Origin of the sequence: Phocaeicola paurosaccharolyticus JCM 15092, from assembly GCF_000613805.1 — a bacterium.
GTDB classification, from domain to species: Bacteria; Bacteroidota; Bacteroidia; order Bacteroidales; family Bacteroidaceae; genus Phocaeicola; species Phocaeicola paurosaccharolyticus.
Window position 1 is genome coordinate 1 of the sequence record NZ_BAJR01000001.1, and the last position, 57,671, is coordinate 57,671.

The window sequence follows — 57,671 nt, forward strand, 5'->3', positions numbered from 1 at the left end:
GTTCCATCCCCAATTTATATGGTTGTGGCATGTCCTACAGGTTCCAAGCTCCTGAGCAACAAACCAAACATACACATTTTCTACATAAAAACACTATAAAAAATTAATTATAACTTAAAATGGTTATTATTTATTTTATGAAGAATAATTGCCGAATATTTGCTTTTTAGGGCAAAAAAAAGACCTTTATAACCAAATAGTTATAAAAGTCTTTTAGTAGCCTGGAGGGGAATCGAACCCCTATCTAAAGTTTAGGAAACTCCTATTCTATCCGTTGAACTACCTGGCCTTGATAAATCGAGGGCAAATGTAATCTATTTTTTGACAAGTCACAAATAGAGTTATAAAAACAGCTAAACAAAATGTAATCCATTTGTAAGTAAAACGTTATTTATTCTTTCAAAAAAAATATCAATTTATTCGTTTTTTATGCAATAATATATTATTTATTCATTTTTTCTTTGATAATTGATAAAACTTAACGAACTTTGCATCTAGTAACTCACTAAAATAAATTTATTATGGCAGACGAAATAGTAGTCAAGGAATTGGACCATGTCGTGATCAGATTCTCAGGCGACTCAGGCGACGGAATGCAACTTGCCGGAAACATCTTTTCAAATATTTCGGCAACTGTTGGAAATGATATAAGTACTTTCCCAGATTATCCTGCAGATATTCGTGCCCCGCAAGGCTCATTAACTGGAGTATCAGGTTTCCAAGTACATATTGGTGCCAGAAAGGTTTTCACACCGGGCGATAAATGTGATGTGCTTGTAGCAATGAATGCAGCAGCACTCAAAACACAATATAAATACGCTAAGAGTACAGCATGCATAATAATAGATACAGACTGCTTTAAGAAATCAGATTTAGAGAAGGCTGCTTTCCAGACAGAGAACCCTATCGAAGAGATGGGAATCAAACAAGATGTTATTGCTGCTTCAATATCACAGATGGTAAAAGACTGTCTGGCAGATAGCGGAATGGACAACAAATCTATTCTGAAGTGCAGAAACATGTTTGCTCTTGGTCTAGTATGTTGGTTATTCAACAGAGATATAAATATCGCAGAGACATTCCTCCGCGAGAAATTTGCAAAAAAACCTGCTATTGCAGAATCAAACATAAAGGTTTTACATGCAGGATACAACTATGGACATAACACTCATGCTTCAGTAAGCAACACATATAAGGTTGAGACTAAGGTAAAAGTTCCTGGAAAATATATGGATATTACAGGAAACAAGGCTACATCTTATGGTTTGATAGCTGCAGCAGAGAAAGCAGGTCTTAAGCTATTCCTTGGTTCATACCCTATCACTCCTGCAACAGATATACTTCACGAGCTTTCTAAACATAAATCTCTTGGTGTAACAACTGTACAGTGTGAGGATGAGATAGCAGGATGTTCTACTGCAATTGGCGCTGCCTTTGCCGGTAACCTTGCTGTTACCTCTACATCAGGTCCTGGTGTATGTCTTAAATCAGAGGCAATAAACTTAGCTGTAATTACAGAGCTTCCTTTAGTTATTGTAAATGTTCAGCGTGGTGGACCTTCTACAGGTCTTCCAACAAAGTCTGAGCAGACCGACCTTCTTCAAGCTCTTTATGGACGTAACGGTGAATCACCTATGCCGGTTATCGCTGCTACATCACCAACACAATGTTTCGATGCTGCTTACCAGGCTTGTAAGATAGCTTTGGAACATATGACTCCGGTAATATTGCTTACTGACGCTTTTGTTGCTAATGGTTCAGGAGCATGGAAACTACCTGATCTCTCAACTTACCCAGAGATTAACCCTCCTTATGCTACTGCAGAGATGAAGGATAGCTATACTCCCTATAAGCGCAATCCTGAAACAGGCGTTAGATACTGGTCTATTCCTGGAAATGAGGGATATATGCATATCTTAGGTGGACTTGAAAAAGATAGTAACACAGGAGCAATATCAACAAACCCTGATAATCATGACTTGATGTGCCGTCTGCGTGCTGAAAAGATAGCTAAGATTCCTGTACCAGACTTAAAGGTTGAGGGGAATGCTGATGCCGATCTTCTTATTGTCGGCTTCGGAGGTACTTATGGACATCTCTATTCTGCTATGGAGGAAATGAATAATGCAGGACAAAAGGTTGCACTAGCTCATTTCACTAATATAAACCCACTGCCAAAGAACAGTGCGGAAGTTCTAAAGAAATACAAGAAAGTTGTTGTTGCTGAACAGAACCTTGGTCAGTTCGCAGCATACCTAAAAGGACAGATTGATGGATTTGTACCTTACAAGTATAATGAGGTAAAAGGACAACCTTTTGCTGTCAGCGAACTTGTTAAAGCTTTCACAGAGATCTTGAACAAATAAAAAGGAATAAAATGATGAACGAATATACAGCAAAAGATTTTAAAAAGGGACAGCCTCGCTGGTGCCCTGGATGTGGTGACCACTTCTTCCTAGCTTCTCTACATAAAGCAATGGCTGAAATAGGAATAGCTCCTCACGATACAGCAGTTATATCTGGTATTGGTTGCTCAAGTCGTCTTCCATATTATATGAACACATATGCCATGCAGACTATACATGGCCGTTCTGCAGCAGTTGCTACAGGATGTAAGGTAGCAAATCCTGATCTCGCTGTTTGGCAGGTATCGGGTGATGGTGATGGACTTGCCATTGGCGGTAACCATTTCATCCATGCAGTTCGCCGTAATATAGACCTCAATATGATTCTTCTGAATAACCGTATATATGGTCTTACTAAAGGACAGTACTCACCAACTTCTCCTCGTGGATTTGTAAGCAAATCTTCACCTTATGGAACAGTAGAAGATCCTTTCAATCCAGCAGAGCTTTGTTTTGGTGCCCGTGGACACTTCTTCGCACGTTCGGTTGCAACAGATGCAGAGGGAACTATTGATATACTTAAAGCAGCAGCAAGTCATAAAGGTGCTTCTGTTTGTGAGATCCTTCAGAACTGTGTTATATTCAATGACGGTACACACTCATCTGTATCCACAAAAGAGGGAAGAGCAAAAAATGCTATCTATCTTGAACATGGAAAACCTATGCTGTTCGGTGAGAATAAGGAATTCGGACTTGCTCAGAATGGTTTCTCTTTGAAAGTTGTAAAACTTGGCGAGAATGGCATAACTGAGAAAGATATACTTGTTCATGATGCTCATTGTGAAGACAACACTCTTCAGCTTAAACTTGCTTTGATGGAAGGCCCTGACTTCCCTATTGCACTTGGTGTAATAAGAGATGTAGAAGCTCCAACATACAATGATGCTGTACACCAGCAGATAGACGAAGTTACTGAGAAGAAGAAATATCACAATTTCCAGGAACTACTTATGACAAATGATATTTGGGAGGTAAAATAGTATAAAATTACTATACCAATTATATAAAAATCATCCTTGCTACATTGTAGCAAGGATGATTTTTATTTGTTTACTATTGATGTCAAAGGATATTTGTTTCCTCTTACCTTGGTAAGAAAGGCTTTTGCCGAACCAAAGTTGAGATATAGATCCAACCTTACTGGCAGATGGTTTCTATCATCCGTAACAAAGAATGTGATCACCTCTTTCTCCTTTCTTCCCTTATATTCTACAAGTGAAAAAACAAGGCATCTATAGGTCACTCCGGCATCAGTCGTAAAGTTCTGCTTACCTCTATAGATAAGAGTCTCCTTCTCAACCTTCTTGCCTGTAGCCATAAGGAAATATAATTTCTGTCCTGTTACAAATGTTGATGGATCGTATGATCGTGCACGAAGAAGGATAGTAAGCATATCGAATACGCAGTTCTTGCTTTGATATCTGCTTGTATCAATATTACCATCCTTGTGCAAACGTTTTTGGTTAACTATACACTCACCATTATTATACTTGAACCAAGCCTCATCAACAGTATATCTGCTGCCCTCTTCTGCTCCTTTACGGAAATATAAAGGCTCCAGATTTGTTGTAGAGACAGATGTCAGTGTATCACGCATCTTAAAGAAGAAGTCAACCTTCTTATTGCTTACAGAGACGAGTGAGGTACGAAGACATGGTTTGTTATCATAAGTCACCGACTGTACCGACAAATTTGCCTTACCAGCATCGACCCATATAACTTCCAGTTAAACTTCAAATCATACACTAGGTTTTCTCCTGGTTGAACTGCGTCATTTTCAGCAGTACATTGTGCATATCCGTATGCAACTAAAGCAAAAAATAATATTATTGAAATTATGCTTTTTCTCATTTTGCTAATTTTCTTGCTCTCTCTTTATTGCGATCTCTAATCTTCTTCGCTTCATCCGGCTTCTGTTTCTTTATCTCATTAAGTTTCTGCCTATCAAAAGAGGTAGCATTAATATCCCAAGACTCGTTAAACTCAAAGTTTGCCTTCATCTGCCATGATTTAGGGAAATAATAGACCTCTTCTGCCTGGATACCTTTTTCAAAGTTTCCTGGATCCCAGATTCCATTATTGTTCCTGTCATTAAACAAACGAATATAGTATTTTGTTTCAGGTTTCAGAAAATAGAAATCAGCAGCACCATTTTTACCTATTCTCACACTGCTAACTACCTCCTCTTTGTTATCCAACATCTCAACGATAGCATTATTATCTGCTCCGACAATATTGAGATATAGAGTTCCATAGTCTTCCAGTTTCTTTATCTTGAACTTCTGAGTGTACTTATCTGTCTTGAGTCCGTATAATCCAGTAATTGCAAGAGAGTCCATTGTAAATTCATACTCTTTCTCCGGAAGCCACTCTGCAAGTAGGTTATACCGTCGCGGCACTATGGAATCCTCCATAATAAGGAAAGGTTCATCTTTCCATATTGTATCTTGTTTAACCTTAAGATGTACAGCTGCCGTATCAATCTTACTTACTGGCTCTTCGAATGAGAAAACTATGTTCTTGCCAAGATCGAACGTTTGAGGTATTTCAGCGTTCATCTTCAGGAAGGCGGTCGGCTCAACATACTCTTCACCCTTCTTACTCTTTTTCTTCCTCTCTTTTTCTTTCTCCTCTTTGGCTACCTTAGCAAACTTCTCTCTCTGTTCTTTATTGAATTTGTTTACCAATAATAACGTGTCGCACTTAGGAACAAGGTTCCCTAATGAGTCTGAGTAGAGATAATCCATCTTCATCTCTAAAGTATCTTGGTTACATAAAAGCGAGTCTTTTATCCAATAGCATATAGAGTCATTCCTATTAGTCTTCTCAATTATGAAGGCATCTCTCTCATCAAAATTCAAACCTTTCAGTGCAGGCAGAGTATCTGCCTTAGCACTGAACTGCAATATGAAGTGATTCTCCTTATCTCTCTGACTTTTCACAAAGAACTGTCTGTCATTCTCTGCTCTGAAAGCTTTAAGGATTATGTTATCGGGTAAGAAACGGGTATATTTTACAGTTTTAATAGTATCGATATGAACACTGTCCTTCCACAAAGTATCCTGACGTTCACTTGACATCATACTTGGAATTATCAGAGAGTCACCAAAAGCCATCATTTCACTCTTTGAATCATATAGTGAGTTCTGGTTACCGTCCATGAGCGCATAAATCCTATACTTTCCCGGAGCTACACCTCTTACTGTGAAATGTCCCCTACCATCTGTTCTGCCCACTCTTTCGAAAGATTTCTTTACAAAAGCACTATCAGCAAGGTCGGAATGAAGTCCTACCAATATACCTTTAATAGGTTCTAAGTTCTTTGCATTCAGTACAGTTCCGGATACCTCCATAGAATCCACTGTACTGCCTGTAGAGAAGGTCAGTGCAAAATTGCCCAGAGGGTTTCCTTCGTTGTTATCAACAATAGCATCAGCGAAATCAATATTGTATGTAGTATTTGCTTTGATGGTGTCTTGAAGTTCCACAGTAATGTTCTTACCGACTGCCTTTATTTCAGGCATTTCAAGCTGTGGAGGTGAAACGATAACCTTTTCAGAAGCTTTTTCAATCTTCACATTCTCATCAAACTCAATAGTAATCTTCTTACCTTTGAAGTTTACAGTGAAAGGAGCAGGTGAACTCTTTACGAATTTAGGAGGTACCTCATCAAATTCGCCTCCATCGGGCTGACCGATACTTGCACACGAATATACCCCTATAATCAGTAAAAGGAGGAAAAAGATTCTATATCTCTTGAAATAGCTCATATTTCTTATTTATTCAAACTTAACAACTCATCAATATAATCACGGTTATTGCTCAATCTTGCACTTTATGCTGTCCTCCAAGTTTGCCCTTTTCTTTCAACCAGTCATGGAAGAGATTTTCTCTAGCGACAATAATCTCTAAAGGCTGCAATGTAATATTTTTATGTCTCTTGGCTTCATAATCAGAGTTAATCTGCTGAAGTGAAGAGTCAAGCAATTCACTGAAATGTTCCAAAGAATCCGGCCTTTGAGAGAATTCAATAAGCCATTGGTGTCTGCATTTGGCATTTGAGTCCATAAACACAGGAGCGGCTGTATAATCTGTTATCTGAGCGCCAGTAGCATCACATGACTTCTTAAGACCCTGCTCAGCATTGTCAACCATAAGTTCTTCACCAAAGGCATTAATGAAATGCTTAGTTCTGCCTGATATGACAAACTTATAAGGACTTGTATTAGTAAATCTGACAGTATCGCCGATAAGATATCTCCAAAGTCCGCATGATGTGCTGATCACCATAGCATAATTCTTATTCTTCTCTACACCCCATAGAGGAACTATATTGGGGTTCTCGCTATCCAACTCATCCATAGGAATGAATTCATAGAACACTCCATAATCTATCATAAGCATCATGGAGCTATCTGTAAGGTCATTCTGCAATCCAAAGAAACCTTCGCTGGCATTATATGTCTCCATATAATGCATATTAGGAGTTGGAATAATCTTTTTATATTGTTCACGATAAGGAGTGAAGGCAACGCCACCATGGAAAAATACTTCCAGGTTCGGCCAAATCTCCGTAAGGTCATTAGTACCTTTTATCTCTAGCATATGCTTAATAACAGCAAGCATCCATGATGGTACTCCGGAAAGATTTGTAACATTCTGGTCCATTGTGCTTCTTGCTATCTTTTCCATCTTCTCCTCGAAGTCAGAGAGAAGAGCTATCTTCTTTTCCGGAACACGAACAAGGTTTACTAGAGGGTTCACATTCTCTATCAAAATAGCCGAAAGGTCTCCTACAAGACTACTACTGAGATTATAGTTTGGCGAATGGCTTCCGCCAAGTATAAGTCCCTTACCTGAGAACATCTTACTATTTGGATTAGCAAGCATATAGAGTGCCACAGCATCTCTGCCGCCTGCGTAATGAATATCTTTTAATCCCTCTTTAGAAACGGGGATAAATTTACTCTTGTCATTTGTTGTTCCAGACGACTTAGCAAACCATTTTACTTCACCCGGCCAGAGAATATCCTTCTCTCCGCGTCGCATTCTCTCTACATACTGCTTAATCTCTTCATAAGTCTGGATAGGTACATTCTTACAAAACTGTTCATAAGTGCCTATGCCAGAGTAATTATATTTCTTACCCCATTCAGTATTTTCAGCATCTTTTAGCAAACGCTTAAGAACCTTATTCTGAATATATTCAGCCTCACAATAATATGAAGAAATGGCTTTCTGTCTCGGTTTGAAAAGTAAATTAATTAATGGTGTAGGATTCATCTTGAAAATATTCATATTATCTGCAAATTTAACCTTATTATTATGAATTCAAGTTATTAGAATATTTTTTTTGCCCTTTATGCCTTTACTTTTGTTTTTTATTATCTTTACAATAGACAAAATTATAAGTTATTGGGAGCAATGAAGATAGGTATTCTTACATCAGGAGCGACTGCCCTGGGATAAATGCAACAATCAGAGGCGTTTGCAAAACAGCCATCAATAATTATGGCATAGAAGTTTATGGCATCCATAGCGGATTCCGTGGATTATTGGATAACGAAATAGAGCTTCTTACTGACAAGTCATTATCCGGCTTACTCAATATGGGCGGTACTATACTTGGCACATCACGTGAGAAACCTTTTAAGAAGAAGGGCTCCACTGTTGATGAGGATAAGGTGAATACAATGTTAAGCAACATTGAGAAGGCTAATTTGGAGTGCATTGTATGTATAGGTGGAAACGGAACTCAAAAGACTGCTGCTAAACTTGCAGAAACTGGCGTAAATGTAATCTCTATTCCAAAAACAATTGATAACGATGTCTGGGGTACAGATGTCTCATTCGGTTTTGACTCTGCAGTAACTATTGCTACAGATGCTATAGACAGACTTCACTCAACAGCAAGTCTCATCAGAGGGTGATGGTTATTGAGGTGATGGGACATAAAGCAGGGTGGATAGCTCTCTACTCAGGTATGGCAGGAGGAGGAGATATAATCCTTATCCCGGAACTTGAGTACGACATACACAACATCGGGAATACTATTATGAACAGACTTAAAAGAGGTAAACCATACTCTATAGTTGTTGTTGCTGAGGGGATAAAGACAGAGAACAATATGAAGGCTGCACAGTATATAGCAAACGAGATAGAGTACGAGACCGGATTCGAGACTAGAGAGACTGTACTAGGATATATACAGAGAGGAGGCTCACCTACTGCTTTCGACCGCAACCTGGCAACAAGGATGGGAGGGCATGCCACAGAGCTTATTATAAATAAGCAGTTCAATAGGATGGTATCCCTTAATGGTTCGGACATCAGCTCTATACCACTACATGAAGTTGCAGGAAAGCTTAGATTAGTTCCTCAAGATAATGACTTGATAATTCAAGGACGTAAGATGGGCATCTGTTTTGGATAGAGCAATTTATTGTTGCAGTATCGACACAGAAAGTGATAGATTGACCTGTTGCAGTAAGTCTGAAGCTATTGGAATTTATTAGCTATGAAAATAACCGACAATTTATGATAGGTTATTTAATAGCTTTACTGAATCCGCATCTTTGTTGGTGATTTATGAAAAAGCCAGAATTTTAAGATTGTATCTTAGGAAAGAGAAATTAAGGCATTTATGCTGTCTCTGTATCTTGTGATTCAACAGAAGCCGATTCCTCTACAGCATTGTCGGCAGGCTCTTCGGCAGCAATCTTACTATCACGGATAGCAAACAGCTGTTTTGCGAAAGCAGAATTATTCTTAACCCTTTTCAGTGCCTCCTGTGCTGCATTCTGATGTGACTCTTTCTTTGAGTAACCCACACCATGGCCGCTTATAAGGTCTTCAATAAGTACATTACACTCGAAAGTTGGGCTATTGGTCTTATCATAGTCATCATTAACAAGTTCATAGCTTATTGTCAACTTATTTTTCTGACACCACTCAATAAGACGCGATTTGAAGTTTACCTCCTCACGTGATACCTTCTCAAGGTTAATATATTTCCCTATGATTTTATTCTCTATGAAGTATTGACAAGCTTTATATCCTCTGTCAATATACATTGCCCCTACTAATGCCTCGAAAGCATTACCACATAGGTAACTGTTGTGTGAAGATTGTTGATTACTGAATTTGATAAGCTTGTCAAGGCCAAGTTCTTTGCCGATTTGGTTAAGTGTATCGCGCTGCACTATTTTTGAGCGGGTATTTGTTAGAAATCCCTCTCTTTTTCCATCAAACTTTTTGTATACAATGTCAGCTACTACCGCATCTAGAATAGCATCTCCGAGGAACTCCAACCTCTCATTATTAAGAAGACGCCCATTATCCGACCTGACAAGAATTGATTTATGCAGTAAAGCCTGTTCGTAAAGCTTAATATTCTTAGGGAAGAACCCAAGCATTCTATAAAAACAAAAATAAGACTCCCTATCCTTTCGAAAAAGAAGTCTTATTCTATTTACTATATTACAGTACACTGTTATTCTACAAATTTCTTAACGATAACACAAGCATTGTGTCCACCAAATCCGAAGGTATTACTCAACGCAGCTCTAACAGTACGTTTCTGAGCCTTATTGAATGTAAAGTTGAGGTTGTAATCGATGTTTTCATCATTATCACCCTCTTCGTGATTGATAGTTGGAGGTACAATATCATTCTTGACAGCCAATATACTTGCTATAGCTTCTACAGCACCAGCAGCACCTAGAAGGTGACCAGTCATTGATTTTGTAGAACTGATATTAAGTTTATAAGCATTATCGCCAAATACGTCTTTGATAGCTTTAACCTCAGATACATCTCCTACAGGAGTTGATGTACCATGAACATTGATATAATCAATGTCTTCAGGTTTCATACCTGCATCTTCCAAAGCATTTTGCATTACAAGCTTAGCCCCCAATCCCTCAGGATGAGATGCTGTAAGATGATATGCATCTGCAGAAGCACCAACACCAGCTAATTCAGCATAGATCTTAGCACCACGAGCTTTTGCATGTTCCAACTCTTCAAGTATAAGACAGCCGGCACCTTCTCCCATAATGAATCCATCGCGGCTAGCGCTAAATGGGCGAGAAGCATGTTGAGCGTCATCATTACGTGTTGATAATGCGTGCATTGCGTTAAAACCTCCTACACCAGCCTCAAAGATTGCAGCTTCAGCACCACCTGCAACGATAGCATTCGCCTTACCCAAACGGATATAGTTGAATGCATCAGCAATCGCATTTGATGAAGATGCACAAGCAGAAGTTGTTGTAAAGTTTGGTCCGTGAAAACCATACATAATTGAGATTTGACCTGCTGCAATATCAGCTATCATTTTTGGGATGAAGAATGGGTTGAATTTAGGGCCAACCGTCTCTCTTGTAAGAGCATAGTTGATAACCTCTTCTTCGAAAGTATGAATACCTCCGATACCAACACCATAAATAACTCCAATCCTGTTTAAATCTTCTTTTTCGAGGTCCATACCACAATCTTCAATAGCTTCCTTAGCGCAAACTATAGCGAACTGGGTATATAAATCCATCTTTCTCACCTCCTTGCGATCAAGGAAGTCTGTTGCATTGAAGCCTTTAACCTCACATGCGAACTGAGTTTTGAATTTGGACGCATCAAAATGAGTAATAGGTCCTGCACCACTCACACCTTTAAGAATATTCTCCCAAAATTCAGGATAAGTATTTCCAACTGGAGTAAGTGCTCCAAGACCTGTTACTACAACTCTTTTTAATTCCATATTATAAAATAGGGATAATTACTTTGCGTTAGCTTCGATATAAGAAACAGCGTCACCTACAGTAGCAATTTTCTCTGCTTGATCATCTGGAATAGAGATGCTAAACTCTTTCTCGAATTCCATGATTAATTCTACTGTATCTAATGAATCAGCGCCTAAATCATTTGTGAAGCTTGCTTCGTTTGTAACTTCTGACTCTTCTACACCTAATTTATCAACAATAATAGCTTTTACTCTTGATGCAATTTCAGACATAACTTTAAAATTTTAGTTAATAAATTGAATTATTTTATTTTCTTTGTGGCTGCAAAGGAATAAATATTTCTTGTGCTAAACAAATATTCGAGCAAATAATTGCATTATACTGCACACATTTTTAATTTGTGTGCACCATTAAAGTCTATTTTTCATGAAAAATATAGCGATTTTCGCCTCTGGTGAAGGGACAAATGCCGAAAGAATAGTACGTTATTTCTTAGAAAATAGTACAATAAGGGTGGCAATAATTATAACCAACAAACCTAATGCAGGCGTTATAAAAAGGGCGGAATCCCTTGGTATTCATGCTCTTTTCTTGACTAAAGAGGAACTTCAGGGTGAGAGAATAATGGAAGTTCTAAAAGAGCACGATATTGACTTTATTGTATTAGCAGGCTATCTGGCTAAGATCTCAGATGAGATTTTGCATATTTTCCCAAACCATATAATAAATATTCATCCTTCTCTTCTACCAAAATATGGAGGTAAGGGAATGTACGGCCTAAAAGTGCATCAAGCTGTATTAGATGCTAAAGACAAAGAGAGCGGCATCACTATACATTATATAAATAGTGAATACGACAAAGGCGAGGTAATTGTACAGGAAAAATGTGAAGTGCTGGATAGTGATACAGCCGAATCTTTAGCTGAAAGAGTACATAAACTCGAGTATAAATACTTTCCTGAAACAATAGAGAAACTACTCTCATAATATTATTATAGGTAGAGTGATTGAATATATTATTCTATCTAAACCATGAAATATTAATCCTAAGGCTTTGGACAATAATCCAAAGCCTTAGGATTAATAAACTGTGCCTTAGGATAAGAGCATAGCCTTGACTATGAGTAATTAATTCAGGGAAAAGTCCTTTATAGTTCTCTTCTAAGTTTATAATCACCTCTTATCTTTTCAAAATTTTCAGGTTTGCTCTTAAGCACAGCGCTATCTTCAAGAGGATTATAGACCTCAAGGAAATTATACCCCTCATTGTAATAATCTGATCCCTTATTGAAAGGTGATGGGGGCAGGGAAAGATATATAAGATTATTCAGCCAAAGAATTGGCATAATGAGAGTAGCGAGCTACGAGTAGCATTAATCTTTCCATCGGCCGAGTATCCTGCTATATGAGGAGTTGAAATATATGCCATATTCAATAGCCTCATATCAATATGAGGTTCATTCTCCCATACATCGATAATTGCATCTGATACTTTTGAAGATGAAATGTTTTCTATCAACAAAGGTGTATCTATAACCTCACCTCTTGACGTGTTTATTATATAAGGTCTTCTTTTTAATGATGAAAAGAAGTTAGCATCGGCGAGATGATATGTAGAATGCTTTCCATCCTTTGTCAAAGGCGTGTGAAAAGTGATTACATCTGCCTTCTCCATGATCTCATTCAGTTCTACGAACCTTCTTCGCCATCATCCTTTCTAGGAGGGTCGTTGAGCAAAACTTTCATACCAAGTTCACCTGCAACTCTCGCAATTCTGCTACCCACATGTCCCACTCCTATAACACCTATTGTTGAATCCTTCAATGAAAGGCCTTTATCTCTCTGTAACAGCAGAAGAACCGAATGAATGTATTGCTCCACAGCTCCTGAGTTACAACCCGCAGCATTAGTCCACTCTATTCCAGCCCTTTTACAATAAGATGTGTCAATATGGTCGAAACCGATTGTGGCAGTAGCGATAAATCTCACACTACTACCTTTAAGAAGTTCCTCGTTGCATTTTGTACGGGTTCGGATAACCAATGCATCGGCATCTTTTATAATCTCATTGCTGAACTTATCACCCGGAACATAAACAGCAGTGAAGCCCAATAGTTCAAGAGTATCCTTAATATAAGGCACCTTTTCGTCTACTATTACTTTCATCAGTTCTTGTAAATTTCAATTCACAAAAATATACATATTTACTCAATAAAATTGGCTAATTAGAAAAGTTTATATAGTTTTGCTCATTTAATTCGCACTAATTATTAATTAATAAGACGATTAGATATGACTTTTACAGAACTATCCACTCCTATCTTCGAGAAATCAATAGCAAATTATCACATAAAAGACAATGTAGATACTCCTATTGAAAACCCATATCCATTAAGAAGTATAGAATACTATCTCTACTTAAAGAATTGGATTGATACAGTTCAATGGCATTTTGAAGATATTATCAGAGATCCAAATATCAACCCTGAAGAGGCTCTTTTATTGAAACGTCGCATTGATAAGTCTAATCAGGACAGAACTGATCTAGTGGAACTTATTGACAGCTATTTTCTTGATAAATACAAGGATGTGGTAGTAAAAGCAGATGCAACAATTAACACAGAGAGTCCTGCCTGGGCTATTGACCGTCTTTCAATCCTTGCTTTGAAAATATATCATATGCGCCAGGAGGTTGAGCGTACTGATACATCTGGAGAGCATCTTAAGCAGTGTCAGACAAAACTTAACATCCTTTTGGAGCAGCAGAAAGATCTATCTTCTGCTATTGACCAATTAATATTTGATATTGAATCAGGCAACAAGTACATGAAGGTTTACAAACAGATGAAGATGTACAACGATCCAAGCCTAAACCCAGTACTGTACGGAAAGAAATAGATCATCAATGGCTAAAATATTAGTAATCCGTTTTTCAGCATTAGGAGATGTTGCTATGACCATTCCTGTTATTGCATCATTTGCCAATAAGTTTCCTGAACATCAGATAACTATATTAAGCAGAAGTTCTTTTTCTCCACTTTTAGATATCTCACTCCCATGTAATGTCAAATTAAAAGGGGTGGATCTAAAAAACAACTACAAGGGAATCAAAGGAATAACAAAATTATATAAGGAACTGAAGAATGAACATTTTGATTTCGTAGCAGATCTACATGATGTGCTACGGTCAAAGTATCTATGTTTTCTATTTTGGCTTAATGGTTATAAGACTGCTCATATAGACAAAGACAGAAAGGGCAAAAAGGAACTGGCAAGATATAAAGGTAAAAGACTTGTGCAGTTGAAGAGTTCATTCGAGAGATATCAGGATGTATTCAAGAAACTCGGATTTGAGTTCGACCTTAGCTTTGAATCTATTATTACTGATACAGTAATAGCAAGCTTTCTGAATTGTGAGGCTTACCAGAAGAGAGAGAATGAAAAATGGATAGGAATAGCACCTTTTGCTGCACATAAAGGGAAAATATACCCGATAGAGAAGCAAGAAGAGGTGATAAGGCAATTATCTAAAGACTCTAATATCCATATATTCCTCTTCGGAGGTGGAATACAAGAGAAGGAAATCTTCAATAAATGGGAAAATATGGGTGGAAACATAACCTCCATGGCAGGAAAGTTGAGCCTTGACAAAGAGGTCTTATTCATGAATAAGCTTGATGTAATGATCTCTATGGATTCAGGTAACATGCATCTTGCCTCACTGGTTAATACTCCTGTTGTCTCTATATGGGGAGCGACACATCCTTTTGCCGGCTTCATGGGCTGGAATCAGCCATACAGCAATGCTATCCAGATAGATATGCAATGCAGACCTTGCTCCATCTTTGGGAATAAGCCATGCATCTATGGGGACTATAGATGTATGAGCAGTATCCCTGAAAAGATGATTGTTGAAAAGGTCAACTCAATCATATACAAATAGAATTATAATGAGAATAGAGATTCATCCAGACTATAAACAATATTCTGACTTTCTTAATAGCATTCCATCAATTTTTCAACAAGAAGGAAAGAGTATCTATGAAGGAAGAAATAGCGTAAAGCTATTTTCTTCTCAAGGTATGGATTTCATTGTAAAGCGTTTCAAGAAGCCCAATATAGTACAGGGGATTTCATATTCCTTTTTCAAGAAGAGTAAAGCTGAAAGAGCATTTCTTTACGCTGGAATATTTAGAGATAGAGGTATAGATACACCTCACGAAATAGCCTTTATTGAGATAAAGAAAAATAGATTATTATCCGATAGCTATTTTATATGTCAGATATGTAGTGCTCCTTCAATTATGGAGACCATTTCATCTGATGGTTTTGATAAAGATCTGATAAATGAGTTAGCAGCTTTCATTGTGAGACTACATGAAAGGAAGATATTCCACGGTGATTTAAACCTGTCAAATATTCTTTTCAACAGATTAGAAGGTCAGCCTACTCAGTTCACACTAATAGACACCAACAGATCGAATATAGGAGGTGAGGAAACACAAAGCAGGTGTCTGGAAAATCTGGTAAGAATAACTCACAACAGAGAATTGCTAAGATATTTTATCTTACAATATACTTCTCTACGAGGATGGGATTCTGAGAAATGCACTAATTTTGTATTTTCTAAGCTTGACAGCTTCGAAAATAGACGAATATTTAAAAGAAGAGTAAAATCAATTATTTTCAAATCAAAGAATAAGGAATGAAAATAGTTTATTACATAGTATTTTTCACCTGGTATCTTCTCTCTTTATTGCCACTTAAGATACTTTACTTCATATCTGACATACTATTTTTACTAGTATACTACATTGTCAGATATAGAAGGACCATTGTCAGAAAAAATCTACTCGGTTCCTTCCCTGAAAAACCAAAAGAAAAAATAATCGAGATTGAGAAGCAGTATTATCACTTCTTTTGTGATTATATAGTTGAGACTCTTAAAATCTTCTCAATATCTAAAGAGGAATTGAAAAAGAGAATGACTTTCTCAGGAATAGAAGAAATAGAGAGAGAAATGCACGAGAAAGATCGTACATTTTGCTTTGCATACTTAGGTCATTACTGCAATTGGGAGTGGATAGCATCTCTTCCATATTGGGTATCCGATGATATGCTATGTGGACAGATATATCACCCACTATACAATAAGGCATTCGACAAACTTTTCCTAAACCTTAGAAATAAGTTTGGAGGTACCTCTATTCCGATGAAAGAAACTTTGAGAAGAATTATTGAGTTGAGGAGAGCAAAACAGAAAACAATTATCGGGTTTATCTCTGATCAATCTCCTAAATGGAACAGTATTCATCACTGGACTCCATTCTTAAACAGAGAAACTCCTGTATTTACAGGTACTGAGAAGATTGGGAAACAGGTTAATGCTCTGATTTATTATGCTGATGTTAAGAGGGTAAGAAGAGGGTACTATCATTGTCAATTCAAACCTATGTTTGATAACCCAAATGATATACCTGACTTTGAGATTACTGACGCATACATGAAAAATCTGGAGCAGATGATTTCAGTTACGCCACAATATTGGCTATGGAGTCATAACAGATGGAAAAGGACTAAAGAAGAATTTTTAAAGAGGCAAGAACTCTAATTAAAGTTTCATAATTCAAAATAGAAACATTTATGACAAAAATTAGTCAGGATATATCGTTAATAATCACGACCTACAATAATCCTGCATTTTTAGAACTTATACTTAAAAGTATACTTTCTCAAAGACTTATGCCGTTAGAAGTAATTATTGCTGACGACGGATCTACATATGAAACAAGAGTTCTTATTGATTCATACCGTAAATTCTTTTTAGTCCCATTAATTCATTCATGGATTCCTGATGAAGGCTTTAGAGTTGCAAAATCACGTAATAAAGCAATAGCAAGAGCGAAAGGTAATTATATTGTTGTAATTGACGGAGATATTGTAGTCAACAAATATTTTATTTCCGATCATAATGCCTTAAAAAAAATAGGATATTTTGTAACAGGCAGTAGAGCTAGATTAAAAGAAGAAGCAACAATCAACCATTGCCAAAATAAAGATGAAAGATTCGATCTTTTCTCCAAAGGATTAACCCGCAGACTTGTTATGCTGAGAATACCATATGCACATAAATTTATTAAGGGACATTCTGGATTGAAAAATGCACGAAGTTGTCATATGGCATTCTGGAAAGATGATTTTATTAATGTAAATGGCTTTGAAGAGGACTTTGAAGGTTGGGGATTTGAAGATTCCGAATTCGTACAACGACTATATAATAATGGGCTAAAACGTAAAAATGCTAAGCTTATGGCCCCTGCAGTACACCTTTACCACAAAGAAAGCAATACAGATAATGCAATAAACAATAGAAGAATTTTAGAAGAGACTATTAATTCTCACAAGAAAAAAGCTACAAAAGGAATTTTACAGTACTTAGATAGCTCAATTACTAACGCAATAAAATAATATATGACTCTTTCATTTATAATTTTAAATTATAATACAAGTCTTCAGACACTTAACTGTGTAAAATCAATAATCGATCATGCTCCAAATACTTCTTACGAAATCATAGTCGTTGACAATAACAGTAATAAGGAAGAGTGGGAAACCCTAAACTCATTATTGCAGGATTATGACCTAAACATCATAAAAAGCCGTATAAATTTAGGATTTGGTGCAGGCAATGTTCTTGGAGCTAACTTTGCTAATGGCGACTTTCTCTGTTTCTTAAACAGTGATATCATTTTCACAGAAGATTGTATCACAACTTTAATTGAATATCTTAACAGACATAACGATGTAGGGTGCATAACACCTCAACAATATAACAGAAATAATATTATTGTACCTTCATTTAACCATGATTCAGGCATTACTGAGGAGCTATTTGGGAAAGAACTATTAGAAACTCTATTTTCCAGCAAGTATCCGAAACGTAAAAATACCATTTACAAGAAACCATTTTCCGTCAAACAGATAAATGGTTGTTTTATGATCTTCCCTAAAAATATTTTCTGGGAAGTAGGAGGTTTTGACCAGAATATTTTTCTTTACTATGAAGAACTTGACATTTGTTATAGACTAAAGGAGAAAGGTTACAAAAGCGTTGTTTACCCAAATTGCCGATTCAGCCATTTACATGGTGAGAGTACAAAAAAAGCTCATTCCAATACCGTAAGGGAACTTTATATTTCTAAAATGTACTGTTATCGTAAATATCATAATATTATATTGTCATCCTGCTTTAGAATAATAAATATTATAAAGCTTATGACAAAACCTAACAAGTGGTATATCCTTCCTGTTGTATTACGAGGAGAAAGTTCAAGTAAGTCAATGAGGCATAATAGATTATAAAAGCTTGACTAATATTCTTCAAACCCTATTTCGAGAATTATTTATCAATTTAATCTGCCATTATTATATCATAATCTATCCAGATGAGGCACAAGTCTGTTCCACACCTCATCGACAGAAATAGCATCAAACAGGTCTTGATAAGAATGTTTATCACGGTCTGTTTTTTCTTTTATGATATCTGATACCTCAATACCCTCTGCAGGAACAGAGTTAATGGGAAGCCATATGGCTTTACTAATTTTTGGTGAGAAGATAGAGAATGATGGGACCCCCATTGCCTGAATCATATGACGTGCACCTCCCTCATTTCCGAAATAGAAAGAGCTGTTATTGCACAATGCAACCAGTTCCAGCAATGATGATGCCTTAATATCTATCTTTACTCTCTCGGGAGAACTAAGTTGTTTAAACATTTCTCTGGCTTGCATCTCCTCCTCTCCTTTAGCATAGTTGAAAACAAGTTGTATTTCAGGATAGTTCTTAATTATCCTCTCTATTACCTGCTTCATGAACTCTATATTCCATCTCTTCGTAAGAATCTTCGTTGTGACACCTACTAAAACTACAGGCTTATCAAAATCTATACCTTCATCTTTCATATATCTTCTATACCTCTCATTCTCCTCATCTTTTATGAATAATGAAAAGTCTGAACGGTACTTTATATCATATCCTTTTTCCAGAGGTTCTAGAAACATAAGATCTCGCTTAACCATATCCAGATTAAGTGAACTATTGTCATTGTCTACAGAACAATTCAATACAGGATAAGTGTAGCCTTTCTTTTTACCAATGCGCCATGGGGTTGATAAAGAAAAGAGGGAGAAAAGTAATGTTCTTATTGTAGAGCGCATATCAATGATTATATCATATTTCTCATTATGAACAGTTCTCCACACTTTACTGATATACTTCAGAAAGGTTTTATTTTCCTCTTTGCTGAAAGTAATAAGCCTATCTATTGAAGGATGATCTTTATATAAAGGAGCAATACCACTATTTATGACAAAATGGACCTCTGCATTAGGGAAACTAGATTTCAGGCTATTGCATAATGCCGTTGCCAATATAGAGTCTCCAATCTGCCTAAACCTGATAACAAGTATTTTCTTTACTTCCATAGTATCATAAATTAATCAATATGCAAAGATAAATATTTATTATATATAGTTTCATAGTTGTTTAACCTAATTAATTTAGTCAAACTACTATGAAAAAGGCATATTATAGAGTTAACTCTAAATATAAAAACGACATAGAGGAGTAATAAGTTTTTTAATATTTTGAGCCAATCATATAAAATATTCCAAAACTCTATCTAGTTAAAAAAGTTATATAATGATATATTATTCTCAATGATGATTAGGCCCTAATTGAAAAGGAATACTATATTTGTAATAGTAACAACTATACATTTTATGTCATTTACTATTGGAGTAATAATTTCGACTTATAACAACCCACTATGGCTTAAGAAGACACTATGGGGATATACTATACAAGAGAGAAAAGCAGATGAAATAATAATTGCAGATGATGGTTCAGATAATGAAACAGAAGAAGTTATTAATAGTTTTAAGGATATCCTCCCGATAAAACATGTATGGCATGAAGACAATGGATTTCAGAAATGCATGATACTCAACAAAGCCATAACTGAATCTGTAAGCGATTATCTTATATTTACCGACCAAGATTGTATACCAAGAAAAGATTTTATTTATACTCATGCTAAGTTTGCTCAGGATGGGTATTTCCTTTCAGGTGGGTATTTCAAACTCCCGATGAGTACAAGTAAAGCTATAACCCAAAATGATATACACCAACAGAAACCATTTCAACTGAAATGGCTTTTTGACAATGAGGTAAAGCGTTCATTCAAGTGCACTAAGCTCATAAACAACAGCACATTCACTACATTTATGAATTTTATTACTCCTGCTAAAGCATCGTGGAATGGATGTAATTCATCGACATGGAGGAAAAATCTTATAGAAGTGAATGGATTTAATGAAGATATGCTTTATGGAGGTGAAGACAGAGAATTAGGAGAGAGACTGTTTCATCTTGGTATACATTCAAAACAGATTCGATACTCGGCAATAATTGTTCATCTTGATCATAACAGACCTTATAAGTCTCAGGAAGTTATGGACAAGAATAATATTATAAGGCAAAAAACTAAGAAAGAGAGAATCATTCAAACTCCAAATGGAATTAATAAGCTTGACTGATCTATCTCAGTCAAACTTATTTATATTCTTGAACCAAAGATACATCTCATCCAATCCATCTTCCACTGATGTCTTTGGAGAATATCCATAATCCTTTTCAAGTTTTGTTGTATCGGCATATGTGCATGTTACATCTCCTGCTTTCATTCCCTCATAAATATATGCACCTTTGACATTCAATACCTTTTCCATACATTTTATGAAATCCATGAGCTCTACAGGTGCTCCATGTCCAATGTTATAAACCTCTGAACGTACATTCTCAGGTTCCTTTTTTATAACATCTAAAACCCCATTTATAATATCGCTAATATATGTGAAGTCTCTTCGCATATTACCATTGTTAAAGATATGGATAGGTTTACCATTCAGAATTGCCTTCATAAATATAAATGGAGCCATATCAGGGCGTCCCCAAGGGCCATACACAGTGAAAAATCTAAGACCGGTTGTAGAGAATTTATAAAGACTTGAATATGCATTTGCCATAAGTTCATTAGCCTTTTTTGTTGCAGCATAAAGGCTCACCGGAGAATCGGTTTTGTCATCTTCACTGAATGGGGTCTTATCATTCATACCATATACGCTGCTAGAGCTTGCATATACCAGATGACCTACTTTATAGTTTCTGCAACACTCAAGTATAGTTAAGAAACCCATCAGGTTACTGTCAGCATACGAAAATGGATTCTCAATGGAGTACCTCACTCCTGCCTGTGCAGCAAGATTACAGACAATATCAAACTTCTCAGTATCAAAAAGTCTATTTAAAAACTCTCTGTCGTTTATATCTGCCTTTATGAATTTCAGATTATCAAATACATGGCTCTTGCAAGCCTTATTTTCAGAAATTTCTTCTTTCTCTATACCACATATCTCACGTAATCTGCCATACTTCAGATTTACGTCATAATAATGATTTATATTATCTATCCCAACAACATCATACCCATTCTCTGCCAGTACTTTTGTCAGAAATGAGCCTATAAAACCCGCTGAACCAGTAACTAATACCTTTTTCATTTTATGCATTACCTTTTTTTGAGCTATTGTAACCTATCATGAGGTTACGTATATAAGATACGCAACCAAAAGATTGTCCCAATATGAGTATAGGATCTTGTCTCATTATAGCATAAGCAATAATTACTGCTGATCCTGTCAAACTAATCCACCAGAATGTAGGAGGCAATGATGATACCTTCTTTCTGACAGAGTATATCCATTGATAGACAAAGCGGAATGTAAATGTTATCTGACCTATTGTTCCAAAGACAACTAACCAAAGTGGGATATCCTTATTACGTAAGAAAACATCTACAAATGACTCTCCGTCATTGTGCGAATATATAGTCAATATTATAGGTGGAGTTAAGATTATAAGCACCCTGAACAACAGAGGCACCTTCTTCCATACTCCCTTTAAACTTAGATTGCCTATATAGATATAAAAAGAGATAAACTGACCTACAATAATTGAGAAGTCATTTCTTAACCATCCATAATAGAACATGAGGTACGAGCCCATAAGACTGAATACCCAGAAGAGAGTAGGTGAAATAACTTCATGCTTCTTCTCGGAAAGGAACCACTGAATAAGAATTCTAGCTGAAAAGAAGACTTGGGCCAGTAACCCTATTAAAATTACAATAAAACTCATAGATTACTATCACCAATGTTATAATTAATATATCTGTGTGCCATCCATCTAAATGCAAAACAGTCTTTAAATGGAGAGATAAGGCGATTCCACAGGTTGTATTTTGAGACACCTGCCTCACGTGGGTAGTGTCGTACCGGCACTTCATAAAATGTTCCACCATCCTGAAGCTTTATCAATGCAGGCAGGAAACGATGCATTCCGGTGAAGAAAGGTATGCGCTTTGCATAATCTGAATGAATAATCTTCAACGGACAGCCTGTATCTGTTGCTCCGTCATGTGTCATCATCCTTCTAAATGAATTGGCTATCTTCGACTGCATAAGTTTGAACGCAGAATCCTTCCTATTTGCTCTTATACCCATTACAAGCTTATATTGCTGTGCATACTTCAAGAGGGTTTCAAAATCTCTAACATCAGTCTGCATATCCGCATCCATATAACCAACATACTTGGATTCAGCAACATCAATACCAGCCTTCATTGCTGCAGAGAGACCGCTATTCTTGCTCAGGCTGATATAGAGAAAATCATTATTCTCATTACAAGCCTTCTTAATCAGATTCAAACTGTCATCTTTTGAGCCGTCATTAACAAACAGTGCACAGCACTTAACGGAGCTCTCCTTTATATAATTAGAAAGAGTATTTTCTAATCTCTCCATATTATCCTGTTCATTGTACACAGGAATAATAATAGTCAATTCATAGTTAGCAGTCTTATTCATCTCTTCTTAAGTAATGTTATATTATAAACAAAATCGTCTTTATATCTCTTATCACTCTTGCTCCATCTGTTATCATCCGACCTTCCGATATAAACAGTATCAATCTTCTGCAATAATTCATCCGGCAGCTCATCTGATGCACTTTTATGCGTCAAAAGTACCATTGGAAGATGATTCATGACTGAGTCAGAATTCGCAACATCTAGTGGACGAATCTTTTTATTTGCAGCATATACCAGCTCAATACGCAAATCGTCTTTACTATTATGATAAAATAGGATGCTCTTTATCTCTGAAATTTTTCTTGTCTTAGATATGCTATCCATCTCAGGATTATTAATAATATTTTCTGCGAAAGGAAGAACAAACGCCTCAAGAAACAAAAACAAGGCTGTAACCTCCATCACAAATCTTTTAGGCTTTATGGCACTTGCTGATTTGACAAGTAAATAACCAATAACCTCTATTGCCATACTTATCAATATAAAAAGAGGTAAAGAAATATACCCCTTTGCATAAACAAAATAGTAGGCTGGAGCAGGAAGCAATATAACAATAATAGCTATAAGCTATGCATTAACACTATAAGCTATTTTATCCAGGTTATGGCTTCTATTTACCTTAAATAATTCATTCCAGTAAACGACAAGATAACCGCATAGGTAAGAAGCCGAAATAAGAATAGGCAACAGATAGCGGCTCTTCTTCTCTGGAAGCAGAGATAGAAATATAAGTGTCAGAAACATCCATAGATATGGGAATAGCATTGACTTGTCACTCCTGCTTTTTCTTGACCAAAATGGCAAAAAGATAGCTGAAAGAAGAAGTAGACTCCATATTCCTGTCTCAAGGAAGAACTTCCAATAGTAGTACCAAGGTCTTACACTTCTGCTTAACCATGCACCTGCCTCTTTATTGGCAACATGGTTCATGTCTTCATGATGGAAGATATATATATATGAGTACCACCATCCACCTATAATGATAGCCAATATTACCATATAGAGTACCCACTTCCATTTTCCCTTCATTGATGGAGTGAAGCAGATATAGTATGAGATGATAAAAGGCAATAGTAAAGCATAGAATGAGACCGGTCCTTTACTCATGCACGAGAGGCCCATAAATATGCCCGCAGAAATAAAATACATGCCCGACTTTCTACTCTTGAAGGCTTTAATGAGAAAGTATATTCCCCCAAGCATAAATGCATGACAATATATGTCCCAAGAGGCTGTCCTGCCTATAAGAATAATGTTATAACATGTTGTTAAAATCAGTGTAGAGACAAGGGGAAGATCATCTTTGTCCGAGAACTCCTTAGCAATAAAAAAGAAGAAGAGAACAAGCATTGTAGCTGCTATTCCTGCCATTCCACGCTGAAGAGCTAGGCTATCAGGAGAAATTATCTCGGCAATGGCGGTTATCCATGTTGGCAATGGCGGTTTCTCAAGCCTTAAATCACCATTCATTGTTGGTACAATCCAGTTCCCATCGTACACCATCTCGCGTGCAGTGACAATGTTTCGTGATTCCATGATATCAGGTACTACAACTCTGTTATTTACAAAGAATGTAATAGAACATAGAATAACGATAAACACTACCTTCCAATTGAATATTGCCTTTCCCATAGCAAGAATTTGTTTTAGTTATTTTCTAGCACCTAGATCATCATATACAGTCTGAAGAATAGCTTTTCCTCTATCTATCCTATCTGATGATTCAGATGGATCTTGATATATAACTTTATTAGAGTTATTATCATAGACGGTAACTCCAGTACTATCACGGAAAGAAAAACCATTATTAAAAGTATAAAAAGCAAACGGATATTTATAACTACTCGATAAAATATTACGACTGAAGTTGAACTTAGAATGATCAATACCCAACTGCGCAAGAAGTGTAGCAGACAAATCTGCCTGATTCATTATCTTATCGACAGCCATAGGCTCCTTTATTGCCCCTCCAAGCCATAACATAGGAATATGGTAGAACTTAGGAAGAGTGTTTAACCCCTCTTTAGGATAATAGAATCCATGATCTGCAACACATATTATAAGCAGATTATCCCATGCCGGACTTTTCTTCAGCTTATCTATAAATTTCCCAAAACACTCATCTGTATATGCAAAAGCATTTGGTATCTTATCTTTAAGACGGCTATATGGCACTTCAAAAGGTTCATGGCTGCTCAAAGTCAGGAATCCTGTATGCCATGGTTCTTTTCTCTTTTTCTCTATTTCAGAGAATAGATAATTGAAAGTGATATTATCATTTACACCCCATGCATTGCTCCTCTGTTCTGATAGAGAGAAATCCTTATCAGCAGTGGTTTTTTGATATCCTTTGCTAAGGAGGTAGCTCTTCATGTTTGTGAAGTTTATATCTCCTCCATATAGGAAGTCAGTAGTATATCCAACCTTTACAAGTTCATCTGATATAGCCGGAAGAGTCTGACTCTTAACCGGAAGTTTCATTACAGATGCAGTAGGAAGGCCCAGATACCCGCTTAAGGCACATATTGTACCTCTATCTGTACGATAGCTGTTTGCATAACAGTTTGTGAAAAATACTCCCTCCTTTGATAAACGGTTAAAATTAGGAGTGACATCCGGCAAACCTCCCAATGGCTCTATGAAAGATGCTCCAAAGCTCTCCATCAAAATCAACAAAATGTTTGGCTTTTTTGTTTTGAGGACATTGACAATGCTATCTCCGTCACTATTTGGGTAAAGCGCTTCAAACAGTTTCTCTCGCCTATCTTCATCAAAGAAATTAAACTCTTCTCCAAAATCCTGAGTCTTATTCAATGATGATAAAAGACTGAAAGTCGGATTTACTGCAGAGTGATTAAGGAACTGGTCATTAGAAAAATAGACCTGTCCAACATTTGATGTCGACTCTGTAACACCTCCACGTATGAATATGAACAATACACCTGTTGTAAGTAACATCAGCAGGGACTGTGTCACCTTACGGAATCTTGAGACGAATTTATCAGGAATAATGATTGTGAGCAGATAGCAATAGAGTGCAGCTAGCACAAGCATTGCAATAACTCTAATAATAATAAATCCCAGTGAAACACTTGCTAAGGCATCTTTGGGGAGTCCATATATAGGAATATAGATGCATCCAATTTAAATCCCCAAAAAGGATAAAGTCCACTATCTACAACAAAAAGAATGGATATAAAGAGAGCGACAAATATGTTGTATACAAATAATATCTTTTTGAATGGCAACTTCTGTGTAAAGAGTGAAATTGCCGATAGAAGTAATGGTATAACTGTAAAATACCCTGCTGTAGCAGCATCAAGGCTAGCTCCATTGTACATAACCGATATAAAATCGGATAGTGAATATATGTCAAGGTCTCCATCAAGGAGCATAAATATTGGTTTCTGTAGTACAAAGAGAGAAACCAGCATTAAAAAATAGATTATAACAAACCCGATTCTTGTTTTCATTCCTATTTCCTTCCAAAATCAGCAGGTACCTCTCCCCAAAGTTCTGTCTCCCATTTCATTATCTTAGTGGAATAACGGTTCTCTTTGAGCCATTTCTCTGCTCTTTCTATCATATTAAAAACCTCTTCGGTCTTTTTATTTCTTTCTAGTTTAGTCTTGCATTTCTTCTGCTTTACCCAACTTATAGCGTTACGGCTATCAGAGTAAATCGTCATCTCTACACCTCTCTGCTTCATCAGTGCAAGAGCGTGAACAATTGCCAAAAATTCTCCTATATTATTGGTCCCAAATATAGGACCGAAATGAAATATCTGTTGTCCGGTAAGCAGATAAACACCTCTATACTCCATAGGACCGGGATTACCACTACAAGCTGCGTCCACAGCAAGAGTATTCATATCAAAATTGTCTGGTAACCTCTTATCGTAGCTCTCTTTCTTAGAGCTCCTATTTATATATTCAAAAGGTGTGTGTGCCATAGCCTCTTCAGCCTCCTCCCTGGTAGAGAAAGATTTATACTGGGCACCTTCATATCCTTTTATCTGCAGTTGGCAGTCAGTCCAAGAATCATAGATTCCAGGACTGACACCTTTCCAAACTACATAATATTTATTTTTAGCCATGAATTACATTCTTTCCGGAACGTCGATTCCAAGTAATCCCATAGCCTCATTTATTATCTTTCCAACATTAACACTCAGTGCAAGACGGAAAATCTTAACCTGTTCATTCTCCTCACGAAGTATTGAATAGTCGTGATAGAACTGATTGTACTCTTTAACCAAATCGTATGTGTAGTTAGCAATGACAGAAGGGTTATAATCTGTTCCAGCCTGACGTACCACAGTTGCGAAATCTGCCATCAACTGTATCAGATCCTCCTCCTTATTGCTTAGTTGTATACCTGTAGCCAACTTCTCAGGTATAACAATACCCGATTCAGTAGCCTTACGCATTACCGACTGTATTCTGGCATAAGTATACTGAATAAATGGTCCGGTATTACCATTGAAATCTATAGACTCTTTAGGATTGAATGTCATATTCTTACGAGCATCAACCTTGAGTATAAAGTATTTCAATGCGCCAAGTCCTACAATACGTGATATACTATCTGACTCCTCTTTAGTAAGTCCGTCAAGTTTACCAAGTTCAGCAGATGTCTCTTTTGCAGTCTCAATCATAGACTCCATAAGGTCATCAGCATCAACCACAGTGCCCTCACGGCTCTTCATCTTACCTTCAGGAAGTTCAACCATACCATATGAGAAATGAACAAGATCTTTACCCCACTCAAAGCCAAGCTTATCAAGTAGAATTGATAGAACTTGGAAGTGGTAGTTCTGTTCGTTACCCACTACATATATCATCTTGTTGATAGGGAAGTCCTGGAAACGTAGTTTTGCAGTACCTATATCCTGCGTCATATACACAGAAGTACCATCACCACGGAGAAGAAGTTTATGGTCAAGGCCCTCTGCAGTAAGGTCAGCCCATACAGAGCCATCCTCTTTTCTGTAGAAGAATCCCTTATCCAATCCCTCTTGAACTTTGTCCTTTCCTTCAAGATAAGTTTCTGATTCATAATATATCTTGTCAAAGCTTACTCCCATCTCCTTGTAAGTCTCGTTGAATCCGGCATAAACCCATTCGTTCATCTTCTTCCATAGAGCTCTTACCTCAGGATCGTTAGCCTCCCATTTACGTAGCATCTCACGAGCTTCCTGCATAAGTGGAGATTCAGCCTCAGCTTTTGCCTTAGCCTGCTCTTCATTCATTCCTTCTGCAAGGAATTTCTCCATGAGCTCTTTAACCTCTGCTTTGTAGTGCTTGTCGAATGCTACATAGTAGTCGCCTACCAAGTGGTCACCTTTCTTTCCTGAAGTTTCTGGAGTCTCGCCATTACCATATTTCAGCCAAGCCAACATAGACTTACAGATATGAATACCACGGTCGTTAACAATATTAGTCTTAACAACCTTGTTTCCATTAGCTGCTACAATATTTGCAAGTGCATTACCAAGCAAGTTGTTACGCACATGTCCTAAGTGAAGTGGCTTGTTAGTATTTGGAGATGAATATTCAATCATTACAAGTTTAGAATCCTCTGTAGCATTTGTAAATCCAAATTTTGGATCTGAGTTTATGCTATCAAGGAGTTCAATCCAGCAATCAGATGCAATTACAAGATTTAGGAAGCCTTTTACAGCATTAAATGCAGCAATAAGCTCAGGACTATTACTTTTCAGATACTCACCAATTTCTTGAGCAGTCTGTTCTGGTCCCTTCTTTGACATTCTCAAAAAGGGGAAGACAACTAGTGTGAGGTGCCCTTCAAACTCCTTCTTGGTCTTCTGTAATTGTACCATACTTTCAGGTACTTCCTGACCATATAACGCCTTAATTGCATCAACCACAGATGCACAGAGTCTCTTTTCTATCTTCATTTCCGTCTGTTCTGTTATATTATAATGTGCAAAGATAAAAATAATCGACGTATTTTTTTACTATAAAAGCAATAAATACAATACTCTATAATTAACTAGAGGTTAAAGTGATAATTAAATCCTGCCATAATACAAAAACCCGGCTGCAGCACATTACCATAATCAATATATTCCTTATTGAATATGTTGTTAGCCTGTACAAAGAGTTTATAGTCTTTAGCATTCCACACCACTTTGGAATCAAGGAGAGAATATGGCTTGTAATCAGCTGTTCCAACAGAATTCTTACCCTCATATTTCACATAGTTCCCCTCTCTATCCTGCCAACGGAAGGACCAGTTGGCCTCCAGTTTACTCCATATTTTATGATCAAGACGTACCACAAACTTATGTTTCAGATACTCGAGAGCATATTGTGATACCTCATCCGGGTTCTCCTTCTTATCCTGATTGATATAAGTGTAACCCAAGTAGATTTCTCTGATTAATGAGTTTTCCTTGCTTAGCTCAGCAAAGTTCATTGTTACTCCCATCTCTAATCCTGTTGAGTTTATTTTGGTATGGTTTATTGAGCTCCACACCTCTTCATCAACACTTTTCACCCAATCGATGAGGTTACTTCCTCGATGATGGAAGAGCGCCGCTGTGGCATTTATTAATTGATTGTTATATTTCACACCTAACTCATATGCAGTCATCTCTTCGGGTTTGAGATTCTTATTCCCCTGGTGTGTCTCATTTGTTGTATAATATAGTTCTGTAAATGTAGGAAGCCTCAATGACCTATTCCATGAACCATAAACTTTCAGATGTGGAGTCAATCTATACGATGCATCTATACCCGGATATATTTTAAATCCATCATCATACATACTGTTTTTTGTTGCCATCATGCCGGCAGAGAGTGTAAAGTTATTCAGAAGTATGTTATGCTCAAGGTGAATACTTAGATTCGTTCTGTCTAACCCTTTTGTATATTGTCTATCTGAGCCATTGATATCCAAAGGTTTATCAAGAAGCTCTCCCAGAACTGTGCTTTTAATGTTCTCGTTTCTCATCTCTGCTCCTACAGCAGTCTTACCAAGAATAGTGCTGAAATAAGCATTTAGATTTATACCAAAAATATCTGTACGATGGTAATTGAAAGGAACTTTATCCTCACTGCCTCTTATCAGTTCGAACCTGTCTTCTCCTCTAGTCCAGTATACTACCGGTTTGAACTGAATATCTCCATTAGTCTGAGCTTGCACAGATGTGAAGAACTTACGTGTATGCTCAAATTGATTATCATATTTAGCGCTATAGAATGTGTTTGATCCATAGTTTCTGTCGCTGTATCCTGCCAGCCAATCAATATTGGCCGATGAATTAGATAATCTTCCCTGATAAAATAATTTAGATGAGTTGAAGTCGGCTGTAAGTTTTCCTTCACTGTTTCTGAGATAGCCATCACTACGGTTGTAGCTACCGGAAACCATGTTGATTACTTTGCCTGAAGATATATTCAGTTTTGCCCCTCCATTTGCACTGCCATATGATCCTGCAGAGCCAAAGATATCCACAAAATTTTTCTCCTCTTTTTTGGTAACTATATTAATAGCTCCAAGAAGTGATGATGTGCATATACCCTTGCTGCCGGGCCCTCAAGAATCTCTATTCTCTCGATATCATTGATATCTACAGGCAGGTCGACTGCATTATGACCGGTCTGCGGATCGCAGATGTTCACGCCATTAAGAAGGATGGTAATCTGATCGTAGGTACTGCCTCGCAATGAGATATCGGTCTGCATGCCTTGCATGCCTCTTTGCCGAACATCCACGCCGACAGCGTACTTTAGCAGGTCGTTAACACTCTGCACAGGGGCCTGTGCAATTGACTTACGGTCGAGTATTGTAACCATTCTTGCACCCTGGCTTACAGTCAGTGGCGCTCGCGTCGCGGTTACCTCAACCTCTTCCAATTCATATTCTCTATCATTTGCATCAGTTTTGGCATTAGCCTGAGCTTTTACCTCTGCAGGAGTTGCATAAGCAAGCATACCAACAAGCAGTACACCGATGTTTACCTCCTTACCAATACTTCTGAATACAGAGTAAGATTGGTTTGCGAAACGGCGAAAATGAATTCTTTCGCTGCTTCTTCTCTTTTTTTCTTTCATGATTAAAAATTATATTTATACCTTTTCAACAGTGAATAGGTCCATTATAAGAAAACCAGAAAAGTGGAGAAATTCTGCTCTTCCGGTTTATTCTCTTTTAAGATCTCATACACTCACTCTTTGCAGAGTGATAATGAGACCAATACAATTTTAATTTTTCTTCAATGATTCCGGAGAAACAAGTTTATATAGCTTGTCGCTAGGACGAATCTTCTCAGGAACTTTAAATGATACATGTTCCCCTTTTCTGACTATCTCAACAGGTTTAAGGTCAACTCTTGGATCTTCCAGATTTAAGAACAGAGCTCCTGTTGTAGGTCCGGTGATAAGAAGTTTCTCACCAACTTTTATCTCTCCAGCTTCAATAAGAAATTCTGCCACGCCTATATTTGAGAAGTGTTTAATAGCCTTTCCTACATATACTTTTCTCTCAGTAGCCTCTGAACCATAGTTCTTGCTCCATTCACCTAGTCTCTGTCCCAAGTAATATCCATTCCAGAAACCTCTGTTGAATACAGTCTTCAGCCTCTCATCCCATACCTTAACCTTCTCGTCAGAGAAAGTACCATCAAGACAAGACTTTATTGCCTCTTTATAGCACTCTACTACTGTACGTACATATTCAGGTCCTCTTGCCCTACCTTCTATCTTGAACACTCTCACACCTGCATCAATCATTTCGTCCATGAAGTGGATAGTCTTCAAGTCTTTAGGAGACATTATATATTTATTGTCAACCTCAAGTTCTATATCGCTCTCATTATCTTTTACAGTATACCCTCTGCGACATATCTGATTACATGCGCCTCGATTTGCCGATACATTCATCTCATGAAGACTCAGGTAGCACTTACCCGAAACAGCCATGCATAGAGCACCATGCAGAACATCTCTATTCTTACCAAGTCACCCTTAGGGCCTTTTATCTGTTCATTATGTATGGCATCATATATCTTGCGCACCTGTTTCAAATTCAATTCACGCGCAAGAACAACGACATCAGCAAACTGAGCGTAGAACTTTAAAGCCTGTGCATTACCTATATTTAACTGAGTAGAAAGATGAACCTCCTGTCCTACTTCAATACAGTAAGACATAACAGCTACGTCGGCAGCAATAACGGCACTTATCTGAGCTTCTTTAGCTGCATCCACGATTTTACGCATCAACTCAACATCCTCATCATATATTATAGTATTGATGGTAAGATAACTCTTTATAGAATGCTCTTCACAGATCTGTGCAATCTCACGCAAGTCATTAATGGTAAATGTATTTGCTGAACGTGCACGCATATTCAAACTCTCTATGCCGAAGTAAATAGAGTCGGCACCCGCCTGAATAGCAGCTGCAAGGGATTCACGAGAACCCACAGGAGCCATAATTTCAAAATCTTTTATATCCTGTTTCATATTCTTATCAATTCTGAGACTGCAAAGGTAGAGTTTTTTCTGTACTTTTGCATTGATATTAATGTTAGAAAATGAAAATACGCAATATTGACTTAGGCAAATATCCTATTTTACTGGCACCAATGGAGGATGTAACCGACCCTGCTTTCCGTCTGTTATGCAAGGAGTTCGGCGCTGACATGGTATATACAGAGTTCGTATCAAGTGATGCACTCATAAGGTCGGTAGGTAAGACTATGCAGAAACTTAACATAAGCGATACCGAACGTCCAGTGGCCATTCAGATTTATGGCAAAGAGACAGATGCAATGGTTGAGGCTGCCCAAATTGTAGAGCAGGCTAATCCCGATATTCTAGACCTTAATTTCGGCTGTCCAGTAAAAAGAGTGGCAGGAAAAGGCGCCGGTTCAGGTATGCTTCAGAACATTCCAAAGATGCTTGAGATAACGAAGGCCGTTGTTGATGCAGTAAAGATACCTGTCACTGTCAAGACAAGACTGGGATGGGACAATAACAGTAAGATTATAGTCGAGTTGGCAGAGCAGCTTCAAGATTGCGGTATAGAGGCACTGACAGTTCATGGAAGAACTCGTGCACAGATGTATACAGGCGAAGCAGATTGGACCTTGATAGGAAAGATAAAAGAGAATCCAAGGATGCGTATACCTATCATAGGTAATGGCGACGTAATCACTCCAGAGAGAGCTAAAGAGTGCTTTGATAAGTATGGAGTTGATGCTGTTATGATAGGAAGAGGCAGTTTTGGTCGCCCATGGATATTCAAAGAAGTTAAGTACTATTTACAAAATGGCGAAGAAATTGAGCGTTATCTTTCGATTGGAAACTCAATGTCCTTCGCCGACAAGTTCAAGAGAGCGTTAATCTGCTCGACGAGCGTCGTGGTATTCTTCATGTACGCCGTCACCTTGCTGCTTCTCCAATATTTAAAAATATTCCTAATTTTAAATCTACAAGGATAGCTATGTTGCGTGCTGAGACAACCGAAGAGTTATACTCGATACTCGATAAAATAAAAGAGAGTTATTACCTATAAAATATTCTATTTCCTTATATCAACACGTGCAGGGTTTCCTGAGAAAGAGATACCTCCTGCACTAGATTTTCTACCTACTATTGATTGTGAAGCGTAGCATTTTACATCGCCGGCGGAGTTTGCTTTAGCCTCAACGACTTTAGCTTTAAGACCACCTGCATCTATATCACCGCTACTTGAGGCTTCAAAGAATGCATAGTTGCAATTTCCTGAAAGTGATACATCACCCGATGAACTTGCATTTGCTCTGACCTCTTGACATTCTACACTATTCAGTGAAAAGTCGCCTGAACTGCTACAATCAGCATATAATTTATTACATTTTACATTGCCTAACAATATATTGCCACTGCTTGAAGATGATCCATCAAGATCTTGGCAATGTATATCACCACCCTTAATATCACCACTGCTAGATGCATGCAGAGAGACATTACCTCTGTTGTTTAAGCCGTTTTTAAGTATTATATCCCCACTACTTGAAGCTTTAAGAATGTTTACAGCCGGTGCACTTACTCTTACCTCCATCTTATGAGATCCAAAGTTTGTGATACTGGTATTATTCTTCATCCCTACTTTCAGCATGTCGCCTTCTTCTTCAACATAAATATAAGGAATAACATTATCAGATGCATATATCTCAACACTCCTATCACCCGATGTCTGGGTATATATAACATCTACTGAACAACTAGTTGATATTCCACTGAAATATCCAACTTTTACTTTTTGAGTGACATAGTTCTTACTTGGAACAACTCCATTAACAAAACTGCAAGAACATATTGTCAGTACTAATAGAAGAGAAAAACTGATGATTAACCGTTTCATAATATTATTATTTTGTTAATATTTCAATCAATACTTTTTAGACGGAACTAAAAGAAAAAAAGTTGCAAATAATATTTATTATTATCAAAACAACTTCCATACCAAAGTAGTAACTATCTAACTTTCAACAAAATAAAATTCGCACATATTGTTCAATAATGGACAATATGTGCGAAAATATAATTGTTTTATTAAAAACGATACTATTCTATCAGTTTTCTGAACACTCCTGATGCAAACCAACGTTTATACATCCATGTAGAAACCATATATATAAGTACTGCACTTATCCATCCTGCAAATACATCGATAAGATAATGTGCCTGAATATATACAGTAGCACAGCATAGAAGGAAATATAGCGGCAGTAGAGTATAACATAATTTCCTGTTCACTCTATAAGCCATAATCATAATAATTGTCGATATACCGACATGTGAACTAGGGAATGCAGCTGTAGGGCGTTCCCCAACCTCTTGTGAGGCCTCGACAAGGTTATAGAAGAATCCATGACTATATCCAGGCTTAGGAAGTAGTATAGAGTTATTATTAAAATAATCACCTATCGCAGGGAAGTTTTCAGCCATTACATTATCCATACCTATGGCAGGGAAATAGAACTGAGGGCCAGCTACAGGAAGAAAGATATATATAAGGTAATATATAAAGAAAGCTGTCACCAACACAAAAGATACCTTTTCGAAAAGTTCAAAACGGTATATAAAGTAGTATATTGTAACAATTGCTATCAATGGGTAATAGAAGAAATACCCCATATTGAATGGCTCACTAAACCACATTGAGGGGAACATCTCCGAAAAGTTCACTGAAGGCTGGAAAGAGAAAATGAACTGCTCTGCACTGGCGAACAGGTGATCAAGATTTGGAAAAAGTCTGTTGAACTCGAATGTGTCAGGATACCAGTAAGCTAGAAATCCCATCTGTACAGCCATCCTTGCAAATGCCGATATCCTGCATGGATATTTCTGATAAATGTATATCATGGCAAAAGTAATCAGCACTATGCATGCACGTTCAATTAACATAACACCTGGATGGTCCATCCTATTGAATAGGAAGAATATCATCACTGTAGTAACAGCATTGTATATTAAGCTAATACTCTCTACTGCAAAAAGACCATTTTTCTGATCTACACGCTTGAACCAATTTAAATCCATCCTTCTTTTTTATACCATTCAATTATTTCCTTAACCCCTTTCTCCAGAGGATATTGAGCTTTATAACCAAGTTCATCTTTCAACGGGCTTATATCACATCGCCAGTTACGTTGTTTCATTATTTTATACTTATCTGCATTCAAAGTACTTGCCTTTCCCATAAGTTTTGCAAAAAATTCTGACAGCAAAGATACTATTTTCAGAATAAATAAAGGACATTTGATATGAAGTACATGATTAATGCCTAACTCCTTCTGTATTAAATCAGAGAAGTCACGACTTGAATAGACACATTCATCACTTATAAAATAGCTTCTCTGTGCTACCTCCTTCTCTATAGAGAGGAATATTGCCTGAATAACATCCTTGACATATACAAATGTTATATCCTGACGGGAAAAACCAGCCGCAAAATCTATATGCTGCTTAATTGATTTTACCATTAAGAAATAATCTTTCTCACGAGGTCCATAAACACCTGTAGGACGTAAAATAATATATGGGAATCTCGGAATGCTCTTGATATACTCCTCAGTCTTTATCTTACTCTCACCGTATGCCGTATTTGGTCTTGGAGTATCCTTTTCCGAAATAGGCTGGAAACATTTCTCATGAATAGGCCCGAATATACTCAATGAGCTTATATATATAAATTTATCGGGAGTCATTCCGCTCTCTTCAAGTGCCTCTATAAGGTTCCTAGTTGCTATATAGTTCCCTTTATCAAAGCCATCTTTGTCCTTACTCTTTGTCACTCCACCACAATGAACAATATAATCCCATTTGCCATTTTTCTCTTTAAAGTCAAGCAATTCAGACAATAGCTTTGCCTTATCATTAAAGTCTAGAGTAACAAATCCCAATTCAGGCTGTTTCAGATATTTTCTGCTACTGCTTTTCCTCACGCCTGCCCATGTATGATAACCTCTCTCTATTGCACCTTCTACAATAAAGCTACCTATAAAGCCACTTGCTCCTGTAATCAAGACCTTATTTGCCATAACTTGATAAAGTCAAACTTTTTTTGTGGTTCAACATGCAAACCTAAATTGGATTAATAATAAAATTAGACAAAGATAAATCTTTATTCAACATTAAATCAAAAAAGAGGTAGTTATTGAACATGCCATTAAAATATTTTGTTTACTTTGTAGTAATATACTACGTAATTGCATACGCTATGTCTAAAAAGAAAGATAAAAAAGGTGGTAAGAGAATAAATAAAAGCGAACTCTCTGAACGCTTGGTAAACTATCTCTACACAAAAGTCAATGAATCGTTGACCACTAAACAGATTTTCAGAGACCTTAACCTAACCACACACCCATTAAAGATGCTCTGCTCAGATATTATAAGCGAGATGATGGATGATGGTTTATTGACCATGACTGAGAAAGGTCAGTTTAAACTGAATGACCACGGGCTTATTATGACTGGTAAATTCCAAAGGAAGAGTAATGGTAAGAACTCGTTCATTCCTGATGATGGAAGTGAGACCATATTCATTGCCGAAAGAAATTCAGCACATGCAATGAACAATGACAAGGTCAAGATTGCCCTATTTGCAAAGAAGAAGAATAAAGAAGCCGAAGGTGAAGTTATTGATATTCTTGAGAGAGCAAACGACACCTTTGTCGGTACTCTAAAAGTAGATAAATATTATGCGTTCCTGCTTACTGAAAACAGGACTCTTGCTAACGATATTTTTATCCCTAAGGATAAACTGAAAAGCGGAAAGAATGGAGATAAAGCTGTTGTGAAGGTTATAGAGTGGCCTGACCAAGCTAAGAATCCTATAGGACAAGTTATTGACATACTTGGCCAAGCCGGAGATAACACAACAGAGATGCATGCCATCCTTGCTGAATTCGGACTCCCTTATGTCTACCCTAAGAGCGTGGAAGAGGCTGCCGATAAGATTCCTACTGAGATAACCGAAGAGGATTTGGAGGGAAGAGAAGACTTTCGCGATGCCGTCACATTCACTATTGACCCAAAAGATGCTAAAGACTTCGACGATGCCCTATCTATACGTGAGATAAAGAGCGGACTATGGGAGATTGGTGTACATATAGCAGATGTAACACACTACGTAAAAGAGGGAAGCATAATCGATAAGGAGGCAGAGAAACGTGCCACATCGGTTTACCTGGTAGATAGGACAATACCTATGCTACCTGAGAAACTGAGTAACGGTCTCTGTTCGCTAAGACCTGACGAAGAGAAACTCACATACTCTGTTATCTTCACGATGAACGAAAAAGGTGAGGTCAAAAACTCGCGCATCACAAAGACTATCATAAAGAGTAACCGCCGATTTACTTATGAAGAGGCACAGGAGATAATAGAGACAGGAAAGGGTGATTATAGCAATGAGCTACTTGAACTGAACAAACTTGCACAGATATTAAGAGCTCAAAGGCTTTCAAATGGTGCTATAGACTTCGACCGTGTAGAGGTAAGATTCGAGATAGATGAGACAGGAAAACCCGTAAGCGTATATTTCAAAGAGTCTAAAGAGGCTAACAAGCTTATCGAAGAGTTCATGCTTATGGCAAACAGGTCAGTGGCTGAATATGTAGGTAAGGTTCCTAAGGACAAGAAAGCTAAAGTATTCCCGTATCGTATACACGACCTTCCAGATCCTGACAAACTTGAGAATCTGAACTTCTTCATTAACCGTTTCGGATATAAGATAAGAACCTCAGGAAGTAGTAAAGAGGTAGCTAAATCAATAAACAAACTGCTTCATGACATAAATGGTAAGAAGGAGAGTGAACTTATTGAGACTGTCTCTTTGAGAGCTATGCAGAAAGCACGCTATTCAACCGATAATATCGGCCACTACGGACTTGCATTCGATTTCTATACACATTTCACATCACCTATTCGTCGTTTTCCGGATATGATGGTTCACAGATTACTTACTAAGTATCTGGCAGGAGGACGTACAGTGCAGAAAGATAAATATGAGGAGTTATGTGTACACAGTTCTGAGATGGAGCAAATTGCAGCAAATGCAGAGAGAGCATCAATTAAATACAAACAGGTGGAATATATGTCTGAACGCATTGGAAAAGAGTTCGATGGCATTATATCAGGAGTTACTGAATGGGGCCTATATGTTGAGGTTGATGAGAGCAAGTGCGAAGGAATGGTTCCTATGCGTGACCTTGCCGACGACTATTACGATTTCGATGAAAAGTGTTACTGCCTGACAGGAAGGAAAAAACATAAGAAATATAGCCTTGGAGATCATGTAACAATAAAAGTGGCTAAAGCTAATCTTGAGAAGAAACAACTCGACTATACTTTAGTTGAAGATATTCATGAAAAAAAGAGTAAATAATTGACTAAAAAAAATTAAGAAGTGCAGAGTGATAATATTTATCCTTTGTACTTCTTTTTTATGTTATTACAACAGATATTAATCCTATGACGTAGGATATTAATCCTAAAGCTTAGGACAATAATCCTAAGGCTTAGGATAAAGGATTTGTTAAATAAATCTACTTTACCCTTCTATTAAGTTGGTTGTTTGCTTTAGTTAGTTTTGACTTCCCAACTCTCTTTCCACTACTCTTCTTTGCCGAATTACTTTTTGCTTTAGTTGCAAAAGGATTATTCTTATTTACCATACACTTTATTACAAATTATAAACAAAAGTAATCTTAAATATCTACTTCTTCAATATAATTGCTACTTTTGCTGAAATATTAATTTAATAAGATGACATCTTCAAACCATACATTGATATTGACCGAGGTTGTCAAGGAACTTTCCGACAGCAAATCGTATCAGGGATTGTTCCATCAGCATAATGATGGAGAACCTTTGCCATCTGCAAAAGTTCTGAAGAATATCATAGAGCTGGCACGCTCAGTAATATTTCCAGGATATTTTGGAAATTCTACCATAAACAGTCAGACTATAAGTTACCACATAGGAGTAAACTTAGAGAAGCTGTTCAACTTGCTTACAGAACAAATTCAGGCAGGCCTCTGCTTTTCTCATACATCCGAAGATAAGGATGAAAACAAGTGCAGAGAAAAAGCATCATCTCTGGCTGCAAAGTTTATAAGTAAACTTCCTGAAATGAGAAGAGTACTAGCTACAGATGTGGAAGCTGCTTACTATGGAGATCCTGCTGCTACAGGTTTTGGAGAGATTATAAGTTGTTATCCGGCTATACGTGCCATAAGTAACTACAGAATTGCTCATGAGCTACTTCTTCTTGGTGTTCCTTTAATCCCTAGAATAATAACTGAGATGGCACATTCGGAAACTGGAATAGATATACATCCGGGAGCAAAGATTGGAGACCATTTCACAATAGACCATGGCACAGGTGTAGTTATCGGTGCAACAAGCATAATCGGCAATAATGTTAAATTATACCAAGGAGTTACATTAGGTGCAAAAAGTTTCCCGCTAGATGATGACGGAAACCCAATAAAGGGAATACCTCGTCATCCTATCATTGGGAACAATGTTGTAATCTACTCAAATGCAACAATTCTTGGACGTATCACTATCGGAGAAGGAGCTACAGTAGGAGGCAATATCTGGGTTACCGAGGATGTAGAGCCAGATGCCAGAATAGTTCAGAAGAAATAAGATAAAAATATAGAAATAAGTAATGGGCTTTGGTATGTTATTACCAAAGCCCATTTTTAATATATGCTTATATAAGAACTCCTTAACTTATAGCTCATTATATAATGATACTATTTAACTTATTAATAGAACAATAATAAACCCAATCGTTGAGCTGCTCAGTATTTTTGATTAAATTTGCGCAATAATTTGAAATTACGTAATTTTCATAAAGATGAAGGAAGAATTCGAGCTTATAGCCAAGACTTTTCAGGGACTTGAAGAGGTATTGGCAAAAGAACTCACAGAACTGGGCGCAGGGGATATTGAGATAGGCCGCCGCATGGTATCGTTTACCGGTGATAAAGAGATGATGTATAAAGCAAACTTTTGTTTGCGCACCGCAATCAGAATATTAAAACCTATAAAACATTTTACAGCCAACAATGCTGACGAAGTTTACAATGGCATAAAAAATATAAATTGGGAAGATTATTTGGATAATGATAAGAGTTTCTCTGTTGATTCAGTTGTATTCTCTAATGAATTCCGCCATTCTAAATTTGTGGCATATAAGGTTAAAGACGCCATAGTAGATTACTTCCGTGAAAAGACAGGCAACCGTCCTTCTGTTAGAATCAACAATCCTGATATTGCAATAAACTTCCACGTTGCAGAGAACAAGTGTACTCTCTCTCTGGATAGTAGTGGTGAGTCACTGCACCGCCGTGGATATCGCCAGGAAGCTGTTGAAGCTCCACTTAATGAGGTACTTGCAGCAGGAATGATTATGATGACAGGCTGGAATGGTGAATGTGACCTTATAGATCCGATGTGCGGTTCGGGAACAATACCGATCGAGGCTGCACTCATTGCTCGTAACATCTCTCCGGGAGTATTCAGAAAAGAGTACGCCTTCGAAAAATGGAATGACTTCGACCAAGATCTGTTCGATAGAGTTTATAATGATGACTCAACAGAAAGAGAGTTCGAACATAAGATATATGGATTTGACAACAGCCCTAAGGCAAATGAGATTGCTACTCACAATATAAAGGCTGCAGGTGTAAGCAAAGATATTGTACTACGAATCCAACCATTTCAACAGTTTGAACAACCTAAAGAGAAGAGCTTAATCATAACCAACCCTCCTTACGGAGAGCGTATATCAACTAATGACCTATTAGGATTATATCAGATGATAGGCGAAAGATTGAAACACTCTTTTATAGGAAATGAGGCATGGGTATTGAGCTACAGAGCTGAATGTTTTGATCAGATTGGTTTGAAACCATCTGTGAAGATTCCTCTTTTCAATGGTTCATTGGAGTGTGAATTCAGAAAATATCAAATCTTCGACGGAAAGTTCAAAGAGTTCAAGGCAGACAAAAACGATGGTTCTTTAAATGAGGGAACATTCGACGGAGGTTCTGACATAAGAAAATCGGACGATTCTAGACCTAGAAGAAGTTTTGGGGATGGTGACGATAAACCAAGAAGAAGCTTTAGAGACTCAAAGGATGGTGAAAGAAGAAGTTTCTCATCTAGAGAAGATAGACCTAGAAGAAGTTTCGGAGAGTGTGAAGATAAGCCTATAAGAAGCTTCAGAGACTCTAAAGATGGCGAAAGAAGAAGTTTCTCATCTAGAGAAGACAGACCTAGAAGAAGTTTCGGAGAGGGTGAAGATAAGCTAGGAGAAGTTTCAGGGACTCTAAAGATGGTGAAAGAAGAAGTTTCTCATCTAGAGAAGATAGGCCTAAAAGAAGTTTTGGGGATGGTGACGATAAACCAAGAAGAAGCTTTAGAGACTCAAAGGATGGTGAAAGAAGAAGTTTCTCATCTAGAGAAGATAGACCTAGAAGAAGTTTCGGAGAGGGTGAAGAAAAACCAAGAAGAAGCTTCAGAGATTCTAAAGATGGAGAAAAAAGAAGTTTCTCATCTAGAGAAGACAGACCCAGAAGAAATTTCGGAGAGGGCGAAGATAAGCCAAGAAGAAGTTTCAGAGACTCTAAAGATGGAGAAAGAAGAAGTTTCTCATCTAGAGAAGATAGACCTAGAAGAAGTTTCGGAGAGGGTGAAGATAAGCCTAAAAGAAGCTTCCGTAGTTCGGATGACAAACCAAGAAGAACTCCAAAGAGAGATATATAAAGATAATAACTATATCTAAATTAATTTATCAGCAATGAAATCACGAGATTTTCTGCTTTTACTCTTTTTATCAATATTCACTACGACAATGGCACAAGAGAAGAAAAGTTTTACTTTGGAAGATTTGATGCCTGGAGGTAGTAACTATTACAACCTACAACCAAAAAATGAGTGGTATGAGTGGTGGGGTGACAAAGCATGCATGAAGCTCGGCATAGATGATATTCAAGGTATTTGGACAGGCATAGATGGCAATAAGGCAGGTAGCAGATTTACTGTCATTACATTAGAAGAGGTAAATAACTTGTTAGTGAAAAATGGTTTATCTAAAATAAGCCATTTCTACAATGCAAGTTTCCCTTTTGACAAGAAAAGGCCTGACGATAAAATGCTTCTTGTAAATACTAAATCGGATAGAGTCTTAATAGATTGGGCAAAAAAGGCGATTGTTTGGAGCCAAAAAAGAGATGAGAAAGGAGCAAATGAGGATTGGAATACTTTGAGCAGAAATCTCGCTTTCACTATTGATAATAATCTATATATAAAAACTGCAGATGGCAAACAGTATCAGGTAACAGACGAACCTGACGGAATAGTATGCGGACAATCTGTTCACCGTAACGAGTTTGGCATAACAAAAGGTACCTTCTGGTCGCCTAAAGGTAATAAGCTTGCTTTTTATAGCATGGACCAAAGTATGGTTACTGACTATCCTCAGGTAGATATATCGAAAAGAGTTGCTGAACTTGTACCCGATAAATACCCTATGGCGGGAATGACAAGCCATAAGGTCAAGGTTGGTATATTTAATCTATCAACTCAGAAAAGTGTATACCTAGATACTGGTGACAATACAGACAAATATTACACATGCATAAGCTGGTCGCCAGATGAGAAGAACATCTATCTAGTTGAGTTGAACAGAGACCAGAACTGCGCTGAGCTGATAAAATTTGATGCTTCTACGGGTGAAAAATTGATGACATTGTTCCGAGAGGAACATCCTAAATATGTTGAGCCTTCACATCCTCTTACTTTCCTTCCTTGGGATGATAGCAAATTTATCTATCAGAGTCAAAGGGATGGGTTCAATCACCTATATCTTTACAACACTAACGGGAAGGAGATAAAACAGTTAACGAGTGGTAAGTGGCTTGTTCTGGATTTACTTGGTTTCAACATAAAAGATAAAGAGGTTATAATATCAAGTACTGAGATATCTCCGCTGCAGAGCAATATCTTTGGTGTGAACATTGCAAATGGCAAACGACATCTTATAGGTGAAAAAGATGCATACAACAGCCCTATGCTATCACATGGAGGAGGATTCGCTCTCAATAAGTTTACATCACACAATGTGCCTAGAACAATTGAACTTATCTCTACTTCTGCGAAAGGCAGGAAGTTCAATTTGACTCTTCTATCTCAGGAAAACCCTATGAAGGATTACAAGATGCCTGAGATAACTGTTGGAACAATTAAGGCTGCTGATGGCATTACAGATCTTTATTACCGAATGGTGAAACCTATAGACTTTGATGCCAAAAAGAAATATCCTGCTGTGATATATGTATATGGTGGTCCTCATGCACAGCTTATACACAACACACTAAACTACGATACCCGTGGATGGGATATCTATATGGCTCAGAAAGGTTATATAGTATTTACTGTCGACAACCGCGGAAGCGAGAACAGAGGACTTGAGTTCGAAAATGTTACATTCCGTAATCTTGGTACAGAAGAGATGAAGGACCAGATAAAAGGTGTAGAGTTTCTTAAGTCACTTCCTTATGTTGATGCAGATAAACTTGGAGTTCATGGATGGAGCTTTGGCGGATTCATGACAACAAACCTTATGCTAACTTATCCTGAGATATTTAAGGTTGGTGTAGCCGGAGGTCCGGTTATAAACTGGGAATATTACGAAATAATGTATGGAGAGAGATATATGGACAAAGCACAAGATAATCCAGAAGGTTACAAGAAAGCCAACCTCACCTTGAGAGCAGGCAATTTGAAGGGTCGTCTTGAGATTATTATCGGTGGTAATGACCCTGTATGTGTACCACAGCACAGCTACTCCTTCCTTCGTGCTGCTATTGATGCAGGTGCGCAGCCTGATTTCTTTGTTTATCCAGGTAGCGAACATAATATGGTGGGAAAAGATAGAGTGCACTTATATGAACATATAACAAGATACTTTGAAGATCATTTGAAATAATTATATATCATGAAACTTTTACTCTTAGGTTCAGGAGGACGTGAACATGCCCTTGCTTGGAAAATAGCTCAAAGTCCTAAAATCGAGAAACTTTTTATTGCTCCAGGAAATGCTGGCACAAGAAATGTAGGCGAAAATGTAGACGTCAACCCTACTGATTTTGATGCTGTAAAAGCATTTGTCCTTAATAATTGCATCGACATGGTCATAGTAGGACCTGAAGATCCATTGGTAAAAGGTATTTATGACTACTTCAAGAATGATGAAGAGTTGAAAGGTATACCTGTTGTTGGTCCTTCAAAAGCTGGTGCTGAATTAGAAGGCAGCAAAGAATTTGCAAAAGGATTTATGATGCGTCATAACATCCCTACTGCAAGGTACAAGAGCATTACATCTGCTAATATTGAAGAGGGAATAGAGTTTCTTGAGTCACTTGAAGCTCCTTACGTTCTTAAAGCTGACGGACTATGCGCCGGGAAAGGTGTTCTTATACTTCCTACACTTGATGAGGCTAAGAAGGAACTTAAAGAGATGCTTGGAGGTATGTTCGGCGATGCATCATCAACAGTAGTTATTGAGGAGTTCCTCAGCGGAATAGAGTGCTCTGTTTTCGTTATGACAGATGGCAAGAACTATAAAATATTACCTGAAGCAAAGGATTACAAGCGTATCGGTGAAGGAGATACCGGCTTGAATACCGGAGGCATGGGTAGTGTATCACCAGTACCTTTTGCAACTAAAGAGTGGATGGCAAAGGTTGAAGAGAGAATCATCAAACCAACCATCAACGGACTCGCAGAAGAGAAGATTGAATATAAAGGCTTTATCTTCCTTGGACTTATAAACGTTAAGGGCGAACCTATGGTCATTGAGTACAATGTAAGAATGGGTGATCCTGAAACAGAGAGTGTTATGTTAAGAATTGAAAGTGACCTGGTAGATCTATTCGAAGGTATAGCAGAGAATAATCTTAACACTAAAGAGCTTAAAGTAGACAAGCGTTCGGCTGTATGCGTTATGCTTGTATCTGGTGGATATCCTGAACACTACGAAAAAGGATTTGTTATAAATGGCATTGATGATGTTAAAGATAGCATCGTCTTCCATGCAGGTACAACTGTGAAAGATGGTAATGTAGTAACTAATGGCGGACGAGTAATAGCAGTAAGTTCATATGGAACTGATAAAGCAGAAGCTTTAGCTCTATCATTCCAAAGTGCGAACAAAATAGACTTTGAGAAAAAATATTTCCGTTCTGATATAGGAGCAGATTTATAATAATATCTATTTGATGAAGAAAAGAAACAAAATACAGACAGCCATTGCAACGGGAAGGTTTACTCTTCCCGTTGTGGCTATTATTGTTTTGTTTATCTGGCTGATAAGTATGGGGCCAGGGACGGAGGTTATCAATATGTTACTCTTTGCAGCAACAGGATATCTCCTTATAGAGCTTAATACAACCTTCTCTTTAATCAGAGTAAGAACAACACTGCATGTCAGCATCTATTGGATAGCTACATCAGTATGTATATTCCTGCACCCATTTAATGCCTCAAGCTTTATCCCATTGCTATTCACAGCCTCACTGTTCTTCTTTCTGAATAGCTATGAGCATGCAAACCCTGCTCCATCAATATTTTCTTCAGCACTATTCTTAAGTGCAGCAAGCATTCTCTTCCCATACATCATATATTACGCACCACTTCTAATCTTATCGATGATAAGTTTCAGGTGCATGAATGTAAAGAGCATTTTAGCTGCCTTGATAGGACTAGCTACTCCTTACTGGTTCTTTTTTGCTTATACTTTTCTTACTGATAATACCGATATATTCTTTTTACCATTTGCAGAGATCACCAAAATATCTCCAATGGATTTCAGCAAAGTCGGTTTGGGCGAGATTGTAACATCAATAGTAATACTTTCTCTCTCATTCATATGTTCAATATACTATATCAGTTCATCATATCTAGACAGAATTAGGAGCAGAGCATCCTTGACATTCATTATATTAATTGAATTGTGGGGCGTTGTACTATGGCTATTATATCCTAGTACCACAGTGGGAATAATGCAGATTCAAATTTTATGCTATTCCCTTCTTGCCGGACATTTCTTTGCTGTTAATAAAAACAGGTTCTCTAACATTTTCCTTATTATAACTATTATTTGTTTTATCTTTTTAGCTGTATTCAATATATGGACGCAATTCTTCAGTTTTTTATAGATTGGGGTTACCTAGGAATGTTTATAAGTGCTTTTGCTGCCGGTAGCATACTACCTTTCAGCTCTGAAGCTGTACTTGTAGCTTGTATAGGTCTTGGCCTTGATCCCGTTCTTAGCACAATAGCAGCTACTGCAGGTAATGTTGGAGGCGAGATGACATGTTACTGGATGGGACACCTAGGTAAACGGGAGTGGATAGAGAAATATCTTAAGGTAGAAAAAGATAAGTTGGAAAAAGCCGAGAGATTCATTCATGGACGTGGTGCTTGGATGGCATTCTTCTCTTTTATACCTATTATAGGAACTGCAGTAGTAGTTGTATTGGGACTTATGAGATCTAATACATGGATTGTATTGCTAGCTATGACACTGGGAAAAGCTTTGAGATATATAATAATTGTTTGGGGTGTGTTAGAAGCCTCATCTCTTATTAAGTAAATTATGATTGAAATAGAAAGAACAGACGACGGAAGTAATACTATATTTGTACCTGAATTGGATGAGCACTACCACTCTACCAAGGGAGCATTTACTGAATCGAAATATATATTTATAGAACAAGGATTCAACCATTCAGCAAAGAATAGTATCTCAATATTAGAGATAGGATTCGGAACCGGACTAAATGCCATCCTTACATATATTGAAGCTGAAAAGAGAGGTGTTGAGACAATTTATGATTCTATAGAGAAATATCCTCTCAAGAAAGAGGCAGTTGACCAACTGAATTACATCCCTCTAATTGGAGAAGAGAATAGAGAGAGATTTGAAGAAATACATAACTGCCAATGGGATAATGATGTTACGCTATCTCCATTTTTTACCTTGCATAAGATAAATGGAGATTTCACCTCGTTTGATTTCAGCAGAGAGTATGATGTGATATATTTCGATGCCTTTGCACCGGAAAAACAGCCGGAGATGTGGACGCAAGAGATTTTTGATGAGATGTACAGTCTATTAAGACCTGAAGGAGTTATTACAACTTATTGTGCCAAAGGGATTATACGAAGAATGCTTCAAGCAGCTGGCTTTAAAGTGGAACGACTGCCTGGACCACCTAACGGAAAGAGAGAGATATTACGTGCCACGAAAATATAATGATTATGAAGAAGCTTTTTTTTATATTTATTTTATTGATAACATTTGTGGGATGCACTGAAAAAAGAGCAAATAATGATAAGCCTACAATAACTGTCACACTTGAGCCATTAAGATATTTCACCTCAGCAATAGCAGGTGATAAATTTGATGTCGTAAGTATGGTTCCTGAGGGAACAAGCCCTGAAACTTACGACCCTACTCCACAACAACTTGTGAGTCTGGGAAAAAGCATAGCATACCTAAGAATAGGATACATCGGATTCGAACAGGTATGGATGGATAAACTTGAGGAAAATAATCCTAAACTTAAAGTATTCAATACCTCTGAAGGTGTGGAACTTATCGGAGAAGAGAAAGATGCACATGAGCATAGTCATGAAGGACATAACCACGCAGGTGGTGTTGACCCACATATATGGAACTCAACTACCAATGCTGCTATTATTTCAAGAAATATATATAATGCTCTTTGTGAGCTATCACCAAAGGATAAAGAGTATTTCACTGCGAGGCTAGACTCTATGAATAATCTATTCAAAGATGTTAACGTAGAGATAAAAGGCTTACTAGAAAACTCAGACTCAACATTTCTAATATATCATCCTGCTCTGAGCTACTATGCAAAAGAGTATGGATTGAAGCAGATTAGCATGGAAGATGGTGGTAAGGAGCCTACTCCTAACTCACTGAAGAGACTAATAGACAGCAGCAAGGCAGATAAACCTCATGTAATATTCATACAGAAAGAGTTTGACACTAGAAACGCAGAAATTATTGCCAAGGAGTTAAAACTGAACATAGTGATAATAAATCCTCTAAGTTATAATTGGGTAAAAGAGATGTTGGAACCTGCTAAAGCATTGAAACATAATGAATGAAATAATATCTCTAACTAATATATCAGCCGCTTATGAAAATAAGAGAGTGCTGACTGACGTAAATCTGAATATATACGAGAAGGATTTCCTTGGGCTTATAGGACCAAATGGAGGAGGAAAGACAACACTAATAAAAATTATCCTGGGTTTGATAAAGCCTGTTTCAGGAGAGATACATTTTTATGAAAATGGGAAAGAGATAGAGGAGATAACTATGGGATATCTTCCTCAATACAGCTCCATTGACAAGGAATTTCCAATATCGGTTTATGACGTTGTACTTTCCGGATTGAGTAAGCAGAAGTCTATTCTTCATAAATATACAGAGGAGCAACATAAAAAGGTTGCCGAAGTTATTGAACGCATGGGGCTTGAAAAAATTCAACAGAAAGCTATTGGGAAACTTAGTGGCGGACAGTTACAGAGAGCTCTTTTGGGAAGAGCTTTGGTATCGGATCCTAAAGTGTTGATACTGGATGAACCAAATACATACATTGATAAGCGTTTCGAGGCTAAACTATATTCTCTGTTGGGAGAGATTAACAAAGAGAGAGCAATAATCCTTGTCAGTCATGATATAGGAACAGTTCTGCAAAATGTGAAGAGCATAGCCTGTGTAAATGAAGAGGTTGATTATCACCCAGATAACGAAGTTCCTGCTGAATGGTTGGAAGAGCACTTCGGTTGCCCTATAGAGTTGCTTGGTCATGGTTCATATCCGCATCGTATATTGAAATGTCATCATGAGCATGAACATAGCCATAACGATGACTGAACAATGCTAAATAAGGTAATTTAATATCAAAATTTTATTATAACTTTATTATCTTTGTTCGAAATTTGAAATTAATATAACAATAATATTTACATGAAACGTTACAACCTGGTAAACAACATTGTAGGTTGGATGGCTTTTTTAGTCGCAGCAATAACTTACTGCATGACTATAGAACCCACAGCCAGTTTTTGGGATTGTCCTGAATTCATAACAACGGGGTATAAATTAGAAGTAGGTCATCCACCCGGAGCACCATTCTTCATGTTGACTGCCAACCTATTCAGCCAATTTACTAGTGACCCATCGCAAGTGGCTATGATGGTAAATACCATGAGTGCACTGATGAGCGCTGCATGTATTTTATTCCTTTTCTGGACAATCACACATCTTGTAAAGAAACTTATATGTCCTGATGAGAGTGAGATGACTCTTACCAAGCTTATAACAATTATGGGCTCCGGCATTGTAGGTGCTTTGGTGTACACATGGAGCGACACATTCTGGTTCAGTGCTGTAGAGGGCGAGGTATATGCATACTCAAGTCTCTTTACTGCTCTCGTTTTTTGGCTTATTTTGAAATGGGAAGATGTTGCCGATCAAGATCATAGTGACCGTTGGCTTGTTCTTATAGCATATCTCACCGGATTATCAATTGGTGTCCATCTGCTAAACTTATTGTGTATCCCTGCTATAGTGCTTGTATACTACTACAAAAAGAGACCTGACGCAGATCTTAAAGGTAGCCTTATTGCACTATTACTGTCAATGGTAATAGTAGCAGCTGTTCTTTATGGTATTGTACCTGGTGTTGTAAAAGTTGGAGGATGGTTTGAACTATTCTTTGTAAACACATTATCAATGGCTTTCAACACAGGTCTAATTATATATATCATTGTTCTGGCAGCCTCAATTATTTGGGGTATCTACGAAAGCTACCAGCAGAAGAGCAAGAAGAGAATGAACTTATCTTTCCTACTTACTGTAGCTCTTTTAGGCATTCCTTTCTATGGACATGGAACAAGTAGCATATTGATCGGTTTAGTTGTATTAGGAGTATTGGCACTATATCTTTTTGGGAAAATATTCAAGAAGTATGGTATCAGTGCACGTACACTAAACACTTCACTTCTTGCTATAATGATGATTATGATTGGATACTCATCTTATGCACTCATCGTGATACGTTCTATAGCAAATACTCCAATGGATCAGAATTCACCAGAAGATATTTTCACTCTAGGCGAATATCTAGGACGTGAACAGTATGGTACACGACCACTTTTCTATGGTCAGACATACAACTCTAAACCTCAGTTAAAAGAGGTTGACGGTGGCTGCATGTATGATGTTGAAGAGGGTGCTCCTATCTATCAGAGAAAAGAGAAATCTTCTAAAGATGAGAAAGATAGCTATGAGGTAGTACGCAACAGAACAGAATATAAGTATGCACAGAATATGTTATTCCCTCGAATGTACAGCGATGCCCATGCCGGAGCTTATGAAAGCTGGCTTGGTGGAGTAGAGGGTAAACAGGTGCCATACGACCAATGCGGTCAGAGCATAATGGTTAAGATTCCTACTCAGGTAGATAATATAAGGTTCTTCTTGATGTATCAGGTAAACTACATGTATTGGAGATACTTTATGTGGAACTTTGTAGGAAGACAGAACGATATTCAGGGACAGGGTGAAATAGAGCATGGAAATGTACTCACAGGTATTACATTCATTGATAACATGTTCTATGGCGATCAGTCACTGCTTCCTAGTGATCTTAGAAACAACAAGGGACATAATGTATTCTTTGGACTGCCACTGTTACTTGGTCTTATAGGACTTTTTTGGCAAGCTTACAAAGGAGAGAAAGGTATAAAGCAGTTCTGGGTTGTATTCTTCCTTTTCTTCATGACAGGCCTTGCAATTGTATTATACCTTAACCAGACTCCGCAGCAGCCCCGAGAAAGAGACTATGCCTATGCAGGCTCGTTCTACGCATTCTCGATATGGATTGGTATGGGTGTTGCAGCGCTGGCACAGATATTAAGTAAGAAGTTATCAGCTAGAACTTCAGCTATAATAGCAAGTGTACTTGGAATCTGTGTTCCTATACAGATGGTAAGTCAGACATGGGATGACCACGACAGAAGTGGCAGATATGCAGCACGTGACTTTGGATCAAACTACCTGAACACTCTTCAGGATGAGGGAAATCCTATAATATTCACTAATGGCGATAACGATACATTCCCATTGTGGTACAACCAGGAGACTGAAGGAATGAGAAAAGATGTAAGAGTGTGCAACTTGAGCTATCTGCAGACAGACTGGTATATTGACCAGATGAAACGTCCTGCTTATGACTCTCCTTCAGTGCCAATTAACTGGAACCGTTTGCAATATGTACAAGGTCAGAATGAGGCCGTACAAATTCAGCCTGAGGTTATGGAAAGCCTTAAGAACTATTACAAACAAAACCCTAAAGAGGCAGCTAAAGAGTTCGGTGATAACCCATATGAACTAAAGAATATCATGAAATATTGGGTACGCTCACCAAAAGAGGGATTGCAACTCATTCCTACCGACAGCATCGTAATTAAGATTGATAAGGAGGCTGTTAAACGTTCCGGAATGATGATTCCAGACTCTTTGAAAGGTAACATACCTGACTACATGACTATATCATTAAAAGGTAAGAGGGTACTCTACAAGAGTGAGTTGATGATGCTAGAGATGCTTGCAAATACTAACTGGGAACGTCCGATATATATGGCTATCACTGTTGGAGAAGAAAACCGTCTGAATCTAGACAACAGCTTCATGCAGGAGGGTCTTGCTTATAGAATAACACCATTCAATACAACAGCTCTGAATGCAACTATTGATTCAGAGAAGATGTACGATAACTTGATGCACAAGTTCAAGTTTGGTGGTATAGAAAACCCTAATGTTTATCTTGATGAAACAGTTCTCAGAATGTCTCAGACTCATAGAAGAATGTTCATACAGGTTGCAACTCAGCTTATAAAAGAGGGTAAGAAGGAAAAAGCTCTTAAGGCTCTTAACTACTGCCAGAAAGTAATCCCATCTAAAACAGTTCCTCATGACTATATAATGAGTAGTTCTAAGGAGATGGCTCAAGATTACTTGGCTCTTGGAGAGACAACAATGGCTGATGCTATTCTGAATGAACTTGCCAACAAGTCTGTGGAATATATTACATGGTATCTTAGCCTTAATGACAAACAGCTTGCAGGTTCATATGAGGATGTTGTCCGCAACTTCTATATTTTGGATGATGTGAATAAGCTTCTTATACAATCACATAATATGGCTGTTAAGTCAAAAGAGGGTAAGAGCAATGATATGGCTTCTCACTATACAAATAAGTTTGAGCAGCTATATAAGATATTCAACTCAAGAGCTGGAGTTATAAAGAGATAATTTTACACATGAGATTGTGCAATTATTTATAAAATAAAAACAGATCATTAAAATGCTCCATAAGCAGTAGATTCTACTTTAGGACATTTTAATGGTCTGTTTTTTATATATTTTGAAATTTCATTAAAAAACTAATAAAATGCTTATTGAACAACCCCCTCTAATACTACGTTGGCTATATCCTAAAGCATTATGGCGAATGGACAGAAACGATAAATCTGTTTATCTGACATTTGATGATGGACCTATCCCGGAAATCACACCATGGGTGTTAGATTTATTAGATAAGTATCAGATTAAAGCCACTTTCTTCTTAGTAGGAGATAACGTAAGAAAACATCCCGAAGAGTTCAAAATGATACTAGAAAGAGGACACAGAGTAGGGAATCACACATTTAATCATATACGCGGCTTTGAATACTTAAGCGAGAACTATCTTGCAAACACAGATAAAGCAAACGAACTGATAAAGAGCGATCTCTTCAGACCACCACACGGACACATGAGGTGGGTTCAATATTATACTCTTCGAGATAAATATAGAATAGTAATGTGGGATCTTGTTACACGCGATTACAGCAAAAGACTAAATGGCTTTGATGTCTTCTTAAAGGTTAAGAAGTATGTCCGTAATGGATCAATAATTACTTTTCATGACTCCCTGAAATCGGAAAAGAATCTAAAATATGCTCTCCCAAGATCTATAGAATGGCTATTAAAAGAGGGATATACTTTCAAGGTTTTTGATTGATAATGCTGTGCACCATTTAAACTTAAGGAGAAACAGCATTATCTATAAAATCACATAGCGGAAATAGCCAACATTTATACTAATACTAAGTCATAAATAACATTATATTACTATCTCTCTATATGTAAAAAAGGGAATTTAGCATTCCCTTTTTATATTTTTGCATCAATATTGCTCTTTGGAGAAATAATAAAAATTACTCTACGAGTATATTACATATTTTGTCTTGAAAGATATGAGCCTTTTTATTGCTAAGGAAATTCTGATTAATTATAACAAAAGCATATTGATGCCCATTCTTAGCTTTTACATATCCTGCTAAAGAACTAACGCCGGTGAGTGACCCTGTCTTTGCTCTTAGATTTCCATGCGCATCACTGTTACGTAACCTATTCCTCATTGTACCATCAACACCTGCAATTGGCAAGCCATTATAAAAGCTATAAAATACATTTTGGTGGTAATATGCATATTTCAGGAATTCAATAATCAATTCTGGTGAAACATAGTTATAAGTAGAGATTCCACAGCCATCTACAATATTATATTTTGTGGGATTGAAACCTAATGATTTCTTTATAAAGCTATTAATTGCCTCGACTCCATCTTTGAAACCCACCCTCTTCTTGTTACTGCTCTTTGCTGCAAGATTAAATAGTATAGCTTCAGCACTAAGGTTATCACTCTTTTTTAATGCCCTATCTAGGACTTTTTGGAAGGGGCGTTGAAGCGTATAAAGAGAGGTACTTGTGCTATCTCCCAATAACTCTCCGAATTCATAACTATTAGCATTTATTCCCTCCTTCGATAGCTTACTAACAAACAAATTAACAAAGAAGTCTGCTGAATTTGACACAGATACACGCTTGGTTGTGATATAAGCTGCATTCCCTGATACTGTAATATCATTGCCGCCATCCATATAATTACGATAGGCCAGCAACTTCCCTGCACCTTTATTCCTACTCTGAGCCTTATTAATGATTTTATAATAGTTGGATTGAGGAGAGGATTTAATTCTTGGTGCCTTATACCTTCTCATAGGATATACAGTTACATCAACGCATCCCCTGTTTACCATCAATGGAGATAGATATGGTTGGAAAGAGAAACCTGCATCATCCCATGCCCAACCAGGACCCCAGTACGCTGAATCTTTCATTGATACATCAAAAATTAGAGAATCACTTATATGCTTTATACCACTCTTCTTTATTGCATCAACAATCATATCCATATCCTTTTCCATGAATTCCGGATCAAACCCTCCAATGATATAGAGATTACCATTAAGAGTACCATCTTTAATATCTCCTGTATAGCATACCTTTGTATCAAAGGTGTAGTTCTCACCTAGCTTGTCTATTGCTGTAACAGTTGTGATGATTTTCTCAACAGAAGCGGGTCTAAACAGCTTCTGGTCCTGATATCTGTAAATTGAATTCCCATCAGTAAGATCGAATATTGTAATGCCATACTCCGATGAATTAAGGATCTCACAGTTTAACAATGAATCCAATTTTTGAGGTATTGGCTGAGACATTATCGGAAGACTCAGAACAATAAATAATACAAGCAACAAATTTTTCATAATAATAAATCTAACCAACCAGCCCAAATAAGCTTACTCATAATTTTAAATGATTAATAATATAACTTTATATCAGGCTATCTAACAAATTAAAATTCTCTAAGTATCTCACTCACTGTAGGATGAGGAAAAACAAAAACGTTTAAAATCTTCTAAATGCATTCCTTGCTCAATAGCAATGTTGGCTGCTATAATAAATTCTGATGAGGAATTACCAAGTATATGAACACCAATAATCTTATCATCATTGTCAGTAAGCAACTTGCACATCCCATTCAGCCCTTCATTTTCAGCAACGAACCTTCCTGAATAGCTCATGGGAAGTTTAAAGGTTTTATACTCGACACCATCTATCACCAACTCTTCTTCACTCTTACCTACACAAGAGACTTCAGGATTTGTATATACAACAGATGGTATTGCATCATAATTCATCCTATCCTGTTTTCCAATAATATTAGCTACAGCCACTTCTGCCTCTCTTACAGCAGTATGGGCAAGCATTGAACGACCATTTATATCACCACAAGCATAAATTCCCTTACATGAGGTCTCCAAATGTTCATCAACTATTATTGTACCTCGTCTATCTACATTAAGATTCAGAAAATCTAAACCTAGTAAATCCACAGAAGGGCGCCTTCCAACACTCATCATAACCTTATTAGCTGATAGTTGTCTCTCTTCTCCATCAACTTTATAGGCTACTGATATCCCATCAACTTCATTAGCCAACTTAGTGACCTTAGCAGAGAGTATGAACTTTACACCCTTCTTTGTATATTCAGCACGTAATAGAGAAGATATTTCATTGTCAATAGGCCCTAGAATCTCATCCAGCATCTCAATAACAGTAACATCTGTACCTAGAGAGTTAAAGAATGAAGCAAACTCCATTCCTATCACTCCACCTCCTATAATAATAAGTGAACGAAGAGGTTCTTTATTCTCAAGAGCCTCCTTATGAGTCCAATACTCTACATTCTCAATACCATCTATTGGAGGTATGAAGGTCTTACTTCCAGTACATATAATAATGTTGTCACATTCGTAAACCTCATCATTGCAACAAATAGAGTGAGCATCATTAATCTTTGCCTCACCGGTAACTATAGTGACTCCAACACCCTCCATCTTTGCTTTAATACCAAGGCCAAGTTTACGTACAACTTTGCCTTTCCTTGCAATAACTTTAGGAAGATCAATATCGACATCGCCTACCTTCACACCAAACTTATTGCCTTCTTTTGAGTGATCAGCTATTTTGGCTGAACAAAGTAGAGTTTTAGTAGGGATACATCCCTCATTCAAGCAAACACCTCCCAACTTATCCTTTTCGAATAATACTACACTCATTCCTGCCTTGCCAGCTGCCTCAGCTGCTGTATATCCAGCAGGTCCTCCACCAATTATTGCAACTTGGTATTTCATAATATCTAGGTTATTTTGATTGTGAATTCAACATTTGTATATCTCAAAGTAGCTATCTTTATATAAATAGCTATCGCTAATAGCCATTTAAATCAACTGCAATTTACAAATTATTCAATTATTAGGCATTATTAGAACAATTAAATAAGGAAATTAGTAGTTTTGCACCCGACAAACATAATTATTATGGTAAGAAAATATGATTTCCTTGTGATTGGCTCCGGTATAGCAGGCATGAGCTTTGCTATGAAAGTTGCTCATAAAGGAAGAGTTGCATTAATCTGTAAGGCTGGTCTGGAAGAGGCTAATACATATTTCGCTCAAGGAGGCATAGCATCTGTTACAAACTTGAAGGTCGATAATTTTGAAAAGCATATTGAAGACACAATGATTGCCGGAGATTGGATTAGTGATCGTAATGCAGTTGAAAAAGTCGTTCGCGAAGCTCCTACTCAGATTGAGGAACTTATAAACTGGGGTGTTAATTTTGACAAAAAGGAGGATGGGGAATTCGATCTCCACAAAGAGGGAGGACATTCCGAGTTTAGAATACTACATCATAAAGATAATACTGGTGCTGAAATACAGACTTCGTTGATAAATGCAGTCAAATCCAATCCAAATATTGACATATTTTCAGACCACTATGCTGTGGAAATTATCACTCAACATCATCTGGGAATAATAGTTACAAGATATACTCCGGGAATAAAATGTTTCGGTGCTTATGTTCTAGATGAATCAACAGGAAGAGTTGATACATTTCTATCCAAAGTAACTGTCATGGCTACCGGTGGTTGTGAGGC

The 57,671-nt window shown here is 37.3% G+C and carries 41 protein-coding genes, 1 tRNA gene and 9 pseudogenes (1 of these 51 running past the window's edge); 25 read left to right on the forward strand and 26 right to left on the reverse strand.

Annotated elements, in window-relative coordinates:
• Window positions 1-217: 217 nt before the first annotated feature.
• Window positions 218-289, reverse strand: a tRNA-Arg gene (locus JCM15092_RS00005).
• Between the two features lie 232 nt (window positions 290-521).
• Here JCM15092_RS00005 and JCM15092_RS00010 point away from each other — a divergent pair.
• Window positions 522-2,366 (forward strand): 2-oxoacid:acceptor oxidoreductase subunit alpha, encoded by a 1,845-nt coding sequence (locus JCM15092_RS00010; protein WP_024992868.1) that lies wholly within the window; start codon window positions 522-524, stop codon window positions 2,364-2,366.
• A 14-nt stretch (window positions 2,367-2,380) separates the two neighbouring features.
• Complete coding sequence (locus JCM15092_RS00015) at window positions 2,381-3,385, forward strand: 2-oxoacid:ferredoxin oxidoreductase subunit beta (RefSeq protein ID WP_024992869.1); 1,005 nt, start codon at window positions 2,381-2,383, stop codon at window positions 3,383-3,385.
• A 62-nt stretch (window positions 3,386-3,447) separates the two neighbouring features.
• Here JCM15092_RS00015 and JCM15092_RS14340 read toward each other — a convergent pair.
• The 3 genes and pseudogenes from JCM15092_RS14340 to JCM15092_RS14345 all read right to left on the reverse strand — a co-directional run bounded on the left by JCM15092_RS14340 (window position 3,448) and on the right by JCM15092_RS14345 (window position 7,688).
• Window positions 3,448-4,256: pseudogene (locus JCM15092_RS14340) on the reverse strand (DUF3108 domain-containing protein).
• A complete protein-coding gene (locus tag JCM15092_RS00025; protein ID WP_024992870.1) occupies window positions 4,253-6,175 on the reverse strand; it encodes an Ig-like domain-containing protein in 1,923 nt (640 codons plus the stop codon). The pseudogene JCM15092_RS14340 and the gene JCM15092_RS00025 overlap by 4 nt, the downstream one beginning before the upstream one ends.
• A 5-nt stretch (window positions 6,176-6,180) precedes the next feature.
• Window positions 6,181-7,688: pseudogene (locus JCM15092_RS14345) on the reverse strand (GH3 auxin-responsive promoter family protein).
• A 218-nt stretch (window positions 7,689-7,906) separates the two neighbouring features.
• Between JCM15092_RS14345 and JCM15092_RS14350 the strand changes: the two are divergent.
• A pseudogene (locus tag JCM15092_RS14350) lies at window positions 7,907-8,838 on the forward strand (ATP-dependent 6-phosphofructokinase).
• A 208-nt stretch (window positions 8,839-9,046) separates the two neighbouring features.
• Here the strand turns inward: JCM15092_RS14350 and rnc are convergent.
• From rnc to JCM15092_RS00050, 3 genes are read right to left on the reverse strand one after another with little or no spacing between them, the layout of a single operon-like run.
• Window positions 9,047-9,895, reverse strand: a complete 849-nt coding sequence (gene rnc / locus JCM15092_RS00040; RefSeq protein WP_024992871.1) for a ribonuclease III — start codon at window positions 9,893-9,895, stop codon at window positions 9,047-9,049.
• 2 nt (window positions 9,896-9,897) lie between these two features.
• Window positions 9,898-11,163: a beta-ketoacyl-ACP synthase II gene (gene fabF / locus JCM15092_RS00045; protein WP_024992872.1), complete on the reverse strand. Its 1,266-nt coding sequence runs from the start codon at window positions 11,161-11,163 to the stop codon at window positions 9,898-9,900.
• A gap of 18 nt (window positions 11,164-11,181) precedes the next feature.
• Window positions 11,182-11,418, reverse strand: coding sequence for an acyl carrier protein (locus tag JCM15092_RS00050; protein ID WP_024992873.1), 237 nt, complete (start codon window positions 11,416-11,418; stop codon window positions 11,182-11,184).
• 154 nt (window positions 11,419-11,572) lie between these two features.
• Here JCM15092_RS00050 and purN point away from each other — a divergent pair, with 154 nt between their 5' ends.
• Window positions 11,573-12,133, forward strand: a complete 561-nt coding sequence (purN, locus tag JCM15092_RS00055) for a phosphoribosylglycinamide formyltransferase (protein ID WP_024992874.1) — start codon at window positions 11,573-11,575, stop codon at window positions 12,131-12,133.
• A 161-nt stretch (window positions 12,134-12,294) separates the two neighbouring features.
• Here purN and pdxB read toward each other — a convergent pair.
• Window positions 12,295-13,312, reverse strand: a pseudogene (gene pdxB, locus JCM15092_RS14355) (4-phosphoerythronate dehydrogenase PdxB).
• Between the two features lie 126 nt (window positions 13,313-13,438).
• Here pdxB and JCM15092_RS00065 point away from each other — a divergent pair.
• The 6 genes from JCM15092_RS00065 to JCM15092_RS00090 are packed head-to-tail and all read left to right on the forward strand — an operon-like array spanning window position 13,439 to window position 18,508.
• The gene (locus JCM15092_RS00065) at window positions 13,439-14,044 is read left to right on the forward strand and encodes a DUF4254 domain-containing protein (RefSeq protein WP_024992875.1); all 606 of its coding nucleotides are present in this window, start codon (window positions 13,439-13,441) and stop codon (window positions 14,042-14,044) included.
• Window positions 14,045-14,051: 7 nt separating this feature from the next.
• Entirely contained in the window at window positions 14,052-15,089 is a 1,038-nt protein-coding gene (locus tag JCM15092_RS00070; RefSeq protein WP_024992876.1) for a glycosyltransferase family 9 protein, read from the forward strand.
• Between the two features lie 7 nt (window positions 15,090-15,096).
• On the forward strand, window positions 15,097-15,855 hold the full coding sequence (locus JCM15092_RS00075; RefSeq protein ID WP_024992877.1) for a lipopolysaccharide kinase InaA family protein: 759 nt from the start codon (window positions 15,097-15,099) through the stop codon (window positions 15,853-15,855).
• Window positions 15,852-16,757 (forward strand): lysophospholipid acyltransferase family protein, encoded by a 906-nt coding sequence (locus tag JCM15092_RS14360; protein ID WP_034541358.1) that lies wholly within the window; start codon window positions 15,852-15,854, stop codon window positions 16,755-16,757. The genes JCM15092_RS00075 and JCM15092_RS14360 overlap by 4 nt, the downstream gene beginning before the upstream one ends.
• A 32-nt stretch (window positions 16,758-16,789) precedes the next feature.
• A complete protein-coding gene (locus JCM15092_RS14365) occupies window positions 16,790-17,614 on the forward strand; it encodes a glycosyltransferase family 2 protein (RefSeq protein WP_034541359.1) in 825 nt (274 codons plus the stop codon).
• Window positions 17,615-17,617: 3 nt separating this feature from the next.
• Window positions 17,618-18,508: a glycosyltransferase family 2 protein gene (locus JCM15092_RS00090; RefSeq protein ID WP_024992878.1), complete on the forward strand. Its 891-nt coding sequence runs from the start codon at window positions 17,618-17,620 to the stop codon at window positions 18,506-18,508.
• Between the two features lie 68 nt (window positions 18,509-18,576).
• On the opposite strand, the gene JCM15092_RS00095 is transcribed toward JCM15092_RS00090, so the two are convergent.
• Window positions 18,577-19,632, reverse strand: coding sequence for a glycosyltransferase family 9 protein (locus tag JCM15092_RS00095; RefSeq protein ID WP_024992879.1), 1,056 nt, complete (start codon window positions 19,630-19,632; stop codon window positions 18,577-18,579).
• A gap of 297 nt (window positions 19,633-19,929) precedes the next feature.
• Here JCM15092_RS00095 and JCM15092_RS00100 point away from each other — a divergent pair, with 297 nt between their 5' ends.
• Window positions 19,930-20,745: a glycosyltransferase family 2 protein gene (locus JCM15092_RS00100; protein WP_034541360.1), complete on the forward strand. Its 816-nt coding sequence runs from the start codon at window positions 19,930-19,932 to the stop codon at window positions 20,743-20,745.
• Between the two features lie 6 nt (window positions 20,746-20,751).
• On the opposite strand, the gene JCM15092_RS00105 is transcribed toward JCM15092_RS00100, so the two are convergent.
• From JCM15092_RS00105 to JCM15092_RS14385, 11 genes and pseudogenes are all read right to left on the reverse strand, one after another.
• Complete coding sequence (locus JCM15092_RS00105; RefSeq protein WP_034541362.1) at window positions 20,752-21,768, reverse strand: NAD-dependent epimerase/dehydratase family protein; 1,017 nt, start codon at window positions 21,766-21,768, stop codon at window positions 20,752-20,754.
• Between the two features lies 1 nt (window position 21,769).
• A complete protein-coding gene (locus JCM15092_RS00110) occupies window positions 21,770-22,405 on the reverse strand; it encodes a lipid-A-disaccharide synthase N-terminal domain-containing protein (protein WP_024992882.1) in 636 nt (211 codons plus the stop codon).
• The gene (locus JCM15092_RS00115) at window positions 22,402-23,133 is read right to left on the reverse strand and encodes a glycosyltransferase (RefSeq protein WP_024992883.1); all 732 of its coding nucleotides are present in this window, start codon (window positions 23,131-23,133) and stop codon (window positions 22,402-22,404) included. Before JCM15092_RS00115 ends, JCM15092_RS00110 begins: the two co-directional genes overlap by 4 nt.
• Complete coding sequence (locus JCM15092_RS17350; protein WP_235782233.1) at window positions 23,130-23,606, reverse strand: hypothetical protein; 477 nt, start codon at window positions 23,604-23,606, stop codon at window positions 23,130-23,132. Before JCM15092_RS17350 ends, JCM15092_RS00115 begins: the two co-directional genes overlap by 4 nt.
• Before the next feature lie 96 nt (window positions 23,607-23,702).
• A complete protein-coding gene (locus tag JCM15092_RS14370) occupies window positions 23,703-24,767 on the reverse strand; it encodes an ArnT family glycosyltransferase (protein WP_235782234.1) in 1,065 nt (354 codons plus the stop codon).
• 18 nt (window positions 24,768-24,785) lie between these two features.
• Window positions 24,786-26,608: pseudogene (locus tag JCM15092_RS14375) on the reverse strand (LTA synthase family protein).
• A 2-nt stretch (window positions 26,609-26,610) separates the two neighbouring features.
• The gene (locus JCM15092_RS00130; protein WP_024992884.1) at window positions 26,611-27,231 is read right to left on the reverse strand and encodes a ribonuclease H1 domain-containing protein; all 621 of its coding nucleotides are present in this window, start codon (window positions 27,229-27,231) and stop codon (window positions 26,611-26,613) included.
• A 3-nt stretch (window positions 27,232-27,234) separates the two neighbouring features.
• Window positions 27,235-29,055: an arginine--tRNA ligase gene (argS, locus tag JCM15092_RS00135; protein WP_024992885.1), complete on the reverse strand. Its 1,821-nt coding sequence runs from the start codon at window positions 29,053-29,055 to the stop codon at window positions 27,235-27,237.
• A gap of 95 nt (window positions 29,056-29,150) precedes the next feature.
• On the reverse strand, window positions 29,151-30,617 hold the full coding sequence (locus tag JCM15092_RS14380; RefSeq protein WP_369384634.1) for a TonB-dependent receptor domain-containing protein: 1,467 nt from the start codon (window positions 30,615-30,617) through the stop codon (window positions 29,151-29,153).
• 26 nt (window positions 30,618-30,643) lie between these two features.
• On the reverse strand, window positions 30,644-31,216 hold the full coding sequence (locus tag JCM15092_RS17860; RefSeq protein ID WP_369384635.1) for a TonB-dependent receptor: 573 nt from the start codon (window positions 31,214-31,216) through the stop codon (window positions 30,644-30,646).
• A gap of 150 nt (window positions 31,217-31,366) precedes the next feature.
• A pseudogene (locus tag JCM15092_RS14385) lies at window positions 31,367-32,628 on the reverse strand (peptidase U32 family protein).
• 71 nt (window positions 32,629-32,699) lie between these two features.
• On the opposite strand from JCM15092_RS14385, the pseudogene dusB reads away from it, so the two are divergent.
• Window positions 32,700-33,682 (forward strand): annotated as a pseudogene (dusB, locus tag JCM15092_RS14390) (tRNA dihydrouridine synthase DusB).
• A gap of 6 nt (window positions 33,683-33,688) precedes the next feature.
• Here dusB and JCM15092_RS14395 read toward each other — a convergent pair.
• The 3 genes from JCM15092_RS14395 to JCM15092_RS00165 all read right to left on the reverse strand — a co-directional run bounded on the left by JCM15092_RS14395 (window position 33,689) and on the right by JCM15092_RS00165 (window position 36,695).
• A complete protein-coding gene (locus tag JCM15092_RS14395; RefSeq protein WP_034541364.1) occupies window positions 33,689-34,513 on the reverse strand; it encodes a head GIN domain-containing protein in 825 nt (274 codons plus the stop codon).
• Between the two features lie 203 nt (window positions 34,514-34,716).
• Window positions 34,717-35,694 (reverse strand): phosphatase PAP2 family protein, encoded by a 978-nt coding sequence (locus JCM15092_RS00160; RefSeq protein WP_024992886.1) that lies wholly within the window; start codon window positions 35,692-35,694, stop codon window positions 34,717-34,719.
• Window positions 35,685-36,695, reverse strand: a complete 1,011-nt coding sequence (locus JCM15092_RS00165) for an NAD-dependent epimerase/dehydratase family protein (protein ID WP_024992887.1) — start codon at window positions 36,693-36,695, stop codon at window positions 35,685-35,687. Before JCM15092_RS00165 ends, JCM15092_RS00160 begins: the two co-directional genes overlap by 10 nt.
• A 179-nt stretch (window positions 36,696-36,874) precedes the next feature.
• On the opposite strand from JCM15092_RS00165, the gene rnr reads away from it, so the two are divergent.
• Window positions 36,875-39,043, forward strand: a complete 2,169-nt coding sequence (gene rnr / locus JCM15092_RS00170; protein WP_024992888.1) for a ribonuclease R — start codon at window positions 36,875-36,877, stop codon at window positions 39,041-39,043.
• A 160-nt stretch (window positions 39,044-39,203) separates the two neighbouring features.
• Here rnr and JCM15092_RS17765 read toward each other — a convergent pair whose 3' ends face one another.
• Window positions 39,204-39,332, reverse strand: coding sequence for a hypothetical protein (locus tag JCM15092_RS17765; protein ID WP_262501353.1), 129 nt, complete (start codon window positions 39,330-39,332; stop codon window positions 39,204-39,206).
• Window positions 39,333-39,423: 91 nt separating this feature from the next.
• On the opposite strand from JCM15092_RS17765, the gene JCM15092_RS14400 reads away from it, so the two are divergent.
• From JCM15092_RS14400 to JCM15092_RS00230, 11 genes and pseudogenes are all read left to right on the forward strand, one after another.
• Entirely contained in the window at window positions 39,424-40,311 is an 888-nt protein-coding gene (locus JCM15092_RS14400; protein WP_034541365.1) for a serine O-acetyltransferase, read from the forward strand.
• Window positions 40,312-40,525: 214 nt separating this feature from the next.
• Window positions 40,526-41,672, forward strand: a pseudogene (locus JCM15092_RS14405) (THUMP domain-containing class I SAM-dependent RNA methyltransferase); the annotation flags it as partial.
• Window positions 41,673-42,472: 800 nt separating this feature from the next.
• Window positions 42,473-44,662, forward strand: a complete 2,190-nt coding sequence (locus JCM15092_RS00190) for a S9 family peptidase (protein ID WP_024992889.1) — start codon at window positions 42,473-42,475, stop codon at window positions 44,660-44,662.
• A gap of 9 nt (window positions 44,663-44,671) precedes the next feature.
• Entirely contained in the window at window positions 44,672-45,940 is a 1,269-nt protein-coding gene (gene purD / locus JCM15092_RS00195; protein WP_024992890.1) for a phosphoribosylamine--glycine ligase, read from the forward strand.
• Window positions 45,941-45,953: 13 nt separating this feature from the next.
• Complete coding sequence (locus JCM15092_RS00200) at window positions 45,954-46,892, forward strand: hypothetical protein (RefSeq protein WP_024992891.1); 939 nt, start codon at window positions 45,954-45,956, stop codon at window positions 46,890-46,892.
• Window positions 46,865-47,329, forward strand: coding sequence for a YqaA family protein (locus JCM15092_RS00205; protein ID WP_024992892.1), 465 nt, complete (start codon window positions 46,865-46,867; stop codon window positions 47,327-47,329). Before JCM15092_RS00200 ends, JCM15092_RS00205 begins: the two co-directional genes overlap by 28 nt.
• Before the next feature lie 6 nt (window positions 47,330-47,335).
• Window positions 47,336-47,992, forward strand: coding sequence for a tRNA (5-methylaminomethyl-2-thiouridine)(34)-methyltransferase MnmC2 (gene mnmC2 / locus JCM15092_RS00210; protein WP_024992893.1), 657 nt, complete (start codon window positions 47,336-47,338; stop codon window positions 47,990-47,992).
• A 5-nt stretch (window positions 47,993-47,997) separates the two neighbouring features.
• Window positions 47,998-48,873 carry a metal ABC transporter solute-binding protein, Zn/Mn family gene (locus tag JCM15092_RS00215; protein ID WP_024992894.1) on the forward strand — a complete coding sequence of 292 codons (876 nt, stop codon included), beginning with the start codon at window positions 47,998-48,000 and terminating at the stop codon, window positions 48,871-48,873.
• On the forward strand, window positions 48,866-49,648 hold the full coding sequence (locus JCM15092_RS00220; protein ID WP_185091802.1) for a metal ABC transporter ATP-binding protein: 783 nt from the start codon (window positions 48,866-48,868) through the stop codon (window positions 49,646-49,648). Before JCM15092_RS00215 ends, JCM15092_RS00220 begins: the two co-directional genes overlap by 8 nt.
• 93 nt (window positions 49,649-49,741) lie before the next feature.
• Window positions 49,742-53,092, forward strand: coding sequence for a DUF2723 domain-containing protein (locus JCM15092_RS00225; protein WP_024992896.1), 3,351 nt, complete (start codon window positions 49,742-49,744; stop codon window positions 53,090-53,092).
• 139 nt (window positions 53,093-53,231) lie between these two features.
• Window positions 53,232-53,843 (forward strand): polysaccharide deacetylase family protein, encoded by a 612-nt coding sequence (locus JCM15092_RS00230; RefSeq protein WP_024992897.1) that lies wholly within the window; start codon window positions 53,232-53,234, stop codon window positions 53,841-53,843.
• Between the two features lie 196 nt (window positions 53,844-54,039).
• Here JCM15092_RS00230 and dacB read toward each other — a convergent pair whose 3' ends face one another.
• Entirely contained in the window at window positions 54,040-55,434 is a 1,395-nt protein-coding gene (gene dacB / locus JCM15092_RS00235) for a D-alanyl-D-alanine carboxypeptidase/D-alanyl-D-alanine endopeptidase (RefSeq protein WP_024992898.1), read from the reverse strand.
• Between the two features lie 89 nt (window positions 55,435-55,523).
• Window positions 55,524-56,865, reverse strand: a pseudogene (lpdA, locus tag JCM15092_RS14410) (dihydrolipoyl dehydrogenase).
• Window positions 56,866-57,051: 186 nt separating this feature from the next.
• On the opposite strand from lpdA, the gene nadB reads away from it, so the two are divergent.
• Window positions 57,052-57,671: the 5' portion of an L-aspartate oxidase gene (gene nadB / locus JCM15092_RS00245; RefSeq protein WP_024992899.1), read on the forward strand. 964 nt of this gene lie beyond the right edge of the window; 620 of the gene's 1,584 nt are visible here — the first part of the coding sequence; it begins with the start codon at window positions 57,052-57,054; its stop codon lies beyond the right edge, outside the window.

Coding starts and splice junctions, on each gene's coding strand:
- JCM15092_RS00115 (WP_024992883.1), bottom strand. CDS start 23,133: ATGAATAAGACTGCTAACTATGAATTGACTATTATTATTCCTGTGTAC.
- JCM15092_RS00015 (WP_024992869.1), top strand. CDS start 2,381: ATGAACGAATATACAGCAAAAGATTTTAAAAAGGGACAGCCTCGCTGG.
- purN (WP_024992874.1), top strand. CDS start 11,573: ATGAAAAATATAGCGATTTTCGCCTCTGGTGAAGGGACAAATGCCGAA.
- JCM15092_RS00095 (WP_024992879.1), bottom strand. CDS start 19,632: ATGGAAGTAAAGAAAATACTTGTTATCAGGTTTAGGCAGATTGGAGAC.
- JCM15092_RS00225 (WP_024992896.1), top strand. CDS start 49,742: ATGAAACGTTACAACCTGGTAAACAACATTGTAGGTTGGATGGCTTTT.
- JCM15092_RS00090 (WP_024992878.1), top strand. CDS start 17,618: ATGACTCTTTCATTTATAATTTTAAATTATAATACAAGTCTTCAGACA.
- dacB (WP_024992898.1), bottom strand. CDS start 55,434: ATGAAAAATTTGTTGCTTGTATTATTTATTGTTCTGAGTCTTCCGATA.
- JCM15092_RS17350 (WP_235782233.1), bottom strand. CDS start 23,606: ATGGCAATAGAGGTTATTGGTTATTTACTTGTCAAATCAGCAAGTGCC.
- JCM15092_RS00110 (WP_024992882.1), bottom strand. CDS start 22,405: ATGAGTTTTATTGTAATTTTAATAGGGTTACTGGCCCAAGTCTTCTTT.
- JCM15092_RS14360 (WP_034541358.1), top strand. CDS start 15,852: ATGAAAATAGTTTATTACATAGTATTTTTCACCTGGTATCTTCTCTCT.
- JCM15092_RS14365 (WP_034541359.1), top strand. CDS start 16,790: ATGACAAAAATTAGTCAGGATATATCGTTAATAATCACGACCTACAAT.
- JCM15092_RS17860 (WP_369384635.1), bottom strand. CDS start 31,216: ATGAAAGAAAAAAAGAGAAGAAGCAGCGAAAGAATTCATTTTCGCCGT.
- JCM15092_RS00205 (WP_024992892.1), top strand. CDS start 46,865: ATGGACGCAATTCTTCAGTTTTTTATAGATTGGGGTTACCTAGGAATG.
- JCM15092_RS00100 (WP_034541360.1), top strand. CDS start 19,930: ATGTCATTTACTATTGGAGTAATAATTTCGACTTATAACAACCCACTA.
- JCM15092_RS00190 (WP_024992889.1), top strand. CDS start 42,473: ATGAAATCACGAGATTTTCTGCTTTTACTCTTTTTATCAATATTCACT.
- JCM15092_RS00050 (WP_024992873.1), bottom strand. CDS start 11,418: ATGTCTGAAATTGCATCAAGAGTAAAAGCTATTATTGTTGATAAATTA.
- JCM15092_RS00025 (WP_024992870.1), bottom strand. CDS start 6,175: ATGAGCTATTTCAAGAGATATAGAATCTTTTTCCTCCTTTTACTGATT.
- JCM15092_RS17765 (WP_262501353.1), bottom strand. CDS start 39,332: ATGGTAAATAAGAATAATCCTTTTGCAACTAAAGCAAAAAGTAATTCG.
- JCM15092_RS14395 (WP_034541364.1), bottom strand. CDS start 34,513: ATGAAACGGTTAATCATCAGTTTTTCTCTTCTATTAGTACTGACAATA.
- JCM15092_RS00200 (WP_024992891.1), top strand. CDS start 45,954: ATGAAGAAAAGAAACAAAATACAGACAGCCATTGCAACGGGAAGGTTT.
- JCM15092_RS00215 (WP_024992894.1), top strand. CDS start 47,998: ATGAAGAAGCTTTTTTTTATATTTATTTTATTGATAACATTTGTGGGA.
- JCM15092_RS00165 (WP_024992887.1), bottom strand. CDS start 36,695: ATGGCAAATAAGGTCTTGATTACAGGAGCAAGTGGCTTTATAGGTAGC.
- JCM15092_RS14370 (WP_235782234.1), bottom strand. CDS start 24,767: ATGGGAAAGGCAATATTCAATTGGAAGGTAGTGTTTATCGTTATTCTA.
- argS (WP_024992885.1), bottom strand. CDS start 29,055: ATGAAGATAGAAAAGAGACTCTGTGCATCTGTGGTTGATGCAATTAAG.
- purD (WP_024992890.1), top strand. CDS start 44,672: ATGAAACTTTTACTCTTAGGTTCAGGAGGACGTGAACATGCCCTTGCT.
- JCM15092_RS00065 (WP_024992875.1), top strand. CDS start 13,439: ATGACTTTTACAGAACTATCCACTCCTATCTTCGAGAAATCAATAGCA.
- JCM15092_RS00010 (WP_024992868.1), top strand. CDS start 522: ATGGCAGACGAAATAGTAGTCAAGGAATTGGACCATGTCGTGATCAGA.
- JCM15092_RS00130 (WP_024992884.1), bottom strand. CDS start 27,231: ATGGCTAAAAATAAATATTATGTAGTTTGGAAAGGTGTCAGTCCTGGA.
- JCM15092_RS14400 (WP_034541365.1), top strand. CDS start 39,424: ATGACATCTTCAAACCATACATTGATATTGACCGAGGTTGTCAAGGAA.
- JCM15092_RS00220 (WP_185091802.1), top strand. CDS start 48,866: ATGAATGAAATAATATCTCTAACTAATATATCAGCCGCTTATGAAAAT.
- JCM15092_RS00105 (WP_034541362.1), bottom strand. CDS start 21,768: ATGAAAAAGGTATTAGTTACTGGTTCAGCGGGTTTTATAGGCTCATTT.
- JCM15092_RS00075 (WP_024992877.1), top strand. CDS start 15,097: ATGAGAATAGAGATTCATCCAGACTATAAACAATATTCTGACTTTCTT.
- JCM15092_RS00230 (WP_024992897.1), top strand. CDS start 53,232: ATGCTTATTGAACAACCCCCTCTAATACTACGTTGGCTATATCCTAAA.
- JCM15092_RS00070 (WP_024992876.1), top strand. CDS start 14,052: ATGGCTAAAATATTAGTAATCCGTTTTTCAGCATTAGGAGATGTTGCT.
- JCM15092_RS00160 (WP_024992886.1), bottom strand. CDS start 35,694: ATGGATTTAAATTGGTTCAAGCGTGTAGATCAGAAAAATGGTCTTTTT.
- rnr (WP_024992888.1), top strand. CDS start 36,875: ATGTCTAAAAAGAAAGATAAAAAAGGTGGTAAGAGAATAAATAAAAGC.
- fabF (WP_024992872.1), bottom strand. CDS start 11,163: ATGGAATTAAAAAGAGTTGTAGTAACAGGTCTTGGAGCACTTACTCCA.